47 protein-coding genes, 6 tRNA genes, 6 rRNA genes and 1 pseudogene (2 of these 60 running past the window's edge) are annotated in these 57,671 nt (G+C 34.2%); 13 read left to right on the top strand and 47 right to left on the bottom strand.

All coding sequences use genetic code 11. The features are described from left to right. The 3 genes in view from DMR38_RS03145 to DMR38_RS03135 are tightly spaced (at most 27 nt apart) and all read left to right on the top strand, a layout consistent with a single transcriptional unit that may run on beyond the window. Positions 1–458: the 3' portion of a lysophospholipid acyltransferase family protein gene (locus tag DMR38_RS03145; RefSeq protein ID WP_127719950.1), read on the top strand. Its footprint begins 268 nt before the window's first position; the window shows 458 of its 726 coding nt (coding positions 269–726); its start codon lies beyond the left edge, outside the window; its stop codon occupies positions 456–458. Between the two features lie 27 nt (positions 459–485). Next, entirely contained in the window at positions 486–1,346 is an 861-nt protein-coding gene (locus DMR38_RS03140; protein ID WP_127719949.1) for an MBL fold metallo-hydrolase, read from the top strand. A gap of 21 nt (positions 1,347–1,367) precedes the next feature. Further along, positions 1,368–2,282, top strand: a complete 915-nt coding sequence (locus DMR38_RS03135; protein ID WP_127719948.1) for a DMT family transporter — start codon at positions 1,368–1,370, stop codon at positions 2,280–2,282. Positions 2,283–2,373: 91 nt separating this feature from the next. Here the strand turns inward: DMR38_RS03135 and DMR38_RS03130 are convergent. The 6 genes from DMR38_RS03130 to DMR38_RS03105 form a co-directional block, all read right to left on the bottom strand. Continuing rightward, a tRNA-Asn gene (locus DMR38_RS03130) sits at positions 2,374–2,448 on the bottom strand. A gap of 13 nt (positions 2,449–2,461) precedes the next feature. Further along, positions 2,462–2,578, bottom strand: a 5S ribosomal RNA gene (gene rrf / locus DMR38_RS03125). A 178-nt stretch (positions 2,579–2,756) separates the two neighbouring features. Continuing rightward, a 23S ribosomal RNA gene (locus DMR38_RS03120) occupies positions 2,757–5,646 on the bottom strand. Between the two features lie 192 nt (positions 5,647–5,838). Further along, a tRNA-Ile gene (locus DMR38_RS03115) sits at positions 5,839–5,915 on the bottom strand. Positions 5,916–5,919: 4 nt separating this feature from the next. Further along, positions 5,920–5,995, bottom strand: a tRNA-Ala gene (locus DMR38_RS03110). 403 nt (positions 5,996–6,398) lie between these two features. Further along, positions 6,399–7,908, bottom strand: a 16S ribosomal RNA gene (locus tag DMR38_RS03105). The 16S, 23S and 5S rRNA genes sit together here with 3 tRNA genes alongside, the layout of an rRNA operon. A gap of 737 nt (positions 7,909–8,645) precedes the next feature. On the opposite strand from DMR38_RS03105, the gene DMR38_RS03100 reads away from it, so the two are divergent. The 7 genes from DMR38_RS03100 (at position 8,646) to DMR38_RS03070 (ending at position 15,472) form a co-directional block, all read left to right on the top strand. Continuing rightward, positions 8,646–9,335, top strand: a complete 690-nt coding sequence (locus tag DMR38_RS03100; RefSeq protein ID WP_127723883.1) for a response regulator transcription factor — start codon at positions 8,646–8,648, stop codon at positions 9,333–9,335. 58 nt (positions 9,336–9,393) lie between these two features. Beyond that, on the top strand, positions 9,394–10,266 hold the full coding sequence (locus DMR38_RS03095) for a HAMP domain-containing sensor histidine kinase (protein WP_243124424.1): 873 nt from the start codon (positions 9,394–9,396) through the stop codon (positions 10,264–10,266). A 207-nt stretch (positions 10,267–10,473) separates the two neighbouring features. Then, positions 10,474–11,385 carry an ABC transporter ATP-binding protein gene (locus DMR38_RS03090; RefSeq protein WP_127719946.1) on the top strand — a complete coding sequence of 304 codons (912 nt, stop codon included), beginning with the start codon at positions 10,474–10,476 and terminating at the stop codon, positions 11,383–11,385. Beyond that, the gene (locus DMR38_RS03085) at positions 11,386–12,135 is read left to right on the top strand and encodes an ABC transporter permease (protein ID WP_127719945.1); all 750 of its coding nucleotides are present in this window, start codon (positions 11,386–11,388) and stop codon (positions 12,133–12,135) included. A gap of 21 nt (positions 12,136–12,156) precedes the next feature. After that, positions 12,157–12,888: an ABC transporter permease gene (locus DMR38_RS03080; RefSeq protein WP_127719944.1), complete on the top strand. Its 732-nt coding sequence runs from the start codon at positions 12,157–12,159 to the stop codon at positions 12,886–12,888. A 12-nt stretch (positions 12,889–12,900) separates the two neighbouring features. Beyond that, a complete protein-coding gene (locus DMR38_RS03075) occupies positions 12,901–14,172 on the top strand; it encodes a S41 family peptidase (protein ID WP_127719943.1) in 1,272 nt (423 codons plus the stop codon). Positions 14,173–14,266: 94 nt separating this feature from the next. After that, complete coding sequence (locus DMR38_RS03070; protein WP_175413103.1) at positions 14,267–15,472, top strand: IS256 family transposase; 1,206 nt, start codon at positions 14,267–14,269, stop codon at positions 15,470–15,472. A gap of 240 nt (positions 15,473–15,712) precedes the next feature. On the opposite strand, the gene DMR38_RS03065 is transcribed toward DMR38_RS03070, so the two are convergent. The 17 genes and pseudogenes from DMR38_RS03065 to DMR38_RS02980 form a co-directional block, all read right to left on the bottom strand. Then, positions 15,713–19,282: a DUF4132 domain-containing protein gene (locus DMR38_RS03065; RefSeq protein ID WP_127719941.1), complete on the bottom strand. Its 3,570-nt coding sequence runs from the start codon at positions 19,280–19,282 to the stop codon at positions 15,713–15,715. 11 nt (positions 19,283–19,293) lie between these two features. Next, on the bottom strand, positions 19,294–19,614 hold the full coding sequence (locus DMR38_RS03060) for a hypothetical protein (RefSeq protein WP_127719940.1): 321 nt from the start codon (positions 19,612–19,614) through the stop codon (positions 19,294–19,296). Between the two features lie 22 nt (positions 19,615–19,636). Continuing rightward, the gene (locus DMR38_RS03055) at positions 19,637–21,313 is read right to left on the bottom strand and encodes an SWIM zinc finger family protein (protein ID WP_127719939.1); all 1,677 of its coding nucleotides are present in this window, start codon (positions 21,311–21,313) and stop codon (positions 19,637–19,639) included. After that, complete coding sequence (locus DMR38_RS03050) at positions 21,289–22,425, bottom strand: VWA domain-containing protein (protein ID WP_127719938.1); 1,137 nt, start codon at positions 22,423–22,425, stop codon at positions 21,289–21,291. Before DMR38_RS03050 ends, DMR38_RS03055 begins: the two co-directional genes overlap by 25 nt. Further along, the gene (locus DMR38_RS03045) at positions 22,422–22,874 is read right to left on the bottom strand and encodes a hypothetical protein (RefSeq protein ID WP_207670773.1); all 453 of its coding nucleotides are present in this window, start codon (positions 22,872–22,874) and stop codon (positions 22,422–22,424) included. Before DMR38_RS03045 ends, DMR38_RS03050 begins: the two co-directional genes overlap by 4 nt. Before the next feature lie 32 nt (positions 22,875–22,906). Then, entirely contained in the window at positions 22,907–23,101 is a 195-nt protein-coding gene (locus DMR38_RS03040; RefSeq protein WP_127719936.1) for a hypothetical protein, read from the bottom strand. Positions 23,102–23,193: 92 nt separating this feature from the next. Then, a complete protein-coding gene (locus tag DMR38_RS03035; protein ID WP_243124422.1) occupies positions 23,194–23,328 on the bottom strand; it encodes a DUF2262 domain-containing protein in 135 nt (44 codons plus the stop codon). Positions 23,329–23,342: 14 nt separating this feature from the next. Then, positions 23,343–23,567, bottom strand: a complete 225-nt coding sequence (locus DMR38_RS03030; protein WP_127719935.1) for a hypothetical protein — start codon at positions 23,565–23,567, stop codon at positions 23,343–23,345. A 77-nt stretch (positions 23,568–23,644) separates the two neighbouring features. Continuing rightward, positions 23,645–23,920 (bottom strand): hypothetical protein, encoded by a 276-nt coding sequence (locus DMR38_RS03025; protein ID WP_243124421.1) that lies wholly within the window; start codon positions 23,918–23,920, stop codon positions 23,645–23,647. Between the two features lie 79 nt (positions 23,921–23,999). Continuing rightward, entirely contained in the window at positions 24,000–24,545 is a 546-nt protein-coding gene (locus tag DMR38_RS03020) for a GNAT family N-acetyltransferase (RefSeq protein ID WP_127719934.1), read from the bottom strand. Positions 24,546–24,672: 127 nt separating this feature from the next. After that, positions 24,673–25,161: a GNAT family N-acetyltransferase gene (locus DMR38_RS03015; protein WP_127719933.1), complete on the bottom strand. Its 489-nt coding sequence runs from the start codon at positions 25,159–25,161 to the stop codon at positions 24,673–24,675. A gap of 54 nt (positions 25,162–25,215) precedes the next feature. Beyond that, the gene (locus DMR38_RS03010) at positions 25,216–27,627 is read right to left on the bottom strand and encodes a DUF5682 family protein (RefSeq protein WP_243124420.1); all 2,412 of its coding nucleotides are present in this window, start codon (positions 27,625–27,627) and stop codon (positions 25,216–25,218) included. Beyond that, positions 27,588–28,703 (bottom strand): AAA family ATPase, encoded by a 1,116-nt coding sequence (locus DMR38_RS03005; RefSeq protein ID WP_127719932.1) that lies wholly within the window; start codon positions 28,701–28,703, stop codon positions 27,588–27,590. The genes DMR38_RS03010 and DMR38_RS03005 overlap by 40 nt, the downstream gene beginning before the upstream one ends. A gap of 658 nt (positions 28,704–29,361) precedes the next feature. Continuing rightward, a pseudogene (locus DMR38_RS02995) lies at positions 29,362–29,547 on the bottom strand (cysteine-rich KTR domain-containing protein). A gap of 15 nt (positions 29,548–29,562) precedes the next feature. Further along, a complete protein-coding gene (locus DMR38_RS02990) occupies positions 29,563–30,294 on the bottom strand; it encodes an ABC transporter permease (RefSeq protein ID WP_127719931.1) in 732 nt (243 codons plus the stop codon). Continuing rightward, positions 30,291–31,019, bottom strand: coding sequence for an ABC transporter ATP-binding protein (locus tag DMR38_RS02985; RefSeq protein WP_127719930.1), 729 nt, complete (start codon positions 31,017–31,019; stop codon positions 30,291–30,293). Before DMR38_RS02985 ends, DMR38_RS02990 begins: the two co-directional genes overlap by 4 nt. Further along, entirely contained in the window at positions 31,020–31,589 is a 570-nt protein-coding gene (locus tag DMR38_RS02980; RefSeq protein WP_127719929.1) for a TetR-like C-terminal domain-containing protein, read from the bottom strand. A gap of 261 nt (positions 31,590–31,850) precedes the next feature. Between DMR38_RS02980 and DMR38_RS02975 the strand changes: the two genes are divergently transcribed. After that, entirely contained in the window at positions 31,851–31,958 is a 108-nt protein-coding gene (locus tag DMR38_RS02975) for a transposase (protein WP_347562545.1), read from the top strand. A gap of 131 nt (positions 31,959–32,089) precedes the next feature. Here DMR38_RS02975 and folK read toward each other — a convergent pair whose 3' ends face one another. The 13 genes from folK to pckA all read right to left on the bottom strand — a co-directional run bounded on the left by folK (position 32,090) and on the right by pckA (position 44,967). Beyond that, positions 32,090–32,917: a 2-amino-4-hydroxy-6-hydroxymethyldihydropteridine diphosphokinase gene (gene folK / locus DMR38_RS02970; protein ID WP_127719928.1), complete on the bottom strand. Its 828-nt coding sequence runs from the start codon at positions 32,915–32,917 to the stop codon at positions 32,090–32,092. A gap of 26 nt (positions 32,918–32,943) precedes the next feature. After that, complete coding sequence (locus DMR38_RS02965) at positions 32,944–33,420, bottom strand: HD domain-containing protein (protein ID WP_127719927.1); 477 nt, start codon at positions 33,418–33,420, stop codon at positions 32,944–32,946. A gap of 15 nt (positions 33,421–33,435) precedes the next feature. After that, the gene (folE, locus tag DMR38_RS02960; protein WP_175412909.1) at positions 33,436–33,993 is read right to left on the bottom strand and encodes a GTP cyclohydrolase I FolE; all 558 of its coding nucleotides are present in this window, start codon (positions 33,991–33,993) and stop codon (positions 33,436–33,438) included. Positions 33,994–34,126: 133 nt separating this feature from the next. Beyond that, positions 34,127–34,945: a dihydropteroate synthase gene (folP, locus tag DMR38_RS02955; RefSeq protein ID WP_127719925.1), complete on the bottom strand. Its 819-nt coding sequence runs from the start codon at positions 34,943–34,945 to the stop codon at positions 34,127–34,129. Between the two features lie 130 nt (positions 34,946–35,075). Next, positions 35,076–35,990 carry a DMT family transporter gene (locus DMR38_RS02950; RefSeq protein WP_127719924.1) on the bottom strand — a complete coding sequence of 305 codons (915 nt, stop codon included), beginning with the start codon at positions 35,988–35,990 and terminating at the stop codon, positions 35,076–35,078. Positions 35,991–36,131: 141 nt separating this feature from the next. After that, positions 36,132–36,207 (bottom strand) — tRNA-Phe (locus DMR38_RS02945). A 9-nt stretch (positions 36,208–36,216) separates the two neighbouring features. Next, a 5S ribosomal RNA gene (gene rrf, locus DMR38_RS02940) occupies positions 36,217–36,333 on the bottom strand. A 178-nt stretch (positions 36,334–36,511) separates the two neighbouring features. Further along, positions 36,512–39,401, bottom strand: a 23S ribosomal RNA gene (locus DMR38_RS02935). 192 nt (positions 39,402–39,593) lie between these two features. Next, positions 39,594–39,670, bottom strand: a tRNA-Ile gene (locus tag DMR38_RS02930). Between the two features lie 4 nt (positions 39,671–39,674). Continuing rightward, positions 39,675–39,750: transfer RNA gene (locus tag DMR38_RS02925), tRNA-Ala, on the bottom strand. Positions 39,751–40,153: 403 nt separating this feature from the next. After that, positions 40,154–41,663 (bottom strand): 16S ribosomal RNA (locus DMR38_RS02920). 555 nt (positions 41,664–42,218) lie between these two features. Next, positions 42,219–43,052 (bottom strand): undecaprenyl-diphosphate phosphatase, encoded by an 834-nt coding sequence (locus DMR38_RS02915; RefSeq protein WP_127719923.1) that lies wholly within the window; start codon positions 43,050–43,052, stop codon positions 42,219–42,221. Positions 43,053–43,398: 346 nt separating this feature from the next. Continuing rightward, positions 43,399–44,967: a phosphoenolpyruvate carboxykinase (ATP) gene (gene pckA / locus DMR38_RS02910; protein WP_127719922.1), complete on the bottom strand. Its 1,569-nt coding sequence runs from the start codon at positions 44,965–44,967 to the stop codon at positions 43,399–43,401. Positions 44,968–45,534: 567 nt separating this feature from the next. Here pckA and DMR38_RS02905 point away from each other — a divergent pair. Together DMR38_RS02905 and DMR38_RS02900 are read left to right on the top strand one after the other, a co-directional pair. Beyond that, positions 45,535–46,893: a Mur ligase family protein gene (locus DMR38_RS02905; protein WP_175412908.1), complete on the top strand. Its 1,359-nt coding sequence runs from the start codon at positions 45,535–45,537 to the stop codon at positions 46,891–46,893. A gap of 30 nt (positions 46,894–46,923) precedes the next feature. Continuing rightward, entirely contained in the window at positions 46,924–47,658 is a 735-nt protein-coding gene (locus tag DMR38_RS02900) for a type 1 glutamine amidotransferase (protein WP_063555345.1), read from the top strand. A 203-nt stretch (positions 47,659–47,861) separates the two neighbouring features. Here the strand turns inward: DMR38_RS02900 and DMR38_RS02895 are convergent, their stop codons facing one another. From DMR38_RS02895 to DMR38_RS02850, 11 genes are all read right to left on the bottom strand, one after another. Beyond that, positions 47,862–48,782 (bottom strand): EamA family transporter, encoded by a 921-nt coding sequence (locus DMR38_RS02895; RefSeq protein WP_127719921.1) that lies wholly within the window; start codon positions 48,780–48,782, stop codon positions 47,862–47,864. A gap of 368 nt (positions 48,783–49,150) precedes the next feature. Further along, a complete protein-coding gene (locus tag DMR38_RS02890) occupies positions 49,151–50,596 on the bottom strand; it encodes a sigma 54-interacting transcriptional regulator (protein ID WP_127719920.1) in 1,446 nt (481 codons plus the stop codon). Between the two features lie 109 nt (positions 50,597–50,705). Beyond that, a complete protein-coding gene (locus tag DMR38_RS02885; RefSeq protein ID WP_127719919.1) occupies positions 50,706–51,827 on the bottom strand; it encodes a sodium ion-translocating decarboxylase subunit beta in 1,122 nt (373 codons plus the stop codon). Next, complete coding sequence (locus DMR38_RS21670; protein WP_175412907.1) at positions 51,814–51,975, bottom strand: hypothetical protein; 162 nt, start codon at positions 51,973–51,975, stop codon at positions 51,814–51,816. Before DMR38_RS21670 ends, DMR38_RS02885 begins: the two co-directional genes overlap by 14 nt. Positions 51,976–52,032: 57 nt before the next feature. After that, positions 52,033–52,437: a biotin/lipoyl-containing protein gene (locus DMR38_RS02880; RefSeq protein ID WP_127719918.1), complete on the bottom strand. Its 405-nt coding sequence runs from the start codon at positions 52,435–52,437 to the stop codon at positions 52,033–52,035. 19 nt (positions 52,438–52,456) lie between these two features. Next, a complete protein-coding gene (locus DMR38_RS02875) occupies positions 52,457–52,780 on the bottom strand; it encodes an OadG family protein (RefSeq protein WP_127719917.1) in 324 nt (107 codons plus the stop codon). A 28-nt stretch (positions 52,781–52,808) separates the two neighbouring features. Further along, complete coding sequence (locus DMR38_RS02870) at positions 52,809–54,350, bottom strand: carboxyl transferase domain-containing protein (protein ID WP_127719916.1); 1,542 nt, start codon at positions 54,348–54,350, stop codon at positions 52,809–52,811. Between the two features lie 28 nt (positions 54,351–54,378). Beyond that, entirely contained in the window at positions 54,379–54,783 is a 405-nt protein-coding gene (gene mce, locus DMR38_RS02865; protein ID WP_207670772.1) for a methylmalonyl-CoA epimerase, read from the bottom strand. 2 nt (positions 54,784–54,785) lie between these two features. Next, positions 54,786–55,742, bottom strand: a complete 957-nt coding sequence (meaB, locus tag DMR38_RS02860) for a methylmalonyl Co-A mutase-associated GTPase MeaB (protein WP_127719915.1) — start codon at positions 55,740–55,742, stop codon at positions 54,786–54,788. Positions 55,743–55,753: 11 nt separating this feature from the next. Continuing rightward, positions 55,754–56,152, bottom strand: coding sequence for a cobalamin B12-binding domain-containing protein (locus DMR38_RS02855; RefSeq protein ID WP_127719914.1), 399 nt, complete (start codon positions 56,150–56,152; stop codon positions 55,754–55,756). A 117-nt stretch (positions 56,153–56,269) separates the two neighbouring features. Then, on the bottom strand, positions 56,270–57,671 hold the 3' portion of the coding sequence (locus DMR38_RS02850) for a methylmalonyl-CoA mutase family protein (RefSeq protein ID WP_127719913.1). 263 nt of this gene lie beyond the right edge of the window; the window shows 1,402 of its 1,665 coding nt (coding positions 264–1,665); its start codon lies beyond the right edge, outside the window; the stop codon is at positions 56,270–56,272.

Below are 57,671 nucleotides of genomic sequence, written 5' to 3'. Positions count from 1 at the left end.
ATTCTTTAGATAGGACTGTAGGATTTATAGCTAAAAAAGAACTAACAAAGTTCAAATTAGTTTCTTACTGGATGAAGCAAATTAATTGTATTTTTATAAATAGGAAGGATATAAGAGAATCCATAAAGTCTATAAATAAAGGCAGTGAACTATTAACTAATGGACATAGTATGGTAATATTTCCTGAAGGCACCAGAAGTAAAGGCCCTAGAATAGGGGAATTTAAAAAGGGAAGTTTGAAACTGGCTTTAAAATCTAAAGTACCTATAGTTCCAATTGCTATAGATGGGAGTTATAAGCTAAGAGAGGGAAATGTACATTCTATGATAAAATCTGCAAATGTAAATGTAACTATATGTAAGCCCATTTATACAGATTCTCTTTCGAGAGAAGAAAGAGAATCTCTATCAGATAACATAAAATCAGAAATAAGTAAACATATTTATTTGGAAAATTAATATAGAATTCATAAAGGAGGACACTGAATGAAATTTATAAAAAAATACTTTAATATACTATCAATTGTATTTATTTTCATATTTCTAATGTCTGGGTGTACAAGTAATACAAATTCAAATAGTACTTCCAACTACAGCGGACTTAAAATTCATTATATAGATGTAGGTCAAGGAGATAGTGAATTAATACAAGTAAATGGGAAAAACCTTTTAATAGATGCTGGTCCAAATGAAAGTAGAGACAAATTGATGTCCTACTTAAATAAGCAAAATATTAAAAAACTTGACTATGTAATTGCAACCCACCCTGATGAAGATCATATAGGTGGCATGGGAAATGTAATAAAAAAATACAGTGTTGATAAATTTTATACTCCTAAAAAAATAGTTAATACAAAAACTTTTGAGTATATGATTCAACAATTAAGAAATAAAAATATGAAGATAGATACTCCAACTCCTGGAGTACAGTTAGACTTAGGTAAAAATGCAACTGCAGAAATACTTGCACCTAACAGTAAGAGTTATCCAGATACAAATAATTATTCAGTAGTACTAAAATTAACTTATGGAAATACAAAATTTCTTTTTACAGGAGATGCAGAAAAAACAAGTGAAATGGAAATGATAGATAAAAATTATGACCTATCAGCTGATGTATTAAAAGTCGGCCATCATGGTAGTTCAAGCTCCACTTCACAACAATTTCTGGATAAAGTTAATCCTAAAATAGCAGTAGTAAGCTGCGGAAAAAATAATAAATATGGACATCCACATAAAAAAACAATAAATAAACTTAAAAAGAAAAATATACAAATATATAGAACTGATGTAAGTGGAACAATCATACTCATTAGTAATGGCACTAAGATAAGTAAAGAAGACTAACAATCACAGAAAGGAATTGCAATGAATACTCAAATTACATTAAAAAACAATTCAAGGATAAAAGGGATACTATTAGTAGTATCCGCTTCTATGCTTTGGGGTGTTTCAGGACCTGTAGCTCAATATCTTTTTCAAAAAAAAGATATTAGTCCAGAATGGCTTGTAGATATTCGTCTTTTACTATCAGGAGGATTCCTACTTATATTTCTATACTTAAAGAATGATAAAAAAATCTTTAATATATGGAAATCTAAATATGGTAGGAGAAACATCATTCTCTTTAGTATTATAGGATTAATAGGCGTACAATATGGTTATTTTGCATCGATTAAATACGGAAATGCTGCCACAGCTACAATACTTCAATATCTGAGTCCAGTAATAATTGTATGTTATGTGTCCCTCAAATCTAAAGAACTTCCTACCTTAAGGGAAACATTATCAATCCTGCTAGCTTTATTAGGAACGTTCTTTCTCATTACTAGAGGTAATATACATAGCCTAGCCATCTCCAACTTAGCCTTATTCTGGGGGGTTTTATCAGCATTTGCTGCTTCATTTTATGTAGTTCAACCTGCATATATTATTAAAAGATGGGGGTGTGATATTGTAGTGGGCTGGGGAATGCTTTTAGGTGGAATATTCTTTAGCTTTGTTCATCCTTTTTGGAGAATACAAGGAAAATATTCTATTAATTCAATTTTAGGAATTACTTTTGTAGTTGTTTTTGGAACCCTTATCTCCTTCTATTGGTATTTAGATAGTACAAAGTACATTAAAGCTTCAGAAACAAGTTTACTTTCCTGTATAGAACCTATGTCTGCAACTATAGTATCAATACTATGGCTTCACATTTCTTTTGGTATATTTGATATTATAGGAAGTATACTTATTGTAAGTACAGTTCTAATTTTATCCTACAACAAAAAGTCTTAATAATAGAACACACTAAAATAAAGCAGATTAGCTAAACTAATCTGCTTATATATATTCAAATTTATTATTTCATAATTTATAAAATAAAAAATGGCTCCGTGGAGAGGGCTCGAACCTCCAACCCTTCGGTTAACAGCCGAATGCTCAACCATTGAGCTACCACGGAACAATAATTTTTCATCTGGCAGCGACCTGCTCTCCCACAGGGCCCCCCCTGCAGTACCATTGGCACTCTGAAGCTTAACCTTCCTGTTCGGTATGGAAAGGGGTGTTACCTTCACGTCATTACCACCAGATACCGATTTGTCAAAATCTTTGATTTTGGTATAAATCGGTACTCATCAGCTTTAGCTGATTGAGTCTCATTAAATTATCGAAAATTGCTACCAATTTTCTTATATATTATCTTTTAAGAGTTCAAATTGCTCTGTCCTCTCAAAATTGCACAGTAAACTTTTCTTCTTTCGCTTTTATTTGGTCAAGCCCTCGACCTATTAGTATCAGTCAGCTTAACAGGTTGCCCTGCTTACACCTCTGACCTATCTCCTCGTGTTCTTCGAGGGGTCTTACTAGCTTACGCTATGGGAAATCTTATCTTGAGGTGGGCTTCACACTTAGATGCTTTCAGCGTTTATCCCTTCCCAACTTGGCTACCCAGCTATGCTCCTGGCGGAACAACTGGTTCACCAGCGGTCGGTCCATCCCGGTCCTCTCGTACTAAGGACAGCTCCTCTCAAATTTCCTGCGCCCGCGACGGATAGGGACCGAACTGTCTCACGACGTTCTGAACCCAGCTCGCGTGCCGCTTTAATGGGCGAACAGCCCAACCCTTGGGACCTACTTCAGCCCCAGGATGCGACGAGCCGACATCGAGGTGCCAAACCTCCCCGTCGATGTGAACTCTTGGGGGAGATCAGCCTGTTATCCCCGAGGTAGCTTTTATCCGTTGAGCGATGGCCCTCCCACGAGGTACCACCGGATCACTAAGCCCGACTTTCGTCCCTGCTCCACTTGTTTGTGTCGCAGTCAAGCTCCCTTCTGCCTTTGCACTCTTCGAAGAATTTCTAACCCTTCTGAGGGAACCTTTGTACGCCTCCGTTACTTTTTAGGAGGCGACCGCCCCAGTCAAACTGCCCGCCTAACATTGTCCCGTCTCCAGTTTCATGGAGCCCGGTTAGAATCCCAGTACTGTCAGGGTGGTATCCCAACATCGACTCTGTAATGGCTGGCGCCACTACTTCCTAGTCTCCCACCTATCCTGTACAGACAATACCGAAATTCAGTGCTAAACTGCAGTAAAGCTCTACGGGGTCTTTCCGTCCAATCGCGGGTAGCAAGCATCTTCACTTGCACTTCAATTTCGCCGGATTTGTTGTCGAGACAGTGCTCAAATCATTACGCCATTCGTGCGGGTCGGAACTTACCCGACAAGGAATTTCGCTACCTTAGGACCGTTATAGTTACGGCCGCCGTTTACTGGGGCTTAAGTTCTGACCTTCGCTTACGCTTAGTCTTCCCCTTAACCTTCCAGCACCGGGCAGGCGTCAGCTCCTATACTTCAGCTTTCGCTTTAGCAGAAACCTGTGTTTTTGATAAACAGTTGCTTGAGCCTTTTCTCTGCGGCCACTTGCGTGGCTCCCCTTCTCCCTAAGTTACGGGGTTAATTTGCCTAGTTCCTTAACAACAATTCTTCCGATGGTCTTAGGATTCTCTCCTCACCTACCTGTGTCGGTTTGCGGTACGGGCACATAAAAACTCCATAGAGACTTTTCTTGGCAGCGTGAAATCAGGTACTTCCCCTTACGGGTTCCCCATAACACCTCATCATTGATATACCGGATTTTCCTGGTATACCTGACTCGGTGCTTAGACATACATCCAATTGTATGCACACCTTATCCTCCTGCGTCATCCCTTTTGTCAAACGCTTTTATGCGGTATCGGAATTTCAACCGATTGTCCATCACCTACGCCTTTCGGCCTCGGCTTAGGTCCCGACTTACCCTGGGCGGACGAACCTTCCCCAGGAAACCTTAGGTTTTCGACCAATAAGATTCTCACTTATTTCTCGCTACTTATGCCAGCATTCTCTCTCCTGTACAATCCACCGTTCCTTCCGGTACGACTTCTACTCATACAGGATGCTCCTCTACCACTCTTTCGAGTCCACAGCTTCGGTGGTAAGTTTTAGCCCCGGACATTTTCGGCGCATGATCTCTTGACTAGTGAGCTATTACGCACTCTTTAAATGAGTGGCTGCTTCTGAGCCAACATCCTAGTTGTCTTAGAAATCACACATCCTTTCCCACTTAACTTACACTTTGGGACCTTAGCTGGTGGTCTGGGCTGTTTCCCTTTTGACCACGGATCTTATCATTCGCAGTCTGACTGCCGGAATTCAAGTATATGGCATTCGGAGTTTGATAAGGTTCAGTAACTGTTGTCAGCCCCTACCCCATTCAGTGCTCTACCTCCATTACTCATTTCCGACGCTAGCCCTAAAGCTATTTCGAGGAGAACCAGCTATCTCCGAGTTCGATTGGAATTTCTCCGCTATCCACAGCTCATCCCATGGTTTTTCAACACCAACGTGGTTCGGTCCTCCACGGAATTTTACTTCCGCTTCAACCTGGCCATGGATAGGTCACTCGGTTTCGGGTCTACAACATACAACTTCGCGCCCTTTTCAGACTCGGTTTCCCTCCGGCTCCGTACCTTAAGTACTTAACCTTGCTGCACATCGTAACTCGCTGGCTCGTTCTACAAAAAGCACGCCGTCGTACTTTACGTACTTCGACTGTTTGTGGACACACGGTTTCAAGTTCTATTTCACTCCCCTCCCGGGGTTCTTTTCACCTTTCCCTCACGGTACTCCTTCTCTATCGGTCACCAGGTAGTATTTAGCCTTGGGAGGTGGTCCTCCCTGTTTCCCACAAGGTTTCTCGTGTCTCGTGGTACTCTGGATTAGATCTGACTGTTCTTTGCTTTCATTTACAGGGCTTTTACCTTCTCCGGCAGAGCCTTCCAGCTCTCTTCAATTAGCACTTCACAGTATTTATAATCTATCCGCAACCCCAGGAACAAGTTCCTGGTTTGGGCTCTTTCCCTTTCGCTCGCCGCTACTTAGGAAATCGATGTTTCTTTCTCTTCCTCCGGGTACTTAGATGTTTCAGTTCCCCGGGTTTGCCTCTACAAACCTATGTATTCAGTCTGCAGTACCTAGTGTTGTCTAGGTGGGTTTCCCCATTCGGATATCTCTGGTTCTCTGGCTATTTGCGCCTACCCAGAGCTTTTCGCAGCTTATCACGTCCTTCTTAGGCTCCTGGTGCCAAGGCATCCTCCATGCGCCCTTTGTAGCTTGACCTTTCATTATCGAAAATTGCTATTTGCAATTTTCTCTGTATCATCTTAAATGTTTAGAATGATACTAAAGTTATTCTACAAAGGTTATATTATAACCTTAGCTTTACTTTATTTCTTATTTACTGTGCAATTTTCAAAGGACAATTTTTCAATTTACATCGTAAACTGAAAATGGTTTTCTAATGAAAACCTTTGGTGGGCTTAAATGGACTCGAACCATCGACCTCACGCTTATCAGGCGTGCGCTCTAACCAGCTGAGCTATAAGCCCTAAATGGTGGAGATAAAGAGATTCGAACTCTTGACCCTCTGCGTGCAAGGCAGATGCTCTCCCAGCTGAGCTATACCCCCAAAATATTTTTATTCTATTTTTAAAAAATTGCTATTAACTGCACAACACTTCGTCAAAGCTTTCATTCCAGTGCTCATTTACATAAGTAAACTCCGCTTCTCATTCAAGCTTTTCCTTGTCTTGCTCGTTACTATCAATTTTTTATCATCATCATACCACTTAAATTCAAAAGTGATACTGTGAAGAATCTATGATCCTTCAAAATTAAACAGAGTGAAAAATTGCTATTAACTTCGCATATCGACCTCAAAATCATTCACTGCGGTACTCATTTACATAAGTAAACTCTGTTCCTCGCTCATGTTTTTCCTTGATATACTCGTTACTATCAATTTTTAAGTTTCAACTTACTTAAACCATCAATTTATAAGATAGATTATACTCTATCTTTCGACTCCCTAGAAAGGAGGTGATCCAGCCGCAGGTTCTCCTACGGCTACCTTGTTACGACTTCACCCCAATTACTAACCCCACCTTCGGCCGCGTCCTCCTAAGTTAGACTACGGACTTCGGGTGTTGCCAGCTCTCATGGTGTGACGGGCGGTGTGTACAAGGCCCGGGAACGTATTCACCGCGACATTCTGATTCGCGATTACTAGCAACTCCAACTTCATGCAGGCGAGTTTCAGCCTGCAATCCGAACTGGGGGCAGTTTTTGAGGTTTGCTCCACCTTGCGGTCTTGCTTCTCTCTGTACTGCCCATTGTAGCACGTGTGTTGCCCTGGACATAAGGGGCATGATGATTTGACGTCATCCCCACCTTCCTCCGCGTTAACCGCGGCAGTCTTGCTAGAGTGCTCAACTAAATGTTAGCAACTAACAACAGGGGTTGCGCTCGTTGCAGGACTTAACCTAACATCTCACGACACGAGCTGACGACAACCATGCACCACCTGTATCCCTGCCCCGAAGGGCTTCTCTTATCTCTAAGATATTCAGGGTATGTCAAGTCCAGGTAAGGTTCTTCGCGTTGCTTCGAATTAAACCACATGCTCCGCTGCTTGTGCGGGCCCCCGTCAATTCCTTTGAGTTTTAATCTTGCGATCGTACTTCCCAGGCGGAGTACTTATTGTGTTTACTGCGGCACAGAAGGGGTCGATACCTCCTACACCTAGTACTCATCGTTTACGGCGTGGACTACCAGGGTATCTAATCCTGTTTGCTACCCACGCTTTCGTGCCTCAGCGTCAGTTACGGTCCAGAGAATCGCCTTCGCCACTGGTGTTCTTCCTAATCTCTACGCATTTCACCGCTACACTAGGAATTCCATTCTCCTCTCCCGCACTCCAGATACCCAGTTTGAAATGCAGTGCCCGGGTTAAGCCCGGGTATTTCACATCTCACTTAAATATCCGCCTACGCACTCTTTACGCCCAGTAATTCCGGACAACGCTCGCCACCTACGTATTACCGCGGCTGCTGGCACGTAGTTAGCCGTGGCTTCCTCCTTGGGTACCGTCATTATCGTCCCCAAAGACAGAGCTTTACAATCCGAAAACCTTCTTCACTCACGCGGCGTTGCTGCATCAGGCTTTCGCCCATTGTGCAATATTCCCCACTGCTGCCTCCCGTAGGAGTCTGGACCGTCTCTCAGTTCCAATGTGGCCGATCACCCTCTCAGGTCGGCTACGCATCGTCGCCTTGGTAGGCCGTTATCCTACCAACTAGCTAATGCGCCGCGGGTCCATCTCAAAGCGGATTACTCCTTTAAATCAGTTTCCATGTGAAAATTGATTATTATGCGGTATTAATCTCCCTTTCGGGAGGCTATCCCCCTCTTTGAGGTAGGTTACCCACGTGTTACTCACCCGTCCGCCGCTAATCCACTCCCGAAGGAGCTTCATCGCTCGACTTGCATGTGTTAAGCACGCCGCCAGCGTTCGTCCTGAGCCAGGATCAAACTCTTAATTTAAAAGTTTATATGGCTCTATAGAAAATCAACACTAACTTCGCATTTCTGCGTCAAACCTTTCGCTGTGGTGCTCATTTACTTAAGTAAACTCCGCTCCTCGCTCAAGGCTTTCCTTGAACTACTCGTTATTATTGATTTTAGTATATTACTAAATGTAATACACCAAATTACGAAATTACTTCTTTAGCTGCTCTCGCAGCTCAAAAGAATTGCTGGTTTATTCTAAATAAGTTGTACTTATATCTTCCTCTGTTTAATTTTCAAGGATCATTTTGCTGTCTCACTTCGACAGCTTTTATAGTTTATCACGTCTTTCTTATTTTGTCAACATCTTTTTTCTACTAACAAAATACAAATTTACGCGGCTCTCAAGCAATATTTATCAACTGCTCAAGCAACGTATGTAATCTTATCATATTTCTTATAACACTACTGATATTATATACTCAAATACTACAAATTATATTGTAAATAGTAACTATTTCTCTTTTATACTTAATATTTCGCACATAGATACACCAGGTAGAGATTATACTGATTTTTTGTTTTGAAGCACTAAATCATTGAAAAACATACTCCTCTTTTTATATAATAATTATAGGATTATCAATGAATCTTACTTAGTAGGAAAAACAGATATCTCAAATCTTTGATTTAGTGATAGTCGCTTTCACAGAGTGCGTGGGATTGTTAAAGTAACTAGCCATCATACAAAATTAATGAAGGAGGCTTTTAAAATAAATATATGTAAAATACTTATTATAGAGGACGATGAAGAAATAAACAACCTAATCTATAATACTTTAAAAAATGAAAATTATAATATAGTACAAGCTTTTGACGGAAAATATGCCCTTGAAAAATACGACAATACTTTTCAATTGATTATTCTAGATTTAATGCTTCCTTACATAGATGGTATAGAAGTTTTGAGAAAAATACGAGAAAATAGTACTGTACCCGTTATTATTCTTTCCGCTAAAAATGAAGAAACCGATAGAGTTATAGGGCTCAGCATGGGTGCTGATGATTATATGATAAAACCATTTTCCACAAGAGAACTTGCAGCTAGAGTCAAAGCTCAGCTCAGAAGATACATATATTACAATAACGTTCATGATAAAAACCCAACTTTAACATATAAATCTTTAAAATTGGATACTTCAAATCATAAGTTCTTTAAAGAAGACAAAGAACTAAACTTGACTCCAAAGGAATTTGAACTCCTAAAGTTTTTTCTTAAAAATCCTGATAGAGTTTTTACAAAAGCACAAATATTTAATGGAGTTTGGGAAAATGACTATTTACATGATGATAATACTGTAATGGTACATATAAAGAGACTTAGGAACAAAATTGAAGATAATCCAAACAACCCTAAATACATAGTTACTGTATGGGGAATAGGATATAAACTTGGTGAATAATATGAGTATATTAAATTGCATTTTGATATTCATAATAATTTTTCTAATACTTATACTAATGAGCTTTTATAAAAAAGCAAATTATATTTCAACAGTCATTGGTCAAATATTAAATGGAAATTTAAATCAAAGGATACGAATACAAACCCATGTAAAAGCTTTAAGTAAACTGATTATAAATATAAATAGATTGATAGACGAACTTCAAAAAGTACAGGAAAAAAGTAATACAAGTGAAGAATCCCGTAAAAGGATGATATCAAATATATCACATGATTTAAGAACACCACTTACATCTATACTTGGGTATATAGAACTAGTATTAAATGATAGTAATTTGACTCAAAATGAAAAGGAGGGTTATATAAAAATAGCTTACAGTAAGGGAAATTATCTCTATAATTTGATGGAAGAATTTTTTCAAATTTCAAAGATAGACTCAAATGACTTTAAGCTTGATGTAAAAGAAATAAATATATGTGAAATTGTAAGACAAAACGTATTACTTTTCTTTAGTGAATTTAAAAAGATAAATATTGAGCCTGAATTAAATCTTGAAAAAGATGATGTTTATGCTGTGGCAGATGAAAAGTCCCTAAACAGAATTTTAGCAAATCTCATAAATAATGCATTAAAGTACGGCTCACATTCCACTAAAATAGGTATTGATTTAAGCTGTGATAATGATAATGTTTTTATTTCTGTATGGGACAATGGACCTGGAATACCTAAAGAAGATTTACCGTATGTATTTGATAGATTGTATACCGTAGAAAAATCTAGGAAGTTAAATTTAAAAAGCAGCGGATTGGGACTTACAATAGTAAAAAAGTTGGTTGAATCATTAGGTGGAGACATTTTTGTATCCAGCACTCCTTTTGAAAGAACAGAATTTAAATTTATGCTGAAGCAGAATTTAAGAAAATTGTAAGGACTTATTAAATAGCATGTAAGGATTATGTTGTATATTATAGACATAGTCCTTTTTTATTCTATAGAAAAGATGGGTGCAGGGAAGGTACTTCCCGCTGGTTTAAGGAGGGTGCTCAGACGCATAGCGTCGTCGAAAGGAACCTAGGGTTCCCTAGCGAAATTGACTTTGTCAATTTTTTTATTAAATGTTAATGGAGGTATCGTGATGGACGACATTCTTAAAACTTACAATTTAACAAAAGAATTTAAACACTTTTGTGCAGTTAAAAATTTGAATATACACATAAAAAAAGGTGATATATATGGCTTTCTTGGACAAAATGGTGCAGGAAAAACTACAACCATAAGAATGATTATGGGACTTATAAAACCAACCTCTGGAGAAATTGAACTCTTTTCAGAAAAAACTTCAAATAGAAATAGAAAAGTTCTTGAGAGGATAGGTTCAATGATAGAATATCCAGGATTTTATCCAAATCTCACAGCAGGCGAAAATTTAGAAATACATAGGCGGATGATGGGAGTACAGGGCAAGAATTGCATAGATGAATCTTTAAAAGTAGTAGGAATAAATAACGTTAAAGATAAGAAAGTAAAAGAGTTTTCACTTGGTATGAAGCAAAGGCTTGGGATTGCAAGAGCACTTTTACACCATCCTGAATTTTTAATATTGGATGAACCAACTAATGGGCTTGATCCTATAGGAATTAAAGAAATAAGAGAACTAATTATAGATTTATGTAAAAAACAAGGTATTACATTTTTAATATCCAGTCACATATTAAGCGAAGTTCAACAGATGGCAAATAAGATAGGCATAATTCATAAGGGAGATCTCCTAGAAGAAATATCCTATGACGAACTCCAAAGAAGAAACAGACATTATATAAATATCAAGGTTGATAATGATAAAAAAGCTTCTTTCGTGCTTGAAGAAAAACTTGGAATAAAAGATTATGTTATATGGGGAAAAAATAATTTTAGGGTTTATGAAAAGCTTCAGGAAATTTCAAATATAAATAAAGCTTTAGTTTCAAATGATTTACTTGTAGATGAAGTATGTTTAAAAGTGGACAGCCTGGAAGATTATTTTATAAAGCTTACAGGAGGCAATTAAATGTTTAATATAGTATACTCTGAATTTTTAAAGCTTAAAAAGTCATATCTGGTAATTATAACTTTAATTGCTGCTATTTTTGTTCCAATACTTGAATGTATTCAGTCACTTTCAAACAACTATAGTGGTAGTTCAGAAACACTAAGAAATACTTTATTTATGAATTATAGGATAAACATAGAATTGATTTGTTTTCAGTTTTTATATATAGTTTTTTTCTCATTAATAACAAGTTATGTTTTCTCAAGAGAATTTTCAGATAAAACTGCAAATACTTTATTTGTTTATCCATCTTCTAGAATAAAAATTTTCATTGGAAAATTAATTACAGTGTATGTAATAATTGCATTTGCATATTTCATTCAATTTATATCCACATATTTGACACTTTATATATCATGGGGAAATTTACTTCCATCTTATCTTATTGTTAAAGATATAGAAGTCAACTTATATTCCATGCTATTTCAGTTTTTGCTAATGCCGATTCCAATATTAATTGGAAACTTAACGAAGAACATTATCTTTCCTGTAATATATGGCATACTTGGAGCTATATCTTCTGCATTTATGATGCTTATGGGCATATATATGCAAATGGATCCGCTCATGCTTCCTGCATTACCTATATATTATTTTTATAAAGGTGATCCAATTGATTATGTACTTGTCATTTCAAGTGCAGTTTTAACTCTTGGCGTATCTATGTTTCTATGTTTATATCACTATATTAATGGAGATATAAACTAATTTTAATGGAGGAATTCTAAAATGTTAAATATGATATACTCAGAATTTTTTAAATTGAAAAAGACTTGCATTGCACCTCTTATTTTGATTGGCGGAACAATTATGACAATACTCATGTTTGCTGCAAGACATATAACTGAAGTTAACATGTCTTTTGAAAAATATGCTTACAATATAGAACAGACAAATTTTATAATGCTGTTTATAGTATTATTTTCAATAATATCGGCATATGTATTTTCAAGAGAATTTACAGATAAGACAGCTAATGTATTATACGCTTATCCGGCAAGCAAATTAAAAATTTTCATGTCAAAATTAGTTGTAATATATATATTGATTTTTTTAACATATGTTATCGAAATCATATCAATACCATTAAGCTATTACTTTTTAAATGGAAATTTACCCGAAATAAATGTTATAACAAAGGATTTAAAAGCAAATATATTATCTATGTTATTTCAATTTTTATTAGTTCCAATTCCTGTATTAATTGCAAACTTGAGCAGGAATATTATAATGCCAATGACTTATTGTATATTAGGTTTTATTTTGTCATGTCTACTTAGAACTCAGTCTTTTTCATATTGTGCAAAATATATTCCACTACTGTCACCATGGCTTTCAGTAGATTATTTTTATTCAAATGCGTATGTTGATTTGAATTATATTACAATTTCAAGTGTTTTGTGTTTTATATTTTTTATAAGTATTTCTATATATGAATTTAACAAAAAAGATATAAACTAAAAGGAGTTAATTATGAATAAATTTATAAAATTAGGCTTTTGCTTTGTATTACTTTTTCTTTCTATGGTTACAGTAGGATGTGAATCTCAGTATTTAGGCGGAGATAGAAATACAAAGTGGAAAAAGGATTTAAGTTATATGCAAAAGGCTCTTCCTAGAAAACATGTAAACCTATTTTTTAAAGCAAGTGAGGAAAAGTTTAATGATGAGATAAATACACTAAAAAATTCAGTAGATAATTTAAATGACGATGAAATAGCCGCTGGTATCTATAAAATAGCTGCATCCATAGGAGATTCGCATACATCTGCATACAGGAAAACTTTAAATGCATATCCAATGGAATTTTACTATTTTAAAGAAGGTATATATGTTGTAAATACCACAAGTGAGTATAAAAAAGCTCTTTATGCAAAACTCACAAAAGTAAATGGTAAAGACATAAAAAATATCCAAGAAGCCATTTTACCACTAATAGTAAATGACAACGAAGGAATGGTTAAAAAGAGTGTGCCCAAGTATTTGTCAAATCCTGAAATTCTCCATGGCATAAAAGTTGTATCTGATACAAATAAAGCAGTCTTTACTTTTGAAGGCAGTAATGGAAAAACTTTTAATTTAAATATAAAGCCTATGGATAAACACAAAATTGGTGAAAAATTTATTGTAAATGAAAAGTATAATAGTTCATATCCTCTTTATATGCAAAAGGGTAACCTGAATTACTGGTATAAATATTTGAATGATGAAAAAACAGTATATTTTAAATACAATAAGTGCCAAAGTGATGAGGACTCAGGTAAATCCATAGAAGATTTTATAGCTCAAATGTTAAATTTCATGAATACTAATAATACTAATAAATTCGTAATTGATATGAGAGATAATTCCGGTGGAAGTGATAAATATATAAAGCCAATTATAGACTGGCTTAAAAATAAAAAGTTAAATAATAAAAATCACCTTTTTGTAATAGTTGGACGGAACACCTTTTCATCCGCAATAGTTGATACTAACCTATTAAAAAAGTATACTAATGCAACTTTTGTAGGGGAAACTACTAGTGGTAAACCAAATCACTATGGTGCTGTAAAGGAATTTGAACTTCCAAATTCAAAAATGGAAATAAGTTATTCCACACAATTTAATAAAAGTTCTGATGACAACAGCAGCACTTTTACTCCTGATAAAATAATTAAATTGTCTATAGAAGATTACATTAATAAAAAAGATCCTGTTTTGAATTACATTTTAAAATTTGAGCCTGTGATAAAAAGTCTGTAAATCAAATAAAAACATAAAGCTTTCTATGATAAAATAAAAATTATAGGAGGCTTTTTTTATGGCAAGGAAAAAAGATGTTTATAAGGTAAAACCAATGACAGATGGTAAGAGAAATATTATAACTTCTCTTATAAGTGAGTATGATATCAAATCTGCAGAGGACATTCAAGATGCACTGAAAGATCTACTGGGAGGAACTCTTCAGGAGATGCTGGAAGGTGAGATGGACAACCATCTTGGCTATGAAAAGTATGGACGCTCAGATGAAGCTAACTACAGGAATGGTAAGAAAAGCAAGAAAGTACGAAGTAAATATGGTGAAGTAGAGATTGATGTACCTCAAGATAGGAACAGTACATTTCAGCCGCAGGCTGTAGCAAAGCGCCAGAAGGACATATCAAGCATAGAAGACAAAATAATATCGATGTATGCAAAAGGTATGACTACAAGACAAATATCTGAAATTATTGAAGACATATATGGTTTTGAAGCAAGTGAAAGTATGATATCTAACATAACAGACCGCATATTACCAGAGATTGAACAGTGGCAGCAGCGTCCATTGTCTACAGTTTATCCAATTGTTTTCATAGATGCAGTACATTTTTCTGTTAGAGATAATGGTATAGTAAAAAAACTTGCGGCCTATATAATCATGGGAATAAATGATGCCGGAATAAAAGATGTGCTTTCCATAAATATAGGTGAGAACGAGAGCAGCAAATACTGGCTTGGTGTTTTAAATGAGCTTAAAAACAGAGGAGTTAAAGATATCCTCATACTTTGTGCAGATGGTCTTTCTGGCATAAAAGAATCTATAAATGCGTCCTTTCCGGACACAGAATACCAAAGATGCATCGTACATCAGATAAGAAATACACTTAAATATGTATCTTATAAACACAAGAAAGATTTTGCAAAGGATCTTAAGAGTATATATCAGGCTCCATCTGAGGAAACTGCTCATAAAAATCTGGAAATTGTAACTAAGAAGTGGAATGATAAATATCCAGGATCTATGCGAAGCTGGTTGAAAAATTGGGATGCTATAACCCCTATATTCAAATTTTCACCAGAAGTCAGAAAAGTAATATATACAACGAATGCCATAGAAAGCCTTAATAGCACATACCGCAGATTAAACAGTCAAAGAAGCGTATTTCCAAGTGATACTGCACTTCTAAAGGCACTTTATCTTGCAACATTTGAGGCAACTAAGAAATGGACGTCAGTCCTCAGAAACTGGGGTAAGGTTTATGGTGAACTATCCATAATGTATGATGGCAGACTTCCCGAATAAAATTTTTATAAAAATAACGCCTTTTTTCTTAGGCGTTATTGACATACTCATTTTTAAATTATATATTTGAAATTAAGACAGAAATAATTTTTTACATAGCTGTCTTTCTAAAATATCATAGAAAGCTAATTTACAGAAAAAATCTAACACTCTCTAAAATTTTAAGAGAATGTGTATAGATTTGGTTTTTACACAAATCTATACACATTTCTTTTTTATGCCCACTATTTAACAATATTTTTAAAGCTTAATTCCAGAACCATTTCTCCAATTTTCATTTACTGTATTGCTTGATGATAGTGCACTGCTAACTTGATATAGTATTTCGCTAAAATACTTTTCTGGAACTTGACTTAAGGAAAGTAAATGCTGTTCCTTTACCTCATCATATATATAACTTCCTCTTTTCACTGTACCTGCATTATAAAATCTCAATATATAAATTGTCGTATCTTCATTTTCATAGCCAACAGACAATCCTTCAAACTTCAATTCAACTCCTATGCCCAAGTTGTTATCTTCCTTGTAAAATTCATAGTATCCACCTGCATCCTGAATAGAACCTCTATACCAACCATAATTCATTATCTTACCTACAAGTGATAGACCATTGACAATTTTTCCTCCAAATCTATCTACATACTTCATTTTCTTTTCTTCTTCAGTCATAGTAAATACTTCTCTATCCAGCTGTTTAATTGGCTGCACAATTTCATAGTCTTCAAGCTGTTCCTTCCAAATATTTAAATCTTCTTTAGAAAGTTCAAGAGGATGAACAAGTCCTATGCTTGATTTTTCAGGTACTTCAAATTCATCTTCATCTTTAGTATTAAAAGTTCCATCTTCCATATATCTAAATGTATCTACTAATTTTGAATTTTCATAGATTCCCCATATAAGTCCTATTGAAAATTTATGCATAATAGGATTTTCAACAAATAGTTTTATCCATGCTTCTTTTGTCCACTTTCTTTCATTTGAGAGTGCCAAATCCATCCTAGTAGTTTGAACTGAAATCGTATTTTTCAATTTTTTCTTAAACGCTCTAAATTCACTACGTGCTTCCTTTGTTTTTAATTCATCATCTTTTTTCCCTGGTGAAGGCAAGTTTTTAAGTTTCTTTTCATTTTGATCATATACTTCTACACTTAAGTCTGCAGCAAGTCTTACAGTAAACTTTCTACTTCCATAGTCAAATATTCTCTCCCCACTTACATTAAATCCTAAGTTCGGAACAACTTTATCAGAAAGTTCTTCTCTATCCACTCCCATTTGCTCTGCAGCAAAATCAAGAGCTTCTGCCGCTGCTTTTTTAACCTGCTTGAACTTGAATTTTCTTGAAATGCCATCAACTATTAAGAGTGCAGAAGGACTCCCATTTAAAGCTAGAGCCTTAACTGCCTGACTTGCTATGGCACCTCTTGAATTCTTTGCCCAATCATTGATACACTTTTGCAGCTTCATTACAATTTCCTCTCCACCATAAATTGACGAAAATCCAAGCACCCATCTCTTTTTAGCTTCGGCACCTTTTTCAAGCCACCTATCAAAAACTTTATTTGCAAATAACTTCAATCCATCTCTATTTAACTTTTGAACAAGCCTGTCTCCATCAACACTTTTACCTATAGTATTTGATGCTGAATAACAAAGTAAGACAGCCTTTAAATAATCCTCTTCACAGTAATTATTACTCTCTTCTAATCTAACCTTAGGTAATGAATCAAACTCAAGCCATGAAAGTGACTTCTTTTTATTGCCTTTAAGTAAATCTTTTATAAATTCCTCACCTTTTAATTTTTCTTTGTCCGTGCCTTCTTGTTCAATTCCCAAAACTTCCATAAGTAAGGCTCTTATTTTCTGACTCTTTTCAGCCTCCAGAGTATAATTTAAACATTCTTTAATGAGCTTACTTCTTTCCTCTTCAATACCTTCCTCATTTAACCATTTTGATAAAATTCTTATAGCAACTTCTCTTTCTCCCTGTTTCTTGGCCTTAAGCCTATCAAGCACACCTTCCATATATTTAAGATTGCTTGAACTATTTGTAAACACCTCTACTATCTTTTCCTTAACCTTTTTTGAGCCATCTCCAAATTTATCTAAAACTACTTTTATATTTTCTTCCCTTTTCACTTTAAATATATACTCTAAGAATACACATCTTCCATCCGCTGAAATATTATCTATATTTTTAACAACTTCCTCCTTATCTTTTACCACAATATCTTTTAAAACAGTATGAAGTGATGCTGCTTTCCTTCCCATATAATCATAATCATTTATAATATTATCTATAAGTTTCATCTTTGCCATGACAGATACACTGTATTTTCTAAGTATATCAAATATTTTATGAAACTTTTCACTACTGTACTCTGTTCCAGTGTTTCTCTTATAGTCTGATGAAAGTTTTACGATATAATTCTTATAACCAACTGATGCCATTACTGAAACTACTCTTTCGTATAAATTAATACCTCCGCCTAAATTTTTGCATAAAATATTCAGTACTTCTATTAATTCATTATTCATTCTCCAATAGCTTGTATTTTGAGGTTCTATTGAATGTAATGTATTTTTCACATCTTTAAAGGAAACATCATCTCGCAAAAATGATTCTACTACACTTATATCCCCTTCATTTACTTTATCTTCCCTAAGAACTTTTGAAAACACATTTATGCAATTTTCCTCAAGAGTTTTTATATAATTTGATTTTTCATCACCATCAAGCATAAATGACATTAAATAATTTTTACTGGCACCTTCTGATAAGCTTATGGCTTCTTCAAAGAACTTCTTGTCCTCTTTTAATTTTTTCTTGAGTATTTCTGATGCCGTTTCATTACCTGCAAACTTTTCTGCATACCAAGCAACATGGTATTTTGAAGGTATTTCAAATAACATATCCATATTATTTACAGTATCAGAATAACAACTTGTAACAGGTAAAATACTATATGCTGAGTTTAAAGCATCTCTAAAATTTACTCTTACAAAAAACTGGAACATCTGCTTTAAAGTTGCAGATTTATCTGCATTTAATGCTGAAAATCCAACTAAAAATTTAAATAGGTAATCACTATATTTATATCCTTTAACTTCATCAATAATATTTTCAAGAAGTGCATAGTCATTCTTTTCAATGAACTTTTGAATTTTTTTTACCAAATCATCAGGCATTTTATTATCATAAAGGTTGTCTATAGAATCTGTAAAATCATCTTCTATGTCCTTTAAAAATTCATAATACTTATCATTTTTTTCTATACCTTTATATTTGCAATATATTGAACAGACTACCATTTTTTGATTTACATCCAGGTACTCACAAGCCTTTATTACATCCTCCGGACTTTCCCTGCATATATCATATATTGTTTTAAAATTTTTATTATCTAATCTGCTATAGTCATATGCCAAACGGTTTACATAAACTATAAGAACTATATATTTTTCAACTCCAGCTTTTATAAGTTCATTAACAGTGTATTCAGAAATCCAGTAACTAGATTTAAGTATTACATAGGTCACGCTTGCTTTTCCCATTTTAAACAAGATATTTATGTATTTTCTTATATATTCATTTGACTTGTATCTTCTTATAGAGGTATATGCTTTTGCGGCCTTACTCAATATATCCTTTGAAATCGAGTTAAAGTCAACCTCAGGAAGCATATTTAAAAATTCATCTTCTTGAACTTCATCTTCTAAATAATCTTCTAGAGACCCCAAGACATCCTGTGATACATTTAGTTCCTCAAGTACATCCTCAATTTTATTAAGTAAATGTTCCTTTATATTCACACTATCCACTCCTAGCTGCTTATTTTTGTCTTCAGATTTAATATATTTAATCTCTTTTTGCAAATTATACAGTACTCATTTAGTTCACAATATTCTTTAATGCATTCACTATAGTTGAAATCAAATGAATGTCTTTTTGATTTCAACTTATCATGTATCCTATTTAATTTTTGAGAACCATAACTCATTCCACAGCTTTCTAAAACAAGTCCAAGCCTCAAAAATTCATCTATTACAAAATCACTAGGTGTATTAAATCCACTAAAAAATAATTCTTGAATATTTTTTTGAACTTCATCTATTACATTAAGTATCTGTTTACATTCATTCATATACTCACCACCAATTTACCATTTATAGTGTTAAATTTTCTACTTCTCCAGTATCATCATAATAAGTTATAGGATAAAATACGAGCTCCTCACCATCTATATAAGTTCTTCCAAAAATATAATGTGATCTGTTATATTTTATAACTCTTTCAATTCTTCTTATCATGTATTTTGTATCTGAGGAGAATTTAATAATAATTTTACTGCAGTTATTAAACTTATCATAAATTGGTACAGAAAATTCTTGAGTTACATCATTAAAATCCACTTCTCCAAATTTATCTACCCGTAAAAACATTAAATTATACTTTTGATCTTTTTCACTCTTGTCTAAAAATATCCTGTCTAAAATTTCATTCCAGTTATCATAATCATACTTTTCAGTATTTAATTTAAAAATATTACTTTTACCTATTATTGTCCCATTTGATTCACTGCTTGAAGATATCCTATTTTGTGAATTAATTTTGCCGTGAATTAGTTTCAAGCTTATATTACTTAATTCAGAGATACTACAATTTAAGTTCCATGGAGCAGGTTCATTAAAAGATTTCCTATAATTAACATCATCATAATATGTAGGTAATGCATTTGTATATGTATAAATTTGTCCATTTTTACTTTCTAAAAAATAATATGTAATTCCTTCATAACCAGAATTGCTTTTCCACTTTTCAGCTGCAAAACCATGAAATTCTACAGGTGGAATCTCGTAATAGGAACTTTTAAATTCACCAACAAGCAAACTCAATTTATCTAAGTCTTTTATATTTTCAAGTGAAATTGCCCTTGTATAAAGAGATGTTATTTTATTTACTAGATTTTCTTTGACAAAGGAGGCATTTTTATTAAAATAGAGAGAAAATTCCTCTCTAATATCTCTTACACTTTTTTCAAAATTAGGGAGTTCATAATTGTGACATATAACAGCTAAATTATTCAAACTATCCATGATAGTAACTGGCATTCTAGAAAGACCAGCTATAAGCATATCTTCAACTGCAAATTTTATCTTAGATGAAGCCTCTTTTAATTTTTGTTCATCAAAACCTTCTGATGCTTTTGCAAAAACTTTAAGTTCTCTTAAATTCAAATAGCCCTTTTTCAATTTGTATAAAATTAACGCTTCGGCTTTATGTACACATAATTCCTTGGATTTGCAACTACATGTTGAATTTTCAATGTTACCCAAAAACTTCACAAAAGTATTTTCGTCTGTAAAATTCACTTCTATAATAGAACCTTCTTTTATTTCAAACTTCACTCCAAATTCTATTCTTTTAATTATGTCATTCAGATTTTTATCTCCTGTTTTTTTCTTTATTGTATCTATCGAAATTTCTTTTAGTTCTAAAAACTTTTCCTCTTCTTCAGATTTACTTTCCGTACCCTGTATATCAAATAACTCTTCCTTATTTTTCATCAAATACAAATAGCACATTATAACATGCTTGCATATGCTCCTTGATGGGCAACTGCATTTATAACCTTTTATATTTTCATTTATACTGCAGGTTATATCATCAAATTTAAATTCAATGCTATTATTCTTTACTTCATATTTTATATTTGAAACTTTGGACAAGTCCTTGTCTGCTCTCTTTGTAATACCTTTATTGCTGATTCCAACAAGATATTCTGCATCTATACTGTAAATAAATTCTCCAAGTTCTTTTAAGAAATTATCTTTGCTATCCAATCTGATAACCCCCCCGGTGTCATAGCTGCAACTTCTGCTCCAAGTGAAGCCATTTTTAAAGCAGCATTTTTATCATATGAAGGCGATGCATCTACATCAAGAGCTGTTAAAATAATAAGCTTTGCTCCACTTTCAACAATGGACTTTGCCTTTGCATACATATTTCCATAACCATATCCCTCATATAAATCCGTAACTAGAACAACCATTGTCCTATGAGGATTTTCAATTAACTTTTCACAATAAGTCATAGCTTTAGTTATATTAGTTCCACCACCAAGCTGTACACTCATAAGTGTTGTAACAGGATCATCAATATATCCACTTAAATCAACTACTTCCGTATCAAATATAATGAGATTTGTTTTAAGCATAGGAAGTTTTGAAAATATACCAGCCATAATTGCACTATGGATTACGGAATCCAGCATAGAACCACTCTCATCTACTGCAATTATTATATTCCATGGGTTGAATTTTCTAACATTCTCATTAAAATATATCTTGTCCACTACAAGTCTTTTTTTATCACAATCATAGTTTTTCAAATTTTTCTTTATAGTTCTTTTAAAATCTATATTTTTAGAAGACTTTAAAGTTGTGGATTTATTCTTATTTATTCTACCTGTAATTGATTTTTTAACATCATTTTCAAGTTTCTTTGTTATATCCTCTGCTATCTTTTTTACAATGGACTTGGCAGTATCAAGTACATCACCTTTCATAAGGTGTTTCATCTGTAGTATATTTTTTAAAAGTTCTTTATTAGGTTCTAATTTTTCCAAAACTTCTTTATCCGTTAAAAGTTCTGTAAGATTGTACTTTTCAATTGCATGCTTTTCAAGTACTTCAACAGTCTCCTTTGGAAAAAGTTCTCTTATTTTAGTTATCCATTTAGGTACAGTCAAATTTGATGGTGACGTGCTCCCGCTGCTTTTACCTCTCTTAACTCCATCTTTTTCGCTGTATTCTCTTGAATATAAAAAATCCAGTAAGTCATCCATTTCCATGTAGTTGATACCTGAATTGCTATCTTCAAATGGAATTTCACCATCTGCATATTTTCCAAGTATCAATCTCCATCTATTTAAGCTGACTAAACTTTCCTTCATAGGTTATCCCTCCTCTTCTGCCATTTTTTTAAATGCTCCACTGCATATACAATTTTATTTTCTGTTCCATCCTCATATCTTTGTACAGTTAAGAAAAACTCCTCATTTTTATCCTTTAAATAGGTACTGCAGCTATCACAAGCCTCATCTATCTGTATCAAAGAATATTCTTTGTTAGCTTTCCATTCATTTAAATTACTTTCCTCAAAGCTTGTTCTAACCCATTGTGACTGCTTTTCTAAAAAATAATTTTTAGCTGCATCTTTCTCAATAAATTTTTCAATTGAATCTGCCAATAGATATGGTTTGTTATCATTATACTCTTTACCATAAATTCTTCCCTTTGAATCCATTACCATATATATCGATTCATTATAATGGAACATTGCACAAGTAAAATAATATTCCCCGTCTATTTCTTCTGCATCTACATAATAGTCATAATCCATTGTACGTGGATTAAACTGAGCACTTATCATTTCTAAAAAAAACCTTCAGTGGATTTTCCTAATTTATATGATATACCTGCATAAAGCTTTTGAAACCTTAAAATAGCATCATATACTGGATATTTCATATCCTTTAGTACTTTAAATATAATTTCATCATCTTTAGGTACTTTTTGTTTTTTTGCTTTATTAAGCATATCAATTGCCCTAGTACTTAAATTGCACATTTTACTCCTCATCTCAATTTATCCTATAATATCTTTTATTTAGATTATATTTTCTTGAAACCAATATAATCTAAACTGTCCATTATTTCATATCAATCTATTATCATCATTTTATCCCGCAATTTCTGCTGAATCCAAAGTTCACTTGCAGCATATTTTCTAATTTTATCACTCCAGTGCTTTTGATTTTTAAAAAGTTCATATGCAGTTTTGAGAGAAGCTTTCATTGTTTCTTCCTCATCTAGATCAAAATATCAAGATTTTCTTCATTATATTCCTTATGAATGTCTCCTTCTAAATTATTATTGATAATCCATGTAAGATAAAAAACAATATGAACACAGGCTCTTTCAGCAATTATCTTGTTCTGCTCATCATTAATATCTTTAGGATCTATTTTCTTATTGGAACAATAAGCCTCCATTGCTCTATCATAATAATTATCATACCTATCAAAAACTGCCATAACTTTATTCATCCTTCCAAATTTACTATTTATAATTCTTAACTTTAAATTGGAATTTTTATAATTTGCTTCATTATTTAAGATTCATTAATCAATTTCTTCTCACTTCTCAATGCTTTAGCAATATTAGTAGCTCCATTACGCTCACATAGTCCTATTTCACTATCAATAGCATTTAGCATTTCTTCCTTAGTGATTATATTGTATTCATGTTCCAATTCAGCATCACCCCAAAGTTCTGGATAAGTATGGTCAAAATAATACTCATTCATTGATGTTACACCATATATAATTACTTCAATTGGTCCAAAACAAGAATAATCTATTATTGCTCTTTTACCATTATAAGGCACATATTGTATTGTTCTATTAAAGTCATATTTTCTCCCTTTACTTTTGACCTAATCTATTCATCTCTACAAATTGAACTATTTATCGTTCTATTGAATAAAATACTTGTGCTTCTCTTTTTCCTGTTTCTTTATTTACAAAATAATTAGGTAATGCTGCATCTTTTCTCATGCCTGCCTTTTCCATAACAAAACCAGACACTGCATTACTTTCTGTATGACAAGCAATCACAATATCAACTTGAACTTTGTTAAGCATATACTCAATAAAAGCTTTCAATGCTTCCGTTGCATAACCTAAATTCCAATATTTCAAACCATAGCAGTAACCAACCTCACAAAGTCTGTGACATTTTGAGAATTTTACGCAACTAATTTCTCCAATTGGCTCATCATCTTCTTTTCTAATCACAATCCAATCGAAAAAAAATTCTTTATCATACATACTTAATTTAGATTGTATGTATTTCTTTGTTATTTCCTCATTTTCATGAGTATTCCAACTCAAATAACGTGTAGTCATACTATCTGAAGTCCAATTTTTATAAACTTTTGCGTAATCTTCTATTGCAAATCTTCTTAATATTAGCCTATTAGTTTCTATTTTTTGTGTTCCAATTTCGTTCATATCATCACCACCAAGTTGCTATTTTTAGCAGCAATCCCAATTATATAAAACCTTACTAAAATCCAGCTTCATTAAATCCTCTTCATTATATGTCTTTATTTCCATTGCACACTATTCTATGTGAAAACTAAAATTCTAAAATCATATCATACCACTTAGCACCACCATGTACTGACATGGATACACCTTTATTTTCGTAGCCAAACTTCATGTAATAATGAATAAGCCTTTCTTTACAAGTTAAAATAACTCCTTTTCTACCTGATGATCTTGCTGTTTCTATCATATGCTTCATTAAATTTGATGCAATTCCCTGATTACGATACTCTGGTATAACATCCAATCCAAAAATGGTTTGATAGCGTCCACTAGGAACATGAAGTGTAGAATCTTCAAAAAGTTCATCGCATATAACAGTCTCATTTATAATGCATCCATTAATAAATCCAACTATTCTATCATTTACTTCTGCCACAAAAAAGCTTTCCGAAAATGTTTCTATACGCTGCTTAAAAGACTCTTTTGTAGCTGCTTCTGATTTTGGAAAGCAAATGCTCTCCACTTCTGCTACCGAATTTAAATCATCTATAGATACCTGTCTAATTTTAATCTCCATGTTAATCTTCCTTTCTTTATATGCATACTTAAGCCCAAAATAAAATAACTGCATTCATATTATTCCGCTTTGTTCCATTTCTTTGGCTGCATATTTATCAATTTCCGATCCAAGCTTTAAAATTTCAGGTGAAATAACTTTAAGTTCATCAAAATGAACTTTACTCACCTTATAATTTTTTGCTACTTTTTCTCCTATTTCATCTACTTCTCTAGGTATAAAATAGCTAAATGCAAGCCTTAACTGTGGTATAATTCTTATAAAATCTTCATCTTCAACTTCATTTATAAACTTATCAATTGACTTTAAAATAGAGCCTTCCACAAAAACTAAATCTCTTGCAGTTGAAAACAATCCATTTAAAAAAGATGGTGCCTTTAGTGCTTTTTCCTTAGTCCCAAATATATATCCTTCCACAGACTTTGCCGCTTCTTCTGCTTCAAGCTCATTTAATCCATATAGTATTCCAGATGCTGCTCCTTCAATTCCTGCATTTACAGAATCAAATCTTAGAAGGGAAAATAGTGCTTCCTTTAAAAGTGTGTCATCTAAATCTAATTCTCTTTTCATTACGATATTAAATACTTCTTTCAAAGAATTAACTCCCTTTAAAGCTTCTTCTTCATTAACTGAAGCCATATTCGGAATTAATATGCATATTTTGCTGTACACATAAAAAATTATATTTTTTACTTCATTCATAGAATTCATGAAATATAGTTCTCTCATTGTGTATATGTAATTTAAATAATAAAGACAATTTATTAATGAATAGATGCTGCTATCTTCCGCAATAATATCTTTTAGTGAATTTATTGTAGAATTAAAAATTTCATCAAGTCCCATGTTAAATGATAAAACTAGTAATTTTGAAATATTTTCTGCACTTTTACCACATTCATTCATATTCTTTTTTATAAGAGACGTAGATGCTTCTTCTAAGGTTCCTCCATAAACTGAATTTTCGATTAAAGCTGCATCAACTTGTGTATTCCATTTATAGTACCAAGTTTCTCTTATTAAATTTACATTTCTCTTTTCAAAAATATTTGGTCCTTTTATTAGCCTAGAAAAATTAGTATTTAAAAATGTCATCCTATGCATTAAACAACTTATTTCTCTGTGTCTTTTTGATGAAAATATATCAAGTGAAATTTCCTGCTTTATAGTAGTATTTATCTTGAGCTTGTATTTAGCACAAGTGTCTTTAAAATCATGTACAAGAGGTGGCACATCTGCCTTCCTGCAAAGCTTACCAATTTTATTTCCAGTTAAATCTTTATATAAAACTTTAAGTGGATCTTCTGTAGATATATTTAAATCTCCTTTTATAAAAGATGAAGTTATACTGTCTATGAGTTCATACACTCCAGGCTGCCGCTTTCCCCTGAGATTTGAAAGTCCCTGAGCCATATCAAACGCACATATTTCATCAAAAGTAGAAAGACATCCATCATTTTTTCTAACCTTTTTACCATTTTGAATAATATTTGAAAGTACACAGTTCTTATATACAGTTTCATAACTTTCATTTAATTTTTTCCACACACCTTCATAAAAATTTGGAAAGGGCATTCCGCTTGAATATCCATTTAACTGGTCAAGTGCTTCCATAGAGTATGGCATAACGTATACTCCTTTATCCTTTTCATCAATTTTCTTAAGTCTAAATTCAACCTTTTTATTCAATAAATCTATTATTCCATATGTATGAAATCCACCGGTGATTACTAAAACTTTGTTATACACGCTGCATGCTTCTTGAATTTTAGATGCCATAAAAGTTTCCCTGGCAATACAGCCTTCACTTATAAGATCTTCTTTTGCGCTGCAGATTCTTGAAAGATAACAATAAGAAAGCATATTTTTGACAAAATCTTCTTTACTTATATAAAGTCCCTGAATTTCAAATAGCTTTTCCCAAAATTCATTAAAACTTCTGCAACCTTCTCTTTTACACAGTTCTTCTATAAATTCATTTTCTTCAAAAAAATAATCATCATTGTAACTTAACTTATCTTCTTTTTTTAAAAGTCCCTTGCCTTTCTTACTGTTTATAAGTATGTCCGCATAAGATAAGTCAATAAACCTAGTTTCAATATTTTTCTTTTTGCCTTCTCTAATTCCAATAAGTTCTGGTGAATAATCTAAAAACGGGTAATAACATCTATATTTTCCCCTTGTATCATCTATAAGTCCCTTTGAATCCGAATAAGAATAGTAAATAGCAAAAGGAGGATTACTATCTTCATGCGACAGTGACTCCTCTATGTTATTTCCATCTACAGGTCCTTCAATTAATATAATTTGCGGTAAATATTCTTGAATTGTATTTCTTAAATGATAGGAACATGCTGGACTATGATGTCTTATCGGAAAAAATACAAGGTTTGACCTTAAATCAAAGGCGGCATTAAATAGTTTATTTATTTTATCCATTTCCTTGCTTCGTAATAACTTTTCCATAATTCCCCACCTTCTGCAGCTTTTGATTTAACTACAACATTAAAATAACTTTTAATCTTCTCAAGATCATCTCTACTTTCCTTTAAAGCAGCACCCATTATATTTTGGGCCATAGAATTCAGGTTAATCTTCGAATCTCCATAGTAATAAGCTGTCATCATTGTCTGGTAATAAACAGATACGGCTTCTGCCGTACTCATAACTGAAGAAGGCTTATCTATCCTTATGCCATTTGAAGATATTCCTTCTCGAAGTTCATGAAAAGTTGAGGCCAAAAGTTCTGCAACATCCTCATCCACTTCCATTTTTATATTGTTTTGATTTTTAAGTTTTTCAACTTCATTTACTATTATTTTTGCTTCTAGTGAAACATCTTTTATAGGAAATATGGTTTCAAAATTAAATCTTCTTTTTAAAGCACTACTCATTTCATTAACACCTTTATCACGTGTATTTGCAGTACCTATTATATTAAATCCAGGTTTTGCAAATAGTAGTCCTTCACTTTCACCAAGTTCTGGTATGTTAAGTACTTTATCACTTAATATACTTATTAAACTATCTTGAATTTCTGATGGACACCTTGTTATCTCTTCAAATCTCGTGATAATTCCCTTCTCCATTCCAACAAAAAGTGGTGCTTTAACTATAGCATCAGATGTTGGTCCTTTTGCTAAAAGCATTGCATAATTCCATGAATACTTAATCATATCTTCAGTAGTTCCAGCCGTACCTTGAACAGTGTTAGTGCTGCAGCCGCATATCGCCGCAGATAATAACTCAGATAACATTGTTTTTGCAGTACCTGGTTCTCCAACAAGCATAAGTCCCCTGTTTCCTGCAAGGGTTATAATACATCTTTCAACTAAAGAATCATTTCCAAAAAACTTTTTATTTATGTATATTTTTCTATTTCTATATGTTAAAGGTTCTAAACTTCCGAGTATAAATTTTCTCACAGCCTTTGGTGACAGTATCCAATTTTCTGGTTTTATTCCATCATCCTTTTTCTTTAAAGCTGCAAGTTCTTCTTTATATAAAATCTCTACTGGAGGTTTTAATATCTTTTCTGCCATGAAACCACTCCCATTCTTTACTAAATTTATATTATGGTTATATATCGTATATTTATTACTGTGACTTAAAACTACACAATAAAATATAGTATAAAAACCTGCTAAGAAAAGTCAATGCATTTTTTTATTGGTAAGATTCCATTACTCTTGCATAGTAAATCCGTAAAAATTTATTTAAGCCTACTATTTTAGCTGCCCGTTTTGGTTTACCCTCAGCTTCTTTTTTAGAATATACCAATATACTGCATGATCATCTGGTGCTGCATCTATTCCTGCATAGGCTATTGTGCCTTACTATTATGAAATATCGTGCGTCACCTATTTCAGCTATTAGCTTTGGGGCTAATACATCACCAACACCGCCCATAGCTCTAACTACTGGATATTCTGGTATTATCAAAATGCCAATATTCTTCTACAAAATCTGATAGCTTATCTTTCCCGTTTACTTTGTTCCAACCTGCTTAATTAAATGTTTATAATAAGGGGTGGTTGACGATTTTTATAACGGATGTAAAAATTCAAAAAGAGCCTCGCCAGAACAATTACTTCCCTTTATTATAAAAAAATAAGTGCACGTGTTAAATCACTAATGATGTGTTTAACAATTACACTTTTATGGTACTAAAGAGCCGGTAACTGTAAGCAATCTTACATGTTATTGTCTCTGCGTCTTAGCATCTGGCTCTTTGATAACTGACATATTTAGCTGGGGTACATTGATTAGCGTTTCCTACTTGCACTTCGGCCAGAATAGAGGAAAGTTTTCAATAATTGTATCACCTCGTACCCTAATGCAGGTTTTATTTTTGCATGCAGGACACAATAACCATTCTGTTCTCATAGCTCTTTATTAACCTCAATTAATTTTCATCTTTCGGGTGAATACAAGGATGGATATGACTACAGTCAAACCAGCATATCCAAACACCCACCATATATGTGGGAATATTCCTTCAAAGTTGCCCCCCAAAACGGCTCGTCCAAGTTCAACAGCATGCACAAACGGTAAAGCATATGCTATTTTTTTAAATAGACCTCCAACAAGTCCTAAATCAAACCATGTTCCTGAAAGCCATGCTGCTAAGTTTGTAAGTATCGGTCCGCAGATACCACCTACCTGCTTGTCATTAAAGATACTTCCAAACAGAAGTCCTAATGTAATAAAGAATAACGCAATCGGTATGGAAAAGAGAATCGCATAAACAATGTTTATAGTAATCTTCAATCCTAAAAAGATGGCCGTAATGTAGCAAATTACGCTTTGCGCCAATGAAATCGGAATAAGGGGGAGCGCATATCCCAAGATATAATCACTTGCGGTTAATGGTGTAGTGTATAATCTTTGAATCAAAGCACTTGACCGGTCTTTTGCTATCAACATCGAAGAAAACAACGTCATAAAGGATAACCCGAATACAGATATTCCCGGTACAAGCTTGTCTATCTTGAAAAGGCTGATAGGGATATTTGCCTGTATCTCAGACAACAACAGAAGGACGACTAACGGGAATCCTATACCTAATGCCACATTTAAAGGGTCACGCAGGATTTCCTTTGCTGTACGTGTGAAAAAAGAAAGCATTCTCATTGCACTCCCTCCTTGACAAGTTTCACGAAAGCATCTTCAAATCGATCCGTTCCGGCTTTAATTTTGATTTCATCGGCCGTTCCTGCAAATAAGAGCTTACCGTTTTTCATAATGGCAATATGGTCTGAAAGTGATTCTGCTTCTTCCATATAGTGCGTTGTCAAGATTATTGTAATTCTTCCTTTAAAGGAACGAATGATATCCCATAAATCGCTTCGTGCCAAAACGTCCAGTCCCAACGTTGGCTCATCTAAAAACAAAATTTGCGGTTCGGAAATCAAAGCCATTGCAATACTAAGCTTACGCTGCCAACCGCCTGAAAGTTTCTTTGCCTGCTTATTTGCAATTTCGTGTAAGCCAAATTGACCAATCAGTTCTGTTATTTTGGCTTTAGCTTTTTCGTTGGAAAAACCATGAGCCCCTGCCATAAGCCCTAGATTCTCTTTTACGGTCAAATTAGGTGCAACAGCTGTTTCTTGTGGTGAAACAGAGATTATTGACTTTACTGCCTGCGTATCTTTAGTAATGCTTTTACCATTCAATACCGCATCGCCACTTGTAGGCCGTGTAAGACATGAAAGCATTTTTATTGTGGTAGTTTTACCCGCTCCGTTTACACCCAAAAGTGAAAATAATTCTCCGGTCTGAATTGATAAGCTTAGGTCATTGACAGCAGTTATGTCTTTATATTTTTTAGTTAAGTTACTCATAACAATCGCATCCATTTACTTGCCCTCCTTATTTTTATATCGTTCTCTCATGCCCTCGTATGCGTCGGTCAACATCATACTGATCATATCCCACTGCCAATCCAGGTAGGATGTAGCAATCATTGTGGCAATTCCGTGAGCATAGGTCCACATTTCAATATGAAACATAAATGCATCATCCAAACTCATTCCGGTATTAGCTGAAATGAGGTGTAAAAGTTTAGAAATGTCCTCTCGTTCCTCTTTTATTTCTTCCTGAGACCGATCACGCATAAAAAGCAGTTTGAACAGTTCTTTTTCCTCTCTGGCAAATTTAATATAGTAGATACCACTTGCTTTGTACGGCGGATAGGCGGAACCTTCCATGCCTCTTTCAATAAATTGCTGATAAATCTGCTTTGCCGATTGCATTACATCCGTTTTTAAATCTTCCATCGTGGAATAGTTGCTGAAAATCGGCTGTGTGGAACAGTTTAGTTTTTGTGCCACAGATCTGGCGTTCAAGGCTTCTACTCCACTTTCGCGAACAATAGCAAGAGAAGCCGTTATAATATCAGCTTTGGATATTTTGGTTTTCGGCGCCATTCTACTCCCTCCTTTCATAATATAACTTAAGTTATATATCGTATGTTATTTTAATTGAATGTTTTTATTTTGTCAATAGAAGGCTGAGGATTAACGTTATAAACGTTTCTGCAACGCTAAATGGCAAGCAGGGTGGCTGTTGCACTAAAAAATTAGTGTGGCATCCTTTTTGCCTAAAAAATAAATCTCCCACTCGGAAGAGTGAAAGATTTACTTTTAACTTATTCCCAATTAAGGGAAAATCAGGCTATACCTCGTCAGATGCTGAAGATTTTACTTTATTCTTATATGAATCATAGCTATTCTTCTAGAGAAATGGAAACCTCTTGCAAAAGAGATGTAAATTTCATGTGCCTTCTAGAATGTTAATCAGTACCAGATCATTCTACCTTCGCAAGATTTCGTAGTCTTCACTTTGCTCCTTGAGACATACACAAAAACGCTGCCGCGTTAGCATATTTTTTATGCTAATGCGACAGCCTCATTTTTAACTTAAAACTTTATAATTCTTGTGTTTTTTCTAATTCATGAGTCAAATTTATAATTCTATCATTTAAAACAGGATGAATAACATAAGGTGCAATATCTGATAATGGCTTTAAAACGAATAATCTCTCATGCATTCTTGGATGGGGAATTATAATCTTTTCTTCTGATGTAACTAAATCATCATATAATATTACATCCAAGTCTATAGTTCTAGGTCCCCATTTTATTATTCTCTCTCTTTTTAATTTTTTCTCTACCTCTAACAAAAAATCCATTAAATCTCCGGGCTCCATTAAGGTTTTAACCTCTAGAGCACCATTTAAAAAATTATCCTGATCTAAATATCCCACAGGTTTAGTTTCATACAATTTAGATATTTTTGTTACATTATTATAAGGTGAAGAATCTATTATATCTATGGCATCTTTTATATTTTTTGCTTTATCACCTAAATTAGAACCAATTGAAATATAAGCTGTATGCCAGCACCTATTTATTTCTACCGCTACCCACTTTAATGGCTTTCCTATAGGTGCCCATGGTTTTTTTATTTTGACTGTCACTCTTTCTACTTCTGTATATTTTTTTAATATAAAACTAGCTAGAGATTCTGCAGACTTTTCAATAAGATTGTATTTTTTTCTTTTAAATTCTTCCTCTACTTCACAGCATAATTTGGCGTAATTAATAGTTTTACTCAGGTCATCACTTTTTCCTGCTTCACTTAAATTTAAAAATATTTGCAGTGATATAAGAAACCTCTGCCCCATATCTTTTTCAGCTTGATTTACACCATGATAGGCATATACTTCTAAATCCTCTACATATATGACATCCATACAAAACATCCCCTAACTAAAACTAATCAATATTTAATACTATAGTTTTTCTTTTCATCTGGCCAATTACACTCTGAAATAGCTTTGCACATAAAACAATTTCTACATGCTTTGTCACTATAATAAAATATATTTTTAAGTAAACTATCAGAATCTTTTTTTCTGTGATTACCTATCAAATCAAATATTTTTTTTTCTTCCTCATTGTCAAAACCGCACTGATCCAAAATATCTTTTCCTAACTTAATACTAGCTAATTCATGAGGTATGCCCTCTTCATATTGCTGCCATCTTCCTATATCATGCAGCAGAGCAGCTGCATATACAATTTCTTTTTTTACATTAATATTTTCTTCCAATACCTTTATATAAGTAATCCTAGCCACATCCAATAAATGTTGAATATTGTGTTTGCAATATTTTCTATTTTCTTCAAGCTTATTAATTTTAGATAAATAAGCACAAAACTTACGGTTTTTTAAAATAGCATTAACTTTTTCCAAATTCAGCACCACGCTCTATTCCATATTTATCATTCTATAAACTTCGTCCCTAAGTGTAGGTTCACTTTTAAAAAGTCCCCTAGCAACTGCTGTAACAGTCTTACTTCCAGGTTTTTTTATTCCCCTCATAGTCATACACATATGCTCCGCTTCAACTACAACCATAACTCCCTTAACTTTTACATATTTCATCATTGAATCAGCAATTTGAGCAGACATTCTCTCTTGAAGTTGAAGTCTCTTCGCAAAAACTTCAACAGTTCTAGCCAGTTTACTTAATCCTACAACTTTCCCATCAGGTATATATGCTATATGTGCTTTCCCGTAAAATGGCAGAAGATGGTGCTCACACATGGAGTAAAATGTTATATCTTTTTCAAGTACAATATCATCACTATCTACAGTAAATACTTTTCTCAAATGTTTTTCAGGACTTTCATCTAATCCTTCAAATATCTCTTTATACATTCTAGCAATCCTATCAGGTGTCTCAACCAATCCTTCTCTTTCAGGATCTTCTCCTATAGCTTCAAGCATCATTTTTACTGCTTCTCTAATCTTTTTTTCATCCATGATAAATGTATATTGAGTTTAAAAATGCTTACCCAATATTTCTCCTTCCCCTTAAACATACTTAGTTAATTAAATAACAAGATTATATCATTTAAGCTGGCATTGCACAAGTGACTTAATTCACTTAGCAGAGCTACCTTCTTATTATAGCATCTGCCATTACTGCAGCTCTTTTGTTTTCCTTTACGTCATGAACTCTTACAAAATCACACTTTTTCATTATTCCTATTACTGTAGTAGCTACAGTTCCTTCTATCCTTTCATTTACCGGAAGATCTAATGCCTTTCCTACCATTGATTTTCTCGAAGTTCCTAAAAGCACTGGATAGCCCAGTTCTGAAAGCCTTTCTAACTGATTCATAACAGCTAAATTTTGCTCATAATCTTTAGCAAAACCTATACCTGGATCTGTTATTATATTTTTGGGATCAACTCCAGCTCTTAACGCTATATCTATACTTTCCTGTAAATCAGTTAGTACGTCATTCATCAAATTTGTATAATTTCTGTTATCTCTGTTATGCATCAAACAGCAAGAAACTCTATAATGTGCAGCTACTTCTGCCATGTAAGGGTCTCTTTTAAATCCCCAAACATCATTTATTAGTGATGCTCCTGCTTTTATAGATTCTTCTGCAACTTTTCCCTTATATGTATCTATAGAAATAGGAATATTTATACACCTACTTAATGTACCTATTATAGGAATAACTCTTTCTAGTTCTTCCTGCTCAGATACAGGATCATAGCTTGGTCTTGTAGATTCTCCACCTACATCTATTATATCTGCCCCTTCTTCTTCCATCTGTTTAGCATGCTTTTTAGCCACCTCTATATTGTTAAATTTTCCACCATCAGAGAAAGAATCTGGTGTAACATTAAGTATTCCCATGATGTAAGTCCTTTTTCCTATTTCAAAATCCTTTTTGCCTATTGTAATTACTTTATTCATGATATCCCCTCTTATCATTAAATTCAAAACTTTTGTTGAAATCGTCTCCAATATTATAACATATTTTACTAAAGGTATACATAATAGATAACTATTTAATTGACTCTAAATATGACATTTCTATAATGTATTACCTCTTTTTACAAGCTTCAACTTTTGCACGGCAAATTTCTCTAGGTCTAATCTGACATATAATCATACCTGCAAGCATAAGAGCACATCCCAATATTGCCTTTAAACTTAAATATTCATTTAAAACTAAGAATCCTCCAATAGCTGCAAAAACTGATTCCATACTCATTATAATAGCTGCATGTGTTGGTTCAGCATTTTTTTGTGCGACAATTTGCAATGTATATGCAATTCCCACTGAGAATATACCACCATATAGAATAGGTATTGCAGCCTGTAAAACTCCACTTATTGTTATATTTTCAAACAAAACAGCTGTTATTAAACTTAAAACCGAACAAGTTATAAATTGAAAAAATGCCAGTTTGAGTGTATCAAACTTTTTAGAAAAAATATCTATTAAAATTATTTGAACAGCAAAGAAAAAGGCACTTGCAAGCTCAAGCAAGTCACTGTGTGATATAAAAAAACTGCTTGTAACACATAAAAAGTATAACCCTACCACAGCAATTAAAGCTCCGATCCACGAATTCAGCCCTACACGTCGTTTTAAGAACATACCCATAATTGGAACAAATACAATGTACAATCCAGTTATAAAAGCAGCTTTTCCTGCTGTAGTTCCTATAAGACCTACTTGTTGGAAAGAAGAAGCTAAGAACACTATTAGTCCTGTAAAAAGTCCAGATAAAAATACGCTTTTGAAACTTCTATTTTTTTCTTTATTTTTACCATTTTCTTTATAAAATATTATAAGTGGAACTAACGAAAAAGCACCTAGTCCAAATCTTACCCCATTAAAAGTAAACGCACCTACATAATTCATACCCACCCTTTGTGCTACAAATGCGAATCCCCATATGGCAGAGGTTATTAAAAGCATCATACTAGATTTTAAAACACCTTTATTCATATCTCACATCCCCTTTAAAAAAATCGTCACATAAAATAGAATTTTAAATTCAATAACCTAAAAGTATTAACTCATATAAGTTTTCTTTTATACGAAAAAAAAGCCTCACATATAACTCGAAGCTTTTTTAATACAAACTTTTGGTGGCCAGACCAGGAATCGAACCAGGGACACGAGGATTTTCAGTCCTCTGCTCTACCGACTGAGCTATCTGGCCAAAAAACTTACCTGGCAGCGACCTATTCTCCCACAGGGCCTCCCCTGCAGTACCATCGGCACTCTGAAGCTTAACCTTCCTGTTCGGTATGGAAAGGGGTGTTACCTTCACGTCATTACCACCAGATACCGATTTGTCAAAATCTTTGATTTTGGTATAAATCGGTACTCATCAGCTTTAGCTGATTGAGTCTCATTAAATTATCGAAAATTGCTACCAATTTTCTTATATATTATCTTTTAAGAGTTCAAATTGCTCTGTCCTCTCAAAATTGCACAGTAAACTTTTCTTCTTTCGCTTTTATTTGGTCAAGCCCTCGACCTATTAGTATCAGTCAGCTTAACAGGTTGCCCTGCTTACACCTCTGACCTATCTCCTCGTGTTCTTCGAGGGGTCTTACTAGCTTACGCTATGGGAAATCTTATCTTGAGGTGGGCTTCACACTTAGATGCTTTCAGCGTTTATCCCTTCCCAACTTGGCTACCCAGCTATGCTCCTGGCGGAACAACTGGTTCACCAGCGGTCGGTCCATCCCGGTCCTCTCGTACTAAGGACAGCTCCTCTCAAATTTCCTGCGCCCGCGACGGATAGGGACCGAACTGTCTCACGACGTTCTGAACCCAGCTCGCGTGCCGCTTTAATGGGCGAACAGCCCAACCCTTGGGACCTACTTCAGCCCCAGGATGCGACGAGCCGACATCGAGGTGCCAAACCTCCCCGTCGATGTGAACTCTTGGGGGAGATCAGCCTGTTATCCCCGAGGTAGCTTTTATCCGTTGAGCGATGGCCCTCCCACGAGGTACCACCGGATCACTAAGCCCGACTTTCGTCCCTGCTCCACTTGTTTGTGTCGCAGTCAAGCTCCCTTCTGCCTTTGCACTCTTCGAAGAATTTCTAACCCTTCTGAGGGAACCTTTGTACGCCTCCGTTACTTTTTAGGAGGCGACCGCCCCAGTCAAACTGCCCGCCTAACATTGTCCCGTCTCCAGTTTCATGGAGCCCGGTTAGAATCCCAGTACTGTCAGGGTGGTATCCCAACATCGACTCTGTAATGGCTGGCGCCACTACTTCCTAGTCTCCCACCTATCCTGTACAGACAATACCGAAATTCAGTGCTAAACTGCAGTAAAGCTCTACGGGGTCTTTCCGTCCAATCGCGGGTAGCAAGCATCTTCACTTGCACTTCAATTTCGCCGGATTTGTTGTCGAGACAGTGCTCAAATCATTACGCCATTCGTGCGGGTCGGAACTTACCCGACAAGGAATTTCGCTACCTTAGGACCGTTATAGTTACGGCCGCCGTTTACTGGGGCTTAAGTTCTGACCTTCGCTTACGCTTAGTCTTCCCCTTAACCTTCCAGCACCGGGCAGGCGTCAGCTCCTATACTTCAGCTTTCGCTTTAGCAGAAACCTGTGTTTTTGATAAACAGTTGCTTGAGCCTTTTCTCTGCGGCCACTTGCGTGGCTCCCCTTCTCCCTAAGTTACGGGGTTAATTTGCCTAGTTCCTTAACAACAATTCTTCCGATGGTCTTAGGATTCTCTCCTCACCTACCTGTGTCGGTTTGCGGTACGGGCACATAAAAACTCCATAGAGACTTTTCTTGGCAGCGTGAAATCAGGTACTTCCCCTTACGGGTTCCCCATAACACCTCATCATTGATATACCGGATTTTCCTGGTATACCTGACTCGGTGCTTAGACATACATCCAATTGTATGCACACCTTATCCTCCTGCGTCATCCCTTTTGTCAAACGCTTTTATGCGGTATCGGAATTTCAACCGATTGTCCATCACCTACGCCTTTCGGCCTCGGCTTAGGTCCCGACTTACCCTGGGCGGACGAACCTTCCCCAGGAAACCTTAGGTTTTCGACCAATAAGATTCTCACTTATTTCTCGCTACTTATGCCAGCATTCTCTCTCCTGTACAATCCACCGTTCCTTCCGGTACGACTTCTACTCATACAGGATGCTCCTCTACCACTCTTTCGAGTCCACAGCTTCGGTGGTAAGTTTTAGCCCCGGACATTTTCGGCGCATGATCTCTTGACTAGTGAGCTATTACGCACTCTTTAAATGAGTGGCTGCTTCTGAGCCAACATCCTAGTTGTCTTAGAAATCACACATCCTTTCCCACTTAACTTACACTTTGGGACCTTAGCTGGTGGTCTGGGCTGTTTCCCTTTTGACCACGGATCTTATCATTCGCAGTCTGACTGCCGGAATTCAAGTATATGGCATTCGGAGTTTGATAAGGTTCAGTAACTGTTGTCAGCCCCTACCCCATTCAGTGCTCTACCTCCATTACTCATTTCCGACGCTAGCCCTAAAGCTATTTCGAGGAGAACCAGCTATCTCCGAGTTCGATTGGAATTTCTCCGCTATCCACAGCTCATCCCATGGTTTTTCAACACCAACGTGGTTCGGTCCTCCACGGAATTTTACTTCCGCTTCAACCTGGCCATGGATAGGTCACTCGGTTTCGGGTCTACAACATACAACTTCGCGCCCTTTTCAGACTCGGTTTCCCTCCGGCTCCGTACCTTAAGTACTTAACCTTGCTGCACATCGTAACTCGCTGGCTCGTTCTACAAAAAGCACGCCGTCGTACTTTACGTACTTCGACTGTTTGTGGACACACGGTTTCAGGTTCTATTTCACTCCCCTCCCGGGGTTCTTTTCACCTTTCCCTCACGGTACTCCTTCTCTATCGGTCACCAGGTAGTATTTAGCCTTGGGAGGTGGTCCTCCCTGTTTCCCACAAGGTTTCTCGTGTCTCGTGGTACTCTGGATTAGATCTGACTGTTCTTTGCTTTCATTTACAGGGCTTTTACCTTCTCCGGCAGAGCCTTCCAGCTCTCTTCAATTAGCACTTCACAGTATTTATAATCTATCCGCAACCCCAGGAACAAGTTCCTGGTTTGGGCTCTTTCCCTTTCGCTCGCCGCTACTTAGGAAATCGATGTTTCTTTCTCTTCCTCCGGGTACTTAGATGTTTCAGTTCCCCGGGTTTGCCTCTACAAACCTATGTATTCAGTCTGCAGTACCTAGTGTTGTCTAGGTGGGTTTCCCCATTCGGATATCTCTGGTTCTCTGGCTATTTGCGCCTACCCAGAGCTTTTCGCAGCTTATCACGTCCTTCTTAGGCTCCTGGTGCCAAGGCATCCTCCATGCGCCCTTTGTAGCTTGACCTTTCATTATCGAAAATTGCTATTTGCAATTTTCTCTGTATCATCTTAAATGTTTAGAATGATACTAAAGTTATTCTACAAAGGTTATATTATAACCTTAGCTTTACTTTATTTCTTATTTACTGTGCAATTTTCAAAGGACAATTTTTCAATTTACATCGTAAACTGAAAATGGTTTTCTAATGAAAACCTTTGGTGGGCTTAAATGGACTCGAACCATCGACCTCACGCTTATCAGGCGTGCGCTCTAACCAGCTGAGCTATAAGCCCTAAATGGTGGAGATAAAGAGATTCGAACTCTTGACCCTCTGCGTGCAAGGCAGATGCTCTCCCAGCTGAGCTATACCCCCAAAATATTTTTATTCTATTTTTAAAAAATTGCTATTAACTGCACAACACTTCGTCAAAGCTTTCATTCCAGTGCTCATTTACATAAGTAAACTCCGCTTCTCATTCAAGCTTTTCCTTGTCTTGCTCGTTACTATCAATTTTTTATCATCATCATACCACTTAAATTCAAAAGTGATACTGTGAAGAATCTATGATCCTTCAAAATTAAACAGAGTGAAAAATTGCTATTAACTTCGCATATCGACCTCAAAATCATTCACTGCGGTACTCATTTACATAAGTAAACTCTGTTCCTCGCTCATGTTTTTCCTTGATATACTCGTTACTATCAATTTTTAAGTTTCAACTTACTTAAACCATCAATTTATAAGATAGATTATACTCTATCTTTCGACTCCCTAGAAAGGAGGTGATCCAGCCGCAGGTTCTCCTACGGCTACCTTGTTACGACTTCACCCCAATTACTAACCCCACCTTCGGCCGCGTCCTCCTAAGTTAGACTACGGACTTCGGGTGTTGCCAGCTCTCATGGTGTGACGGGCGGTGTGTACAAGGCCCGGGAACGTATTCACCGCGACATTCTGATTCGCGATTACTAGCAACTCCAACTTCATGCAGGCGAGTTTCAGCCTGCAATCCGAACTGGGGGCAGTTTTTGAGGTTTGCTCCACCTTGCGGTCTTGCTTCTCTCTGTACTGCCCATTGTAGCACGTGTGTTGCCCTGGACATAAGGGGCATGATGATTTGACGTCATCCCCACCTTCCTCCGCGTTAACCGCGGCAGTCTTGCTAGAGTGCTCAACTAAATGTTAGCAACTAACAACAGGGGTTGCGCTCGTTGCAGGACTTAACCTAACATCTCACGACACGAGCTGACGACAACCATGCACCACCTGTATCCCTGCCCCGAAGGGCTTCTCTTATCTCTAAGATATTCAGGGTATGTCAAGTCCAGGTAAGGTTCTTCGCGTTGCTTCGAATTAAACCACATGCTCCGCTGCTTGTGCGGGCCCCCGTCAATTCCTTTGAGTTTTAATCTTGCGATCGTACTTCCCAGGCGGAGTACTTATTGTGTTTACTGCGGCACAGAAGGGGTCGATACCTCCTACACCTAGTACTCATCGTTTACGGCGTGGACTACCAGGGTATCTAATCCTGTTTGCTACCCACGCTTTCGTGCCTCAGCGTCAGTTACGGTCCAGAGAATCGCCTTCGCCACTGGTGTTCTTCCTAATCTCTACGCATTTCACCGCTACACTAGGAATTCCATTCTCCTCTCCCGCACTCCAGATACCCAGTTTGAAATGCAGTGCCCGGGTTAAGCCCGGGTATTTCACATCTCACTTAAATATCCGCCTACGCACTCTTTACGCCCAGTAATTCCGGACAACGCTCGCCACCTACGTATTACCGCGGCTGCTGGCACGTAGTTAGCCGTGGCTTCCTCCTTGGGTACCGTCATTATCGTCCCCAAAGACAGAGCTTTACAATCCGAAAACCTTCTTCACTCACGCGGCGTTGCTGCATCAGGCTTTCGCCCATTGTGCAATATTCCCCACTGCTGCCTCCCGTAGGAGTCTGGACCGTCTCTCAGTTCCAATGTGGCCGATCACCCTCTCAGGTCGGCTACGCATCGTCGCCTTGGTAGGCCGTTACCCTACCAACTAGCTAATGCGCCGCGGGTCCATCTCAAAGCGGATTACTCCTTTAAATCAGTTCTCATGTGAATACTGATTATTATGCGGTATTAATCTCCCTTTCGGGAGGCTATCCCCCTCTTTGAGGTAGGTTACCCACGTGTTACTCACCCGTCCGCCGCTAATCCACTCCCGAAGGAGCTTCATCGCTCGACTTGCATGTGTTAAGCACGCCGCCAGCGTTCGTCCTGAGCCAGGATCAAACTCTTAATTTAAAAGTTTATATGGCTCTATAGAAAATTGATATTAACTTCGCCCAGCTTCGTCAAATACTTCACTCCGGTGCTCAATTACGTTAGTAAGTTCCGCTCCTCGTTCAGCATTTTCCTCGCTGTACTCGTTACTATCAATTTTAGTATATTACTAAATGTAATACACTAAATTACGAAATTACTTTTTTAGCTGCTCTCGCAGCTCAAAAGAATTGCTGGTTTATTCTAAATAAGTTGTACTTATATCTTCCTCTGTTTAATTTTCAAGGATCATTTTGCCGTCTCATCTCGACGACTTTTTTAGTTTATCATGTATTTCTAACTCTGTCAACACTATTTTGAAATATAAATTCATAATTTAAAAAATATACTCTAACTACAATTGACATCTGACAATTAACAATGGACGATGCACAATTCACAACTATTGTGAACTGTGCATTGTCAATTAATTTGGATTCCATTATTCTTATATTAAGTTATTTTTTTATGTACAAAAGTTGAGTAACTCATTTATATGTATGTATTGAATTAAACCTTACATCTTCATACATAGTATTAAATATTTATAACTTTAGTAAAATATAATATAAGTATTATTGCTCCTATAAATATTCTGTATACAGCAAAAACTCTCATCGGTTTTCTCTTTAAAAAATTCATAAACTTTTCTACTACAACTAATGCTACTATAAATGAAACTATAAATCCAACTGCCAGAGCAATAACTTGAGAAATATCCATAGATACATTTACTTTTATAAGTGACCATCCTGACGCTGCTATCATAGTAGGTATAGCAAGAAAAAAGGAAAATTCCGCTGCGGCTACATTTGTAAGTCCGCTTACCCATCCACCCATTATTGTGGACGCAGATCTAGACATTCCTGGCCAAAGAGATAGACATTGAAAACATCCTATCTTAAATGCTTGTATGAGATTTACATTTTCAATTGTATTTGTACTATTTCCCTTTCTGTATTTGTTTTCCATATATATCATAAGAAATCCACCAAATACTAGTGCACAGGCAACAGTAATTGGGTTAAACAGCTTGCTTTTAATAAAATCATTAAAAAGTAATCCTGTAACAGCAGCAGGTATAAAAGCAACTAAAATAGTAAACCAAAGTTTAAATCCCCATTTGCCAGGTTTAAGATTTTTAAGCGAATTAAAAATCTTATCCCAATAAAGCACTACTATAGCAAGTATGGCACCTAGTTGAATTACTATTTCAAACATATCTATATAAGCACCATTATATGTTGGTGCTTTGAAGTTTATCAGATTTCCTACTATTATCATATGACCTGTTGAAGATATTGGCAGAAACTCTGTTATTCCCTCGACTACTCCAATAGCAGCAGCTTTAATAATAAATAATAATTCCATTAACTTCACTCCTTATTAAATTTATAAACAAGTATTATTATACTATTACTGTAAGCTTTTTCACAGCATATATATTATTAATAATTTGTTACATAAGTAAAATTATCTTTTATTTTATATAAACAAAGGATTTAGTGATGAAAATAAAACCAACTCATCACCAAATCCTATTTTTTTACTCTATTAAATATTTATATAAATTTAAAGATTTTTTGCGACAGCTAAAAATCATCCTTCACTATTAATTTTTCATTATTAATTCTTAACTTGTGAAGCTTTGCTTCGCAATATTTTTATATTAAGTCAAAATTTTATATGTGTAAAAGTTGATTCTATAATAAATAGTTTAAACTTCAGGTCCAGCTTTTGCTATATCTTCGGAAACATCTTTAAACTTCTCAAAGTTTTTACTAAACTTCATTGCTAGCTTTCTTGCTGTTTCATCATATGCTTCTTTGTCTTGCCATGTATTTCTAGGATTTAATATTTCATCAGGTACACCTGGACATCTTGTAGGCATCATTACTTTAAACACAGGATGTTCCACAAAGTCAACATCTTTGAATTTTCCTTTCAAAGCTTCTCTAATCATAGCTCTTGTATAGGAAAGTTTTATTCTGTTTCCCTTTCCATATCCTCCAGATAACCATCCAGTATTCACTAAATATACCTGAGTGTTATACTTGTCTATTCTTTCACCTAACAGCTTTGCATAGACAGCAGGATTCATTAACATAAAAGGCTCACCAAAGCAAGATGAAAAAGTAGCTTGAGGTTCAACTATTCCTCTTTCAGTTCCAGCTATCTTGCTGGTATACCCGGACATAAAGTGATACATTGCTGCTTCCTTAGAAAGCCTTGATATAGGTGGCATTACGCCAAAAGCATCTGCAGTTAAAAATATTATAGTCTCTGGATTTCCTCCTACACCGCTTTCTTCTATATTATCTATATAATTTATAGGATATGCTGCCCTTGTATTTTCAGTATACCTACCATCATTATAATCAGGTACCCTATTCTCATCTGCCACTACATTTTCAACTACAGTTCCAAATCTTATGGCATTGTATATCTGGCTTTCCTTTTCCTTATCAAGTCTTATAGTTTTAGCATAACATCCGCCCTCAAAATTAAATACACCTTCATTAGACCATCCATGTTCATCATCACCAATCAGTCTTCTTTCGCCATCTGCTGATAAAGTAGTTTTTCCTGTTCCTGACAATCCAAAAAATAAGCAAGTTTTATCATCTTGTCCTATATTAGCAGAACAATGCATAGGCATGACTCCTTTTTGTGGAAGCAAGAAATTCATTACTGAAAATACTGATTTTTTTATTTCTCCTGAGTAACTGGTTCCCCCTATTAATATAATTTTTTTATCAAAATTCACTAAAATAAAAGCATCTGAATTTAATCCATCTTCTTTTCCATTAGCCTTAAATTCAGGTACAGATATAATATTAAATTCGGGAGTAAAACACTTTAAATCCTCCTCCATTGGCCTCCTAAACAATTGATTTGCAAACAATGCTTGGGATGCTTTTTCACATATTACTCTTATAGGAAGGGTATATTTTTTTAAAGCTCCAACAAATCCATCAAACACAAAAATATCTTTATCACTTATATAGTTTAATACCTTATCATACATTTTATTAAAAATATCTTCTTCTATAGAAAGATTTACATTTCCCCAGTTTATTTTGTTTCTAATGCTTTCTTGATTAACTATAAATCTATCTTTAGGAGATCTTCCTGTGTACTTTCCAGTATTAATCATAAGAGCTCCTTTATTTGATAAAAATCCTTCTCCCCTTTTAATTGAAAATTCCGTTAATTCTGATGGTGATAAATTTTTATACATATTTCTATATTTATTAATATTTAAATATGATAAGTCAATGTTCATGATGTTTCCCCCTAAATTAGTTTATATTTATATATTACACCATTTATAGAAAAATGCAATAAAAAAATTATTTTAAATTTAATTATACCGTATTTTATATATTATACCTGTAATAATACATTATATACTTTGTATATTTTTATATGTACTATATTAATTCTATGTATTTTTTAATATAAGCTATACTTTTTATTTATAAGTTAGGTTGATAATGAATTTTTGCTTATTTAAACTTGCAAAAATATTTAGTAAATTGTTTCCACATTATAATTCATTTAACTACTCCTTCATATTATAATTTTAATAATATTATACACATACTTTTGTAAACATACCTTCCTTTGAATGCTTATTCCCAAATTCTATTATCCAGCCTAAGAAATACAGTAAATTTACAACTTTTTAATGTAAAAGTTGTAATATTGTATTATAATATTAGGAGTTGTTTACTTGCTAGTGTATTTGTTGTGTACTATAATAGACTTCAATCTTAAATTTAAGGCCTATAGACTTATGACAAACAGTATGTAAAGTAAATAAATAAACGCTTTACTTAAGTTGAAGGTGGTGTTAAAAATTAACATAAAATCTTTTTTTAGTATTATTATTTCCAAGATCGTAATAAAATTATCAAAATTTTTATTTAAAGGAGGAAGTAATTTTCCTGGAAAAGTTGCTTTAAAATTGGATAAGAATATTCTTAAAACCATATGTAAAGACTATAAAATTATACTCATAACAGGTACAAATGGTAAAACTACAACTACAAGTATGGTCTACAACATGCTAAAGGATGGGAAAAAGCGTGTAATTACAAACAATACAGGTGCAAATATGCTGACAGGTATAGTTTCATGCTTTATAGAAAACTATTCGTTTAAAAAATGTAGTGAGACAAACTATGCAGTTATAGAGTGTGATGAAGCAAATGTTCCTTTATTTACAGATTATATAACTCCAGAAATTATAACTGTAACAAACTTATTTAGAGATCAACTTGATAGATATGGAGAAGTTTACACTACATTAAACAAAATTCTAAAAGGTATCAAAAAAGTACCTCTTTCAAATTTAATACTCAATGGGGACGAATCTCTTCTTGGAGATCTAAATTTACCAAACAGAACTATTTATTATGGATTCAATTGTTCTCCAACAAATAGAAAAAAAGTAGATACTAATGCAGACGCTAAGTTCTGCAAAAAATGCAAAAGTCCTTACAAATATAATTTTCTTACATATAATCATTTGGGCGATTACTACTGTGAAAAATGTGGATATAAAAGGCCTGAATTGGATTACACTTTAGATGAAATAAAAGAACAAACCCCAGATGGATCATTAGTAGTAATTAATGAGAAGGAATATTATATAAATCAACCAGGTACATATAATATGTATAATGCCCTATGTGCTTATTCTATAGCAATGATTTGTGGAATACCTACTTCCTGTATATATGATTCTCTAAAAAAACAAAAGAGCAGTTTTGGAAGACAGGAAGTTATAAATATAGAAGGTAAAGAAGTTAAAATAATCTTAGTAAAAAATCCTGCTGGTTATGATCAAGCTATAAATACTTTAAGCCTTGACAACAGAACCTTTAACCTAGCTGTACTTCTAAATGACAATTATGCAGATGGAAGAGATGTATCCTGGATATGGGATGTGAATTTTGAAAAGCTTTCTTCCCTGGATATAGATAAAATAATGATTTCAGGTATAAGACTTTATGATATGGCTGTAAGATTGAAAGTAGCAGGATTACCCCAAGATAACTTCATAATTTGTAAACACTATGAAAATCTGATTGATGAAGTAAAAAGTTGTAAGTCAAATACAGTATATGTATTAGCCACTTATACTGCCATGATAACTTTCAGGAAATTTCTCAATTTCAAGGGATATATCAAAAAGCTGTGGTAAAATATTAGAGAAATAGGGAGTGTATCTAAAATGGAATTAAACATATGTCACTTATATCCTGATTTATTAAATGTATACGGAGATTTAGGAAATATACTCATATTAAAATATAGAGCACAGCAGCGGGGTATAGATATAAATGTATTTAATATATCTCTTGGAGATCCCTTTGACAGCTCTAAATATGACATAACTCTTTTTGGCGGTGGTCAGGACTATGAACAGTCCATAGTATCTGAGGATCTTGTCAAAAATAAAAGAGAAGGTATCGTAAGTTACATTGAAGAGGGTAAAGTATTTTTATCAATTTGTGGAGGCTATCAACTTCTTGGAAAATACTATTCTACACCCGATGGTCAAAAGTTGCCAGGCCTTGATGTACTCAATATATATACAGAAGGCGGCAGCAATAGATTTATAGGAAATACAGTCATATATAACGAAAAATTCAAAGAAACCTATGTAGGCTTTGAAAATCATTCTGGAAGAACTTATATAGGAGATTTAGAACCTCTTGGAAAAGTAATTGTAGGTTATGGTAATAATGGAGAAGATGGATACGAAGGCTGCATATACAAAAATTGTTTTTGCACTTATTTCCACGGTTCTCTCCTTTCTAAAAATCCTGAATTAGCAGATAGATTTATATCTACAGCTATTTCTAAAAAATATGGCGATACAAAACTCGACCCTCTAGATGATACCTTAGAATTAAATGCTAAAAAATTTATAATAGAAAGAGAAACCAAAAACAAATCTAACTAATTAGTAAACTGTTAATAGGGTTCAGTTGGAGAAAATCATCCTTATAAATAAACCCCATCTGAACCCAAAAGTCATTTGATATTACAGTCATTTTTTACATTACAGTTACCTCTTTATTGATTAAAAATAACTTCTCCTGCTTCTTTAAGATGTATGACCCAAAATATAGGCTAGCTGACTTCCTAGTTATTTTTTTAATATAACTAAACCTTAGTCCTGGCTTTTAATTCATTGGTATTTTTATCTCCCTTGAAATTAATAAAAGATCCTATAAATATGCATACAATTCCTATAATTAAATTAACGTGTACGTTTTCATTTAATATTAATATAGAAAATATAGTAGCTAAAGCAGGTTTTATAAGAAACACCATTGATGCAGTTACTGCTGATGTCTCTTTTATGGCTCCAAGGTAAAATATATACCCAAGTGCTTTTATAAAAATACCCATATATAGTAATACCAGAATATTACTTAAAGTGATTCCTGAAAAAATAGGTTTTTTAGTAACTACTAAAATAAATAGCAAAGCCGCTACCCCAAAACAAAAGGCAAAGAAATTAAAAACATATCCTCCATATATATTAATTCTTTTTTTACTAAGTACTGTATAAAAAGACCAAGTTATTGCAGATCCAAGTGCAAATAATATACCTACTAAATCTTTACCACCACCAAGCCCGCTTACAACTTCCATAGGATTGAGTATTACAATCACACCAGCTAATGAAATCAACATAGATATTAAAGTTATTTTTGTTATTTTTTCCTTCAACATGAAATATGCAAAAGGTATTGTAAATACTGCATTTGTACAAAATAGAACCGCAGCTGTAGATGCCTTAGTATAAGTAACAGCATATTGGAGTAGTACCATAGATATAGTTACAGCCATCAATCCACAAATTGCAAAATACTTCAAATCATTTAACCCAATTCTTAACTTTCTTACTTTAATGTCCTTAACAGCTAATGGACACAACAATATTGCACCTATTAAAAATACAATAAACATAACTTGAAACGGATCCATTTTCCCTCTTTGTGCTAAAATTCTACCTGCAACTTCAGAGGTACTATAAAAAAGAGCAGTTAAAATAATAAATAAATATCCTTTTTTCAAATTCTACCTCTCCTCATTCATATGCTTTTTGTAAAATAATCATGTTACTGTTATGGAAACTTTTAATAGTCTAATTTTGTTTACTATAACCATCTCCCCCCAAAACTCATCTTATAAATATTGATAGCAAGTTTCATTCCAATATTTATTGCATAAAAAAATAATATATACTCCCATTTATGGCCATAAGAGTAATATATTATTTTTATAATTGTTTCATAATCGAAATAATTAAGTTCATTTTAGTTATAATAATCGAGTGCTCATATTTTTTAATGTAGTTTTTCCATTTTTGAAACATTTTTTCATTTTTGAAATCTAAATTATATATCTTTACATTTATTAGAAATTTATTGATTGTTTTGGTATTAAACTTTTGTTTTCATATATCTTTTTCTTTTTCTAACAAGCGTAGCTGCACTTATTCCAAGTTCACAAGCAGCTGATCTGACATTTCCATATTTTTTAAAAGCTTTTTCTATTAAAGCTTCCTCTAAATCTACAACTGCATTTCTTAAAGTAAAATTATCATTTCCATTTACAATTTCCTTTCTATTGTTAAAATCATCAAATATTCCTTCAATATGAATATCTTTTGTTAATATTTTATTGTCATTGCTTATAATCATAGATCTTTCTATTATATTTTTTAATTCTCTAATATTACCTGGCCATTTATAATTTTTTAAAAATTCCATAGCATCACAGCTAATGGTTTTATTAAAACCATACTTATTATTAAATGAATTTAAAAAATAATTTACTAAAGGTTCAATATCACCTTTTCTATATCTCAAAGGTAAAATTGTAATTGGAACTACATTAAGCCTATAATATAAATCACTTCTAAATAGTTTTTTATTTACCATATCCTTTAAATTTCTGTTAGTTGCAGCAATAATCCTTACATCTACTTTTATGTTTTTATAGCCACCTACCTTTTTTATTTCTTTTTCTTGAAGTACCCTTAATAATTTTACCTGCATATTTAATGGAAGTTCCCCTATTTCATCTAAAAATACAGTTCCACCATCTGCAAGTTGAAAACTTCCTATCTTACCATTTTTATTTGCACTTGTAAAAGCACCACCTTCATATCCAAACAATTCGGATTCTATTAAATTTGGTGGTATAGAAGCACAATCTATTTTTACAAATTTTTTATCACTTCTAGTACTATTATCATGTATATACCTTGCTATCTTTCCTTTTCCAACACCAGTCTCTCCAAGCAAAAGCACTGTAGTATCAACTTTAGATACTTTTATTACTACCTTCAAAACATCAAGCATTCTTTCATCCTGCACTATAATACCATGTTGTTTTAAAAAATCTTCTTTTATATTTTGTAGATAGATATTACTTTCCCCATTTATCCTGCTATCTTTTACACCAACCTCATCCTTCATTTCAAGCAATTTTGTAATATCTCTAACAGTAGTAACCACTAAAATTATATTCATGTTTTTGTCAAAAATAGGACTGGACGAAATCAATACCTCTCTTCCCATCTTAGTTTTCTTTTGAATCGTAACAGTTCTTCTATCTTTCAACGCTAAAAAAACATTTGATCTAGAAGTAGCTTTATTTTTTTCAATACATGCCATGTTCTCTCCAACTACTTCACTCCGCTTGACATCTGTAATTCTTTCATAAGAACTATTCAAAAATAGGACATTTCCATTTCCATCAGTTATACATATACCATCATAACAATGTTCAATTATACTATATAATGTTTTTATTTTTAATTTTAGTGTTTCTTCACTTCCTTTTAAAAGATTATTAAGTTCTAATGCTCTGCTATCTGACATATATAATCCCCCTTAAGATATACATGATAAAAAAATATAAGAAAAGATAATATGTAAATGGCCGTACTATTACAGTGCGACCACAATAAAGTTAAAAATGATAATACAATTAATGACTAATTAATGTAATAAGTATGCCACCTGCTATTGCGGTTCCAAATACACCTGCTAAATTAGGTCCCATAGCATGCATTATTAAAAAATTATATTTATTTTCCTGTAATCCAACACTATGAGAAACTCTCGCCGCAATTGGCACTGAAGCAATTCCTGCCGAACCTATTAGAGGATTTATCTTTCCTCCTGATAATTTGTTCAAAAACTTTGCTCCGAGAACTCCTCCTGCAGTACCTACCATAAATGCAATAAGACCTAAAACTACAATCTTAATTGTCTTTACAGTAAGAAATGTATCTGCTGCCATAGTTGAACCTATTGATAATGTCAACATTATTGTAATTACATTCATAAAAGAACCACCTGCAGTTTTAGCAAGCCTGTCTACAACTCCTGATTCTCTCATAAGGTTTCCAAGCATTAACATTGTTATAAGTGGGGCAATTGGAGGAAGAAGCAAATCAATTATAACTGTTATAAGTATTGGAAAACAAATTTTTTCCCTCTTACTTACCACTCTTGCCTGCTTCATCATTATATTTCTTTCTTTTTTTGTAGTTAGTAATTTCATAATTGGCGGTTGTATTAATGGCATAAGTGCCATATAAGAATATGCAGCTACAGAAATTTGAGCCATAAGATGTGGTGCCAAAGTTTGAGTGACATATATTGCCATTGGTCCATCGGCTCCACCAATTATACCTATTGCACCTGACTCAGCTAATGTAAAATGTAATACTTTGGCACCTATAATAGCTACAAATATTCCAATATGAGCAAACGCTCCAAGTACCATAATACTAGGATTTGCAATCATAGGTCCGAAATCAGTCATAGCCCCTACTCCAAGAAATATGAGCGGTGGAAATACAACTTTTTTAACTCCTAAATAAAAATAACTGATAAGACCACCTTGTTTAATAAGTTCATTGCCAGGTATATTGGCAATTATACATCCAAAACCTATACCTAAAAGTAAAAATGGTTCATACTTTTTTGCAATAGCAAGATAAATCATTATCATACCTACAATAATTAAAAACACATTTCCAATTGACAAATGTACTAATGAAGTTGAATAAAACATTGACCTTATTGAATTAAGTATTATCATTTTTTTCCCTCCCATTAGATTTAAATTTAACTTTGTTAACAAATGGGAGTAATTTCAACAGTAAACCTATTACATATAGAAAAAAAATAAGTAAAATCATATCTACTACAGAAATGATAACTGCACCCATAACAGAATCCGATATCATTTTTTTATACCTCCCTAAAAAATATTACTTTTTTAACAACATATTTTATTCAAAATCTTAATTTAACACTATTAATAAATCTCCTGTATTTACTGAAGATCCCTTTGTTACCGCTATTTGTACAACTTTTCCTCCTTTAGAAGCTCTTATTTCATTCTGCATTTTCATAGCTTCAAGTATAAATACAACGTCGTTTTTATTAACAACATCTCCCTCTTTTACCTTAATATCAATAACATTACCCGGCATTGGAGCTAATATAGTTTCTCCACCGCATCCTTCCAAAACTTGTTTTTGGGGTAATGGTTTTTCAGCAGGCGTTGACACTGATGCTTGAGATGGTTCCGATGCTACTTGGGATACCGGTGTATATGCAGAAGCTTTAGATGTATTGTTTCCATTTACTTCATCCACTTCAACTTCATATGTTTTACCATTTACAGTTATATTAAATTTTCTCATAATTCATTTCCCCCACACTTTAAATTTCATTCATCTGTTTCTGACGCCCCATAATTACCCAGGGTGAAACAGCAGGTTCCATTCTTCTTATAGATCTCACAATCATACCTGAACCAACATTTGGAATTGACATAACAGCTGCCGCTATAACAGCTATAAGTTCTTCTTCATCTTCCATTGAATTTTCCAGCACTGCTTCAGGTGCTTCCTTATTCTTATTTATATTTGGAGACTCTTTGCTATTTTTATATTTTAATCTCTCGTATTTCGACCTTGTACTGCATAATGAAATCAATAAAACAATACAAATAATCGCAAGTATGCAGATTATTAAATTAGACATTTAAAATCCTCCTTAATATTCCCGTAAATTATACGGGAATGTTACCATGCTTTCTAGGAAGGTTGCTATCTCTCTTATTTTTAAGCATTTCAAAAACTGCAACAAGCCTCTTTCTCGATTCAGAAGGAACTATTATATCATCTACATAACCTCTCTTTGCTGCCATATAAGGTGTAACAAAGTCATCTTTATACTTTTTTATTCTTATACGCCTTTCAGCTTCAGGATCTTTTGCAGATTTAATTTCCTTTTTAAATACAATGTTTGCTGCTCCATCAGGTCCCATCACTGCTATTTGAGCTGTTGGCCATGCGTATACCACATCCGCTCCCAGATCTTTGCTACACATTGCAACATATGAACCACCATATGCTTTTCTAACAATCATAGTTACTTTTGGGACGGTAGCTTCAGAATATGCATAAAGCATTTTTGCACCATGCCTTATTATTCCTCCATATTCCTCGTTAACTCCAGGTAAAAATCCAGGTACATCAACTATATTTAATAAAGGAATATTAAATGCATCACATGTTCTTATAAATCTTGAAGCTTTATCTGAAGAATTTATATCAAGACATCCTGCAAGCACTTTTGGTTGATTCGCTACTATCCCTATGCTTTTTCCATTTATTCTTCCAAAGCCAATTACAATATTTTGAGCATATCTTTCCTGAACTTCAAAGAAACTTCCTTCATCCACTATTTTAATAATTATATCTTTCATATCATAAGGTTTATTAGGGTTGTCTGGTATCAAACTATCAAGTTCCGGTACACTCCTATTTAAATCATCTTCAATTTCAAGTTCCGGTGCACTTTCTGTATTATTTGACGGAAGATACTCTAGAAGTTTTTTAACTTGATCAAAACAAGCAGTTTCGTTAGGAGCCTCAAAATGTGCTACTCCGGATTTTGTATTATGAGGTTCAGCTCCCCCCAATTCTTCTACCGTTACCTGCTCGCCTGTAACTGTTTTTAAAACCTGAGGTCCTGTTATAAACATCTGACTGGTTTTATCCACCATGAATATAAAATCAGTTAATGCTGGAGAATATACTGCTCCTCCTGCACATGGTCCCATTATTATGGAGATCTGGGGTATTACTCCTGATGCCTTTGTATTCTTATAGAATATATTTCCATATCCTGAAAGTGCATCTACACCTTCCTGAATTCTCGCTCCACCAGAATCATTAATTCCAATTACAGGCGCTCCTGTTTTAATTGCCATATCAAATATATTGCATATTTTTTTTGCATGCATTTCACCTAGAGCCCCTCCTGTGGAAGTAAAATCCTGTGCAAAAACATATACCAATCTGCCACCTATAGTCCCATATCCTGTAACTACACCTTCATCAGGTATTTCTTTATTCTCCATACCAAAATTAATACATCTATGGCTTACAAACACTCCAACTTCAACAAAGCTTCCTATATCAAGCAAATATTCAATTCTTTCTCTGGCAAACATTTTACCTTTTTTATGCTGCTTTTCTATTCTATCTTTTCCCCCACCCTCTTCTATTTTCTTTTTAGAATCAATCAAATCACTAATTTTGCTCATACTCTTCTCTCCTTAATAATTAAAATTATTATCTCTGGCAGAGTTCCAAAAGTATACCTTTTGTACTTTTGGGATGCACAAAAGCAATTTTTGCACCACCTGCACCATTTCTAGGATGCTCGTCTATAAGCCTCATGTTATCTTCCTTTAGTTCTTTAAGTGCAGTTTCCACATTGTCTACTCTTAGAGCTATATGTTGAATTCCTTCTCTTTTCTTTTCAATGAATTTTGCTATAGGACTGTCCTCACTTGTTGCCTGCAGCAGTTCAATCTCACTATCTCCTATTGGTATAAACGCAGTTATTACTTTTTGAGATTTAACTTCTTCTGTTCCCGAGCATTTAAGTCCTAAAACACCTTCATAAAATTTTAAAGCTTCGTCAATACTTTTTACAGCAATTCCAATATGGTCAATTTTTTTAACAATACTCATAATTACAATCCATCCCCTATTTTTAAATTTTTAAATAATATTGTTGACGCTGTATATGGGTCAAGTTTTTTATTGAATACATCCGATACGATTGTTTCCACAGTCATTGTTTCGTGACCTAAATCCAAAGCCGATTTTATAAGTTTGTTTTTCAAAATAGAAACTATTTCATCTTGCAATTTATCTTTTCTTTTTTTATTTAATAATCCACTGGATGTCATTTTATTGTATCTTTCATCTATAGCTGAAAATAATTTATCAATCCCCTCATTATCTTTTGCAGTTATATTAAGTACAGGTGATTCTAATTCTTTTTTTGTACTGAAACTCAACATAGTTTTTATTTCAGCAGCCGTACGTGAAGCTCCCTCTCTATCAGACTTATTGACTGCAAATATATCTCCTATTTCCATTATTCCTGCCTTCATGGTTTGTATATCATCTCCAAGTCCAGGAACCATAACCATAACCACTATGTCAGCCACTTTTACAATATCCACCTCAGACTGACCAACTCCAACAGTTTCAATAAATATATAATCCATTCCAAAAATATCAAGAATATTTATGGCTCCATACGCAGCTCCTGAAAGTCCTCCAAGTGCACCCCTAGTACCCATGCTTCTTATAAATACCCCTTGATCAGTATTGAGATCACACATTCTAACTCTGTCTCCAAGTATTGCTCCGTGGGAAAAGGGACTTGTAGGATCAATAGCTATAATCCCAACCTTCTTATTTTGTTTTCTAATAAGTTTTGCAACCTGATCTGTTACAGTGCTTTTACCTGCACCAGGCGGTCCTGTTATTCCTATAACTTTTGCCTTTCCTGTACAGCTATAGAGTTCTTTCATTACATCTAAAGCTCTGCTGTCACCATTTTCAAACATAGTTATTAACCTTGAGGCAGCTCTTTTTTTGCCCTGAACAAGTCCTTCCTTAATATCTTCAATATTCATATACTCACCTTTTAATTTAATTTAACATTTTTCTTTATAAAATCAATTGTTACTGATGTTTTTGTACCCGGTGTAAAGATAGCTTGTATTCCAGCCTTTTTAAGTCCTGGTATATCTTCTTCAGGTATAACACCTCCGCCTATGACAAGCATATCTCCTGCTCCCTTATCTTTGAGTAAGTTTACAACCTTAGGAAATAATGTATTGTGCGCACCAGATAATATGCTCATAGCAACGCAATCAACATCTTCTTGTATTGCAGCCTCAACAATCTGAGCAGGTGTCTGTCTGAGTCCTGTATATATAACCTCCATTCCTGAATCTCTAAGTGCTCTAGCTATAACTTTAGCTCCTCTATCATGTCCATCTAATCCAGGTTTTGCAACTAAAACTCTTATTGGTCTATCCATCTTTTCAACCTCCATATTTAATTTATAAATAATAACTTGTCTATTCAGTATTGAAAGGAGAACATACTTTTACCATGAAACTATATATTTTCAATCCATGTATGTCATCAAACTTATTTACTTGTATTCCCCAAAAACTCCTCTTAAGACATCACATATCTCACCTAAAGTAGCGTATTGTTTTACAGAATCAATTATAAAAGGCATAAGGTTATCTCCATTTTTAGCTGCACCTTCTAAAGCAACAAGTTTTTCACTTACTGCTTTTGAATCCCTTTTATCTTTTAATTTTTTAAGTTTTTCCTTTTGTCTCTCACCTACTGCAGGATCAACCTTTAAAAGACCTTTAGGTGATTCCTCTTCCATTTGGAATTTATTTATTCCTACAACTACTTGTTCACCAGATTCTACCTCTTTTTGATATCTATATGAACTGTCTTCTATTTCTTTTTGTATATATCCCTTTTCGATGGCTTTTGCAGCTCCACCTAATTCATCTATTTTTTTAATATATTCTAATGCTTTTTTCTCCGTCTCATCTGTTAAAGATTCCACATAATATGAACCTGCAAGTGGATCAATAGTATCGGCTACTCCACTTTCATAAGCTATAATCTGCTGAGTTCTAAGTGCAACTCTTACTGAATCCTGACTAGGCAAAGCCAGTGCTTCATCTTTAGAATTTGTATGGAGCGACTGAGTACCTCCAAGTACAGCTGACAAGGCCTGTATTGCAACCCTTACTACATTGTTATCAGGCTGTTGTGCTGTAAGAGTACATCCACCAGTTTGAGTATGAAATCTCAGTTTCAATGATTTAGGATTTTTAGCATGGAATCTTTCTTTCATTATTCTCGCCCATATTCTTCTTGCAGCCCTAAATTTAGCTATTTCCTGAAACATTCCATTATTGGCATTAAAGAAAAATGATAATCTCGGTGCAAATTTATCAACATCAAGACCTGCTTTTATTGCTGCTTCAACATATGCAATTCCATCAGCAATAGTAAATGCAACTTCTTGAACTGCTGTTGATCCAGCTTCTCTTATGTGGTAGCCTGATATGGATATTGTGTTCCATTTTGGAAGATTTTTTGAACAAAATTCAAATATATGTGTAATCAATCCCATTGATGGTTCAACAGGGAATATATATGTCCCCCTTGCTACATATTCTTTTAAAATATCATTTTGTATAGTACCTTTTAATTTATCAGAAGTTACACCCTGCTTTTCTGCTACTGCAACATACATTGCAAGCAATACTGATGCTGGAGCATTTATTGTCATAGAAGTGCTTACCTTATCAAGTGGTATCCCATCAAATAAAGTTTCCATATCCATAAGTGAATCTATTGCAACTCCAACTTTTCCAACTTCACCTTCTGAAAGTTCGTGATCTGAATCATAGCCTATTTGTGTTGGTAAATCAAAAGCTACACTAAGTCCCGTTTGTCCTTGAGATAAAAGATATTTATATCTTCTATTTGACTCTTCTGCAGTCGCAAACCCTGCATAT

Source organism: Clostridium sp. AWRP (genome assembly GCF_004006395.2).
GTDB lineage: Bacteria > Bacillota > Clostridia > Clostridiales > Clostridiaceae > Clostridium_B.
This window is presented reverse-complemented; position numbering and strand designations above follow the sequence as displayed.

What these genes read in the sequence shown, in the direction of transcription:
- DMR38_RS03140 (WP_127719949.1), top strand. Translation starts at nt 486, where the DNA reads ATGAAATTTATAAAAAAATACTTTAATATACTATCAATTGTATTTATT.
- DMR38_RS03135 (WP_127719948.1), top strand. Translation starts at nt 1,368, where the DNA reads ATGAATACTCAAATTACATTAAAAAACAATTCAAGGATAAAAGGGATA.
- DMR38_RS03095 (WP_243124424.1), top strand. Translation starts at nt 9,394, where the DNA reads ATGAGCTTTTATAAAAAAGCAAATTATATTTCAACAGTCATTGGTCAA.
- DMR38_RS03090 (WP_127719946.1), top strand. Translation starts at nt 10,474, where the DNA reads ATGGACGACATTCTTAAAACTTACAATTTAACAAAAGAATTTAAACAC.
- DMR38_RS03085 (WP_127719945.1), top strand. Translation starts at nt 11,386, where the DNA reads ATGTTTAATATAGTATACTCTGAATTTTTAAAGCTTAAAAAGTCATAT.
- DMR38_RS03080 (WP_127719944.1), top strand. Translation starts at nt 12,157, where the DNA reads ATGTTAAATATGATATACTCAGAATTTTTTAAATTGAAAAAGACTTGC.
- DMR38_RS03075 (WP_127719943.1), top strand. Translation starts at nt 12,901, where the DNA reads ATGAATAAATTTATAAAATTAGGCTTTTGCTTTGTATTACTTTTTCTT.
- DMR38_RS03070 (WP_175413103.1), top strand. Translation starts at nt 14,267, where the DNA reads ATGACAGATGGTAAGAGAAATATTATAACTTCTCTTATAAGTGAGTAT.
- DMR38_RS03060 (WP_127719940.1), bottom strand. Translation starts at nt 19,614, where the DNA reads ATGAATGAATGTAAACAGATACTTAATGTAATAGATGAAGTTCAAAAA.
- DMR38_RS03050 (WP_127719938.1), bottom strand. Translation starts at nt 22,425, where the DNA reads ATGAAGGAAAGTTTAGTCAGCTTAAATAGATGGAGATTGATACTTGGA.
- DMR38_RS03045 (WP_207670773.1), bottom strand. Translation starts at nt 22,874, where the DNA reads ATGGATTATGACTATTATGTAGATGCAGAAGAAATAGACGGGGAATAT.
- DMR38_RS03040 (WP_127719936.1), bottom strand. Translation starts at nt 23,101, where the DNA reads ATGTGCAATTTAAGTACTAGGGCAATTGATATGCTTAATAAAGCAAAA.
- DMR38_RS03035 (WP_243124422.1), bottom strand. Translation starts at nt 23,328, where the DNA reads ATGAAAGCTTCTCTCAAAACTGCATATGAACTTTTTAAAAATCAAAAG.
- DMR38_RS03030 (WP_127719935.1), bottom strand. Translation starts at nt 23,567, where the DNA reads ATGGCAGTTTTTGATAGGTATGATAATTATTATGATAGAGCAATGGAG.
- DMR38_RS03020 (WP_127719934.1), bottom strand. Translation starts at nt 24,545, where the DNA reads ATGAACGAAATTGGAACACAAAAAATAGAAACTAATAGGCTAATATTA.
- DMR38_RS03015 (WP_127719933.1), bottom strand. Translation starts at nt 25,161, where the DNA reads ATGGAGATTAAAATTAGACAGGTATCTATAGATGATTTAAATTCGGTA.
- DMR38_RS03010 (WP_243124420.1), bottom strand. Translation starts at nt 27,627, where the DNA reads ATGGAAAAGTTATTACGAAGCAAGGAAATGGATAAAATAAATAAACTA.
- DMR38_RS03005 (WP_127719932.1), bottom strand. Translation starts at nt 28,703, where the DNA reads ATGGCAGAAAAGATATTAAAACCTCCAGTAGAGATTTTATATAAAGAA.
- DMR38_RS02990 (WP_127719931.1), bottom strand. Translation starts at nt 30,294, where the DNA reads ATGAGAATGCTTTCTTTTTTCACACGTACAGCAAAGGAAATCCTGCGT.
- DMR38_RS02985 (WP_127719930.1), bottom strand. Translation starts at nt 31,019, where the DNA reads ATGGATGCGATTGTTATGAGTAACTTAACTAAAAAATATAAAGACATA.
- DMR38_RS02980 (WP_127719929.1), bottom strand. Translation starts at nt 31,589, where the DNA reads ATGGCGCCGAAAACCAAAATATCCAAAGCTGATATTATAACGGCTTCT.
- DMR38_RS02975 (WP_347562545.1), top strand. Translation starts at nt 31,851, where the DNA reads ATGCTGAAGATTTTACTTTATTCTTATATGAATCATAGCTATTCTTCT.
- folK (WP_127719928.1), bottom strand. Translation starts at nt 32,917, where the DNA reads ATGGATGTCATATATGTAGAGGATTTAGAAGTATATGCCTATCATGGT.
- folE (WP_175412909.1), bottom strand. Translation starts at nt 33,993, where the DNA reads ATGGATGAAAAAAAGATTAGAGAAGCAGTAAAAATGATGCTTGAAGCT.
- folP (WP_127719925.1), bottom strand. Translation starts at nt 34,945, where the DNA reads ATGAATAAAGTAATTACAATAGGCAAAAAGGATTTTGAAATAGGAAAA.
- DMR38_RS02950 (WP_127719924.1), bottom strand. Translation starts at nt 35,990, where the DNA reads ATGAATAAAGGTGTTTTAAAATCTAGTATGATGCTTTTAATAACCTCT.
- DMR38_RS02915 (WP_127719923.1), bottom strand. Translation starts at nt 43,052, where the DNA reads ATGGAATTATTATTTATTATTAAAGCTGCTGCTATTGGAGTAGTCGAG.
- pckA (WP_127719922.1), bottom strand. Translation starts at nt 44,967, where the DNA reads ATGAACATTGACTTATCATATTTAAATATTAATAAATATAGAAATATG.
- DMR38_RS02900 (WP_063555345.1), top strand. Translation starts at nt 46,924, where the DNA reads ATGGAATTAAACATATGTCACTTATATCCTGATTTATTAAATGTATAC.
- DMR38_RS02890 (WP_127719920.1), bottom strand. Translation starts at nt 50,596, where the DNA reads ATGTCAGATAGCAGAGCATTAGAACTTAATAATCTTTTAAAAGGAAGT.
- DMR38_RS02885 (WP_127719919.1), bottom strand. Translation starts at nt 51,827, where the DNA reads ATGATAATACTTAATTCAATAAGGTCAATGTTTTATTCAACTTCATTA.
- DMR38_RS21670 (WP_175412907.1), bottom strand. Translation starts at nt 51,975, where the DNA reads ATGATATCGGATTCTGTTATGGGTGCAGTTATCATTTCTGTAGTAGAT.
- DMR38_RS02880 (WP_127719918.1), bottom strand. Translation starts at nt 52,437, where the DNA reads ATGAGAAAATTTAATATAACTGTAAATGGTAAAACATATGAAGTTGAA.
- DMR38_RS02875 (WP_127719917.1), bottom strand. Translation starts at nt 52,780, where the DNA reads ATGTCTAATTTAATAATCTGCATACTTGCGATTATTTGTATTGTTTTA.
- DMR38_RS02870 (WP_127719916.1), bottom strand. Translation starts at nt 54,350, where the DNA reads ATGAGCAAAATTAGTGATTTGATTGATTCTAAAAAGAAAATAGAAGAG.
- mce (WP_207670772.1), bottom strand. Translation starts at nt 54,783, where the DNA reads ATGAGTATTGTTAAAAAAATTGACCATATTGGAATTGCTGTAAAAAGT.
- meaB (WP_127719915.1), bottom strand. Translation starts at nt 55,742, where the DNA reads ATGAATATTGAAGATATTAAGGAAGGACTTGTTCAGGGCAAAAAAAGA.
- DMR38_RS02855 (WP_127719914.1), bottom strand. Translation starts at nt 56,152, where the DNA reads ATGGATAGACCAATAAGAGTTTTAGTTGCAAAACCTGGATTAGATGGA.